Origin of the sequence: Microbacterium sp. M3, assembly GCF_033548675.1 — a bacterium.
In the GTDB taxonomy this organism is placed as follows: Bacteria; Actinomycetota; Actinomycetes; order Actinomycetales; family Microbacteriaceae; genus Microbacterium; species Microbacterium arthrosphaerae.
Genome location: NZ_JAWTZT010000002.1, coordinates 1 through 55,954 on the forward strand (window position 1 = coordinate 1; position 55,954 = coordinate 55,954).

Annotated in this window: 57 protein-coding genes, 1 tRNA gene and 1 pseudogene (1 of these 59 cut by a window edge); 43 read left to right on the forward strand and 16 right to left on the reverse strand. The window is 71.0% G+C overall.

Features of this window, described 5'->3' with window-relative positions:
* Window positions 1-39: 39 nt before the first annotated feature.
* Window positions 40-1,359 (reverse strand): hypothetical protein, encoded by a 1,320-nt coding sequence (locus tag R8Z57_RS05255; protein WP_318352733.1) that lies wholly within the window; start codon window positions 1,357-1,359, stop codon window positions 40-42.
* A 6-nt stretch (window positions 1,360-1,365) separates the two neighbouring features.
* On the opposite strand from R8Z57_RS05255, the gene R8Z57_RS05260 reads away from it, so the two are divergent.
* From R8Z57_RS05260 to der, 16 genes are all read left to right on the forward strand, one after another.
* Window positions 1,366-2,178, forward strand: a complete 813-nt coding sequence (locus R8Z57_RS05260) for a hypothetical protein (protein ID WP_318352734.1) — start codon at window positions 1,366-1,368, stop codon at window positions 2,176-2,178.
* Window positions 2,178-3,215, forward strand: coding sequence for an HAD-IIA family hydrolase (locus tag R8Z57_RS05265; RefSeq protein WP_318352735.1), 1,038 nt, complete (start codon window positions 2,178-2,180; stop codon window positions 3,213-3,215). The genes R8Z57_RS05260 and R8Z57_RS05265 overlap by 1 nt, the downstream gene beginning before the upstream one ends.
* An 18-nt stretch (window positions 3,216-3,233) precedes the next feature.
* Complete coding sequence (locus R8Z57_RS05270) at window positions 3,234-3,392, forward strand: hypothetical protein (protein ID WP_318352736.1); 159 nt, start codon at window positions 3,234-3,236, stop codon at window positions 3,390-3,392.
* Entirely contained in the window at window positions 3,389-4,189 is an 801-nt protein-coding gene (locus tag R8Z57_RS05275; protein ID WP_318352737.1) for a TlyA family RNA methyltransferase, read from the forward strand. The genes R8Z57_RS05270 and R8Z57_RS05275 overlap by 4 nt, the downstream gene beginning before the upstream one ends.
* Window positions 4,186-5,163, forward strand: a complete 978-nt coding sequence (locus R8Z57_RS05280; protein ID WP_318352738.1) for an NAD kinase — start codon at window positions 4,186-4,188, stop codon at window positions 5,161-5,163. The genes R8Z57_RS05275 and R8Z57_RS05280 overlap by 4 nt, the downstream gene beginning before the upstream one ends.
* Window positions 5,160-6,854 carry a DNA repair protein RecN gene (gene recN / locus R8Z57_RS05285; RefSeq protein ID WP_318352739.1) on the forward strand — a complete coding sequence of 565 codons (1,695 nt, stop codon included), beginning with the start codon at window positions 5,160-5,162 and terminating at the stop codon, window positions 6,852-6,854. The genes R8Z57_RS05280 and recN overlap by 4 nt, the downstream gene beginning before the upstream one ends.
* 73 nt (window positions 6,855-6,927) lie before the next feature.
* The gene (locus R8Z57_RS05290; protein ID WP_318353554.1) at window positions 6,928-8,649 is read left to right on the forward strand and encodes a CTP synthase; all 1,722 of its coding nucleotides are present in this window, start codon (window positions 6,928-6,930) and stop codon (window positions 8,647-8,649) included.
* Entirely contained in the window at window positions 8,646-9,266 is a 621-nt protein-coding gene (locus R8Z57_RS05295; protein WP_318352740.1) for an NUDIX hydrolase, read from the forward strand. The genes R8Z57_RS05290 and R8Z57_RS05295 overlap by 4 nt, the downstream gene beginning before the upstream one ends.
* A gap of 1 nt (window position 9,267) precedes the next feature.
* Complete coding sequence (gene xerD, locus R8Z57_RS05300; protein ID WP_318352741.1) at window positions 9,268-10,218, forward strand: site-specific tyrosine recombinase XerD; 951 nt, start codon at window positions 9,268-9,270, stop codon at window positions 10,216-10,218.
* 103 nt (window positions 10,219-10,321) lie between these two features.
* Window positions 10,322-11,212, forward strand: a complete 891-nt coding sequence (locus tag R8Z57_RS05305) for a ParA family protein (protein ID WP_318352742.1) — start codon at window positions 10,322-10,324, stop codon at window positions 11,210-11,212.
* Window positions 11,196-11,999 (forward strand): ScpA family protein, encoded by an 804-nt coding sequence (locus tag R8Z57_RS05310; RefSeq protein ID WP_318352743.1) that lies wholly within the window; start codon window positions 11,196-11,198, stop codon window positions 11,997-11,999. Before R8Z57_RS05305 ends, R8Z57_RS05310 begins: the two co-directional genes overlap by 17 nt.
* Window positions 11,989-12,576, forward strand: coding sequence for an SMC-Scp complex subunit ScpB (scpB, locus tag R8Z57_RS05315; protein ID WP_318352744.1), 588 nt, complete (start codon window positions 11,989-11,991; stop codon window positions 12,574-12,576). Before R8Z57_RS05310 ends, scpB begins: the two co-directional genes overlap by 11 nt.
* Before the next feature lie 135 nt (window positions 12,577-12,711).
* On the forward strand, window positions 12,712-13,521 hold the full coding sequence (locus R8Z57_RS05320; RefSeq protein WP_318352745.1) for a pseudouridine synthase: 810 nt from the start codon (window positions 12,712-12,714) through the stop codon (window positions 13,519-13,521).
* A 33-nt stretch (window positions 13,522-13,554) separates the two neighbouring features.
* Window positions 13,555-14,697 carry a prephenate dehydrogenase gene (locus tag R8Z57_RS05325; protein ID WP_318352746.1) on the forward strand — a complete coding sequence of 381 codons (1,143 nt, stop codon included), beginning with the start codon at window positions 13,555-13,557 and terminating at the stop codon, window positions 14,695-14,697.
* Entirely contained in the window at window positions 14,690-15,448 is a 759-nt protein-coding gene (gene cmk / locus R8Z57_RS05330; RefSeq protein WP_318352747.1) for a (d)CMP kinase, read from the forward strand. The genes R8Z57_RS05325 and cmk overlap by 8 nt, the downstream gene beginning before the upstream one ends.
* Complete coding sequence (gene der, locus R8Z57_RS05335) at window positions 15,438-16,979, forward strand: ribosome biogenesis GTPase Der (protein WP_318352748.1); 1,542 nt, start codon at window positions 15,438-15,440, stop codon at window positions 16,977-16,979. Before cmk ends, der begins: the two co-directional genes overlap by 11 nt.
* 37 nt (window positions 16,980-17,016) lie before the next feature.
* Here the strand turns inward: der and R8Z57_RS05340 are convergent, their stop codons facing one another.
* Window positions 17,017-17,445: a GNAT family N-acetyltransferase gene (locus R8Z57_RS05340; RefSeq protein WP_318352749.1), complete on the reverse strand. Its 429-nt coding sequence runs from the start codon at window positions 17,443-17,445 to the stop codon at window positions 17,017-17,019.
* A gap of 83 nt (window positions 17,446-17,528) precedes the next feature.
* Here R8Z57_RS05340 and R8Z57_RS05345 point away from each other — a divergent pair, with 83 nt between their 5' ends.
* Both R8Z57_RS05345 and R8Z57_RS05350 read left to right on the forward strand, forming a co-directional pair.
* Entirely contained in the window at window positions 17,529-18,431 is a 903-nt protein-coding gene (locus R8Z57_RS05345; RefSeq protein WP_318352750.1) for an NUDIX domain-containing protein, read from the forward strand.
* Between the two features lie 73 nt (window positions 18,432-18,504).
* The gene (locus R8Z57_RS05350) at window positions 18,505-19,059 is read left to right on the forward strand and encodes a GNAT family protein (protein WP_318352751.1); all 555 of its coding nucleotides are present in this window, start codon (window positions 18,505-18,507) and stop codon (window positions 19,057-19,059) included.
* A 21-nt stretch (window positions 19,060-19,080) separates the two neighbouring features.
* On the opposite strand, the gene R8Z57_RS05355 is transcribed toward R8Z57_RS05350, so the two are convergent.
* From R8Z57_RS05355 to R8Z57_RS05365, 3 genes are all read right to left on the reverse strand, one after another.
* Window positions 19,081-19,479: an RNA-binding S4 domain-containing protein gene (locus R8Z57_RS05355; RefSeq protein WP_318352752.1), complete on the reverse strand. Its 399-nt coding sequence runs from the start codon at window positions 19,477-19,479 to the stop codon at window positions 19,081-19,083.
* Complete coding sequence (locus R8Z57_RS05360; protein WP_318352753.1) at window positions 19,476-20,162, reverse strand: lysoplasmalogenase; 687 nt, start codon at window positions 20,160-20,162, stop codon at window positions 19,476-19,478. Before R8Z57_RS05360 ends, R8Z57_RS05355 begins: the two co-directional genes overlap by 4 nt.
* Window positions 20,163-20,239: 77 nt before the next feature.
* The gene (locus tag R8Z57_RS05365) at window positions 20,240-20,827 is read right to left on the reverse strand and encodes a GNAT family N-acetyltransferase (RefSeq protein WP_318352754.1); all 588 of its coding nucleotides are present in this window, start codon (window positions 20,825-20,827) and stop codon (window positions 20,240-20,242) included.
* A 130-nt stretch (window positions 20,828-20,957) separates the two neighbouring features.
* Here R8Z57_RS05365 and R8Z57_RS05370 point away from each other — a divergent pair.
* Window positions 20,958-21,031, forward strand: a tRNA-Pro gene (locus R8Z57_RS05370).
* Window positions 21,032-21,238: 207 nt separating this feature from the next.
* Here the strand turns inward: R8Z57_RS05370 and R8Z57_RS05375 are convergent.
* The 3 genes from R8Z57_RS05375 to R8Z57_RS05385 all read right to left on the reverse strand — a co-directional run bounded on the left by R8Z57_RS05375 (window position 21,239) and on the right by R8Z57_RS05385 (window position 22,898).
* Window positions 21,239-21,805, reverse strand: coding sequence for a hypothetical protein (locus tag R8Z57_RS05375; protein ID WP_318352755.1), 567 nt, complete (start codon window positions 21,803-21,805; stop codon window positions 21,239-21,241).
* 108 nt (window positions 21,806-21,913) lie between these two features.
* A complete protein-coding gene (locus tag R8Z57_RS05380) occupies window positions 21,914-22,507 on the reverse strand; it encodes a hypothetical protein (RefSeq protein WP_318352756.1) in 594 nt (197 codons plus the stop codon).
* Between the two features lie 112 nt (window positions 22,508-22,619).
* A complete protein-coding gene (locus R8Z57_RS05385) occupies window positions 22,620-22,898 on the reverse strand; it encodes a hypothetical protein (RefSeq protein WP_318352757.1) in 279 nt (92 codons plus the stop codon).
* A 426-nt stretch (window positions 22,899-23,324) separates the two neighbouring features.
* Between R8Z57_RS05385 and R8Z57_RS05390 the strand changes: the two genes are divergently transcribed.
* From R8Z57_RS05390 to R8Z57_RS05400, 3 genes are read left to right on the forward strand one after another with little or no spacing between them, the layout of a single operon-like run.
* Window positions 23,325-24,797 carry a DUF3375 domain-containing protein gene (locus tag R8Z57_RS05390; protein ID WP_318352758.1) on the forward strand — a complete coding sequence of 491 codons (1,473 nt, stop codon included), beginning with the start codon at window positions 23,325-23,327 and terminating at the stop codon, window positions 24,795-24,797.
* On the forward strand, window positions 24,790-25,614 hold the full coding sequence (locus tag R8Z57_RS05395; RefSeq protein ID WP_318352759.1) for a DUF4194 domain-containing protein: 825 nt from the start codon (window positions 24,790-24,792) through the stop codon (window positions 25,612-25,614). The genes R8Z57_RS05390 and R8Z57_RS05395 overlap by 8 nt, the downstream gene beginning before the upstream one ends.
* The gene (locus R8Z57_RS05400; RefSeq protein ID WP_318352760.1) at window positions 25,611-28,961 is read left to right on the forward strand and encodes an ATP-binding protein; all 3,351 of its coding nucleotides are present in this window, start codon (window positions 25,611-25,613) and stop codon (window positions 28,959-28,961) included. The genes R8Z57_RS05395 and R8Z57_RS05400 overlap by 4 nt, the downstream gene beginning before the upstream one ends.
* 87 nt (window positions 28,962-29,048) lie before the next feature.
* Here R8Z57_RS05400 and R8Z57_RS05405 read toward each other — a convergent pair whose 3' ends face one another.
* Window positions 29,049-30,374, reverse strand: a complete 1,326-nt coding sequence (locus R8Z57_RS05405; protein WP_318352761.1) for an NAD(P)/FAD-dependent oxidoreductase — start codon at window positions 30,372-30,374, stop codon at window positions 29,049-29,051.
* A 122-nt stretch (window positions 30,375-30,496) separates the two neighbouring features.
* Here R8Z57_RS05405 and R8Z57_RS05410 point away from each other — a divergent pair, with 122 nt between their 5' ends.
* Both R8Z57_RS05410 and R8Z57_RS05415 read left to right on the forward strand, forming a co-directional pair.
* On the forward strand, window positions 30,497-31,066 hold the full coding sequence (locus R8Z57_RS05410; protein ID WP_318353555.1) for a mismatch-specific DNA-glycosylase: 570 nt from the start codon (window positions 30,497-30,499) through the stop codon (window positions 31,064-31,066).
* Complete coding sequence (locus tag R8Z57_RS05415; RefSeq protein ID WP_318352762.1) at window positions 31,063-31,500, forward strand: DUF2809 domain-containing protein; 438 nt, start codon at window positions 31,063-31,065, stop codon at window positions 31,498-31,500. Before R8Z57_RS05410 ends, R8Z57_RS05415 begins: the two co-directional genes overlap by 4 nt.
* 10 nt (window positions 31,501-31,510) lie before the next feature.
* Here the strand turns inward: R8Z57_RS05415 and R8Z57_RS05420 are convergent, their stop codons facing one another.
* Window positions 31,511-32,212 (reverse strand): NADPH-dependent F420 reductase, encoded by a 702-nt coding sequence (locus R8Z57_RS05420; RefSeq protein ID WP_318352763.1) that lies wholly within the window; start codon window positions 32,210-32,212, stop codon window positions 31,511-31,513.
* A gap of 75 nt (window positions 32,213-32,287) precedes the next feature.
* Between R8Z57_RS05420 and R8Z57_RS05425 the strand changes: the two genes are divergently transcribed.
* The gene (locus R8Z57_RS05425) at window positions 32,288-33,262 is read left to right on the forward strand and encodes a L,D-transpeptidase (RefSeq protein ID WP_318352764.1); all 975 of its coding nucleotides are present in this window, start codon (window positions 32,288-32,290) and stop codon (window positions 33,260-33,262) included.
* A gap of 58 nt (window positions 33,263-33,320) precedes the next feature.
* Here R8Z57_RS05425 and R8Z57_RS05430 read toward each other — a convergent pair whose 3' ends face one another.
* On the reverse strand, window positions 33,321-34,436 hold the full coding sequence (locus R8Z57_RS05430) for an FUSC family protein (protein WP_318352765.1): 1,116 nt from the start codon (window positions 34,434-34,436) through the stop codon (window positions 33,321-33,323).
* A 129-nt stretch (window positions 34,437-34,565) separates the two neighbouring features.
* On the opposite strand from R8Z57_RS05430, the gene R8Z57_RS05435 reads away from it, so the two are divergent.
* Window positions 34,566-35,558, forward strand: coding sequence for an aldo/keto reductase (locus tag R8Z57_RS05435; protein WP_318352766.1), 993 nt, complete (start codon window positions 34,566-34,568; stop codon window positions 35,556-35,558).
* A 542-nt stretch (window positions 35,559-36,100) separates the two neighbouring features.
* The gene (locus R8Z57_RS05440; RefSeq protein WP_318352767.1) at window positions 36,101-36,397 is read left to right on the forward strand and encodes a GIY-YIG nuclease family protein; all 297 of its coding nucleotides are present in this window, start codon (window positions 36,101-36,103) and stop codon (window positions 36,395-36,397) included.
* A gap of 330 nt (window positions 36,398-36,727) precedes the next feature.
* Here the strand turns inward: R8Z57_RS05440 and R8Z57_RS05445 are convergent, their stop codons facing one another.
* Together R8Z57_RS05445 and R8Z57_RS05450 are read right to left on the reverse strand one after the other, a co-directional pair.
* Window positions 36,728-38,644 carry an adenylyl cyclase gene (locus R8Z57_RS05445; RefSeq protein ID WP_318352768.1) on the reverse strand — a complete coding sequence of 639 codons (1,917 nt, stop codon included), beginning with the start codon at window positions 38,642-38,644 and terminating at the stop codon, window positions 36,728-36,730.
* Between the two features lie 75 nt (window positions 38,645-38,719).
* Window positions 38,720-39,322 carry a GNAT family N-acetyltransferase gene (locus R8Z57_RS05450; protein ID WP_318352769.1) on the reverse strand — a complete coding sequence of 201 codons (603 nt, stop codon included), beginning with the start codon at window positions 39,320-39,322 and terminating at the stop codon, window positions 38,720-38,722.
* A gap of 50 nt (window positions 39,323-39,372) precedes the next feature.
* On the opposite strand from R8Z57_RS05450, the gene R8Z57_RS05455 reads away from it, so the two are divergent.
* Complete coding sequence (locus R8Z57_RS05455) at window positions 39,373-40,221, forward strand: glycosyltransferase family 2 protein (RefSeq protein ID WP_318352770.1); 849 nt, start codon at window positions 39,373-39,375, stop codon at window positions 40,219-40,221.
* 39 nt (window positions 40,222-40,260) lie between these two features.
* Here the strand turns inward: R8Z57_RS05455 and R8Z57_RS05460 are convergent, their stop codons facing one another.
* Entirely contained in the window at window positions 40,261-40,692 is a 432-nt protein-coding gene (locus R8Z57_RS05460; protein ID WP_318352771.1) for a DUF1294 domain-containing protein, read from the reverse strand.
* 44 nt (window positions 40,693-40,736) lie between these two features.
* On the opposite strand from R8Z57_RS05460, the gene R8Z57_RS05465 reads away from it, so the two are divergent.
* From R8Z57_RS05465 to R8Z57_RS05485, 5 genes and pseudogenes are all read left to right on the forward strand, one after another.
* Window positions 40,737-41,165: an SRPBCC domain-containing protein gene (locus R8Z57_RS05465; protein ID WP_318352772.1), complete on the forward strand. Its 429-nt coding sequence runs from the start codon at window positions 40,737-40,739 to the stop codon at window positions 41,163-41,165.
* A 46-nt stretch (window positions 41,166-41,211) separates the two neighbouring features.
* Window positions 41,212-41,511 carry a DUF1905 domain-containing protein gene (locus R8Z57_RS05470; protein WP_318352773.1) on the forward strand — a complete coding sequence of 100 codons (300 nt, stop codon included), beginning with the start codon at window positions 41,212-41,214 and terminating at the stop codon, window positions 41,509-41,511.
* Between the two features lie 114 nt (window positions 41,512-41,625).
* Window positions 41,626-41,742, forward strand: a pseudogene (locus R8Z57_RS05475) (DUF2510 domain-containing protein); the annotation flags it as partial.
* Between the two features lie 72 nt (window positions 41,743-41,814).
* Window positions 41,815-42,699: a hypothetical protein gene (locus R8Z57_RS05480; RefSeq protein WP_318353585.1), complete on the forward strand. Its 885-nt coding sequence runs from the start codon at window positions 41,815-41,817 to the stop codon at window positions 42,697-42,699.
* Between the two features lie 79 nt (window positions 42,700-42,778).
* The gene (locus R8Z57_RS05485) at window positions 42,779-42,985 is read left to right on the forward strand and encodes a hypothetical protein (protein ID WP_318352774.1); all 207 of its coding nucleotides are present in this window, start codon (window positions 42,779-42,781) and stop codon (window positions 42,983-42,985) included.
* 428 nt (window positions 42,986-43,413) lie between these two features.
* Here R8Z57_RS05485 and R8Z57_RS05490 read toward each other — a convergent pair whose 3' ends face one another.
* Together R8Z57_RS05490 and R8Z57_RS05495 are read right to left on the reverse strand one after the other, a co-directional pair.
* Entirely contained in the window at window positions 43,414-44,850 is a 1,437-nt protein-coding gene (locus R8Z57_RS05490; protein ID WP_318352775.1) for an HNH endonuclease signature motif containing protein, read from the reverse strand.
* A 42-nt stretch (window positions 44,851-44,892) separates the two neighbouring features.
* Entirely contained in the window at window positions 44,893-46,779 is a 1,887-nt protein-coding gene (locus R8Z57_RS05495) for a hypothetical protein (protein WP_318352776.1), read from the reverse strand.
* Window positions 46,780-47,127: 348 nt separating this feature from the next.
* Between R8Z57_RS05495 and R8Z57_RS05500 the strand changes: the two genes are divergently transcribed.
* From R8Z57_RS05500 to R8Z57_RS05545, 10 genes are all read left to right on the forward strand, one after another.
* Window positions 47,128-47,547 (forward strand): type II secretion system protein, encoded by a 420-nt coding sequence (locus R8Z57_RS05500; RefSeq protein WP_318352777.1) that lies wholly within the window; start codon window positions 47,128-47,130, stop codon window positions 47,545-47,547.
* Window positions 47,548-47,637: 90 nt separating this feature from the next.
* The gene (locus tag R8Z57_RS05505) at window positions 47,638-48,114 is read left to right on the forward strand and encodes a prepilin-type N-terminal cleavage/methylation domain-containing protein (protein ID WP_318352778.1); all 477 of its coding nucleotides are present in this window, start codon (window positions 47,638-47,640) and stop codon (window positions 48,112-48,114) included.
* Window positions 48,114-48,653 carry a hypothetical protein gene (locus R8Z57_RS05510; RefSeq protein WP_318352779.1) on the forward strand — a complete coding sequence of 180 codons (540 nt, stop codon included), beginning with the start codon at window positions 48,114-48,116 and terminating at the stop codon, window positions 48,651-48,653. Before R8Z57_RS05505 ends, R8Z57_RS05510 begins: the two co-directional genes overlap by 1 nt.
* Window positions 48,644-50,263 carry a hypothetical protein gene (locus tag R8Z57_RS05515; RefSeq protein ID WP_318352780.1) on the forward strand — a complete coding sequence of 540 codons (1,620 nt, stop codon included), beginning with the start codon at window positions 48,644-48,646 and terminating at the stop codon, window positions 50,261-50,263. Before R8Z57_RS05510 ends, R8Z57_RS05515 begins: the two co-directional genes overlap by 10 nt.
* A gap of 3 nt (window positions 50,264-50,266) precedes the next feature.
* Window positions 50,267-51,151 (forward strand): prepilin peptidase, encoded by an 885-nt coding sequence (locus R8Z57_RS05520; protein ID WP_318352781.1) that lies wholly within the window; start codon window positions 50,267-50,269, stop codon window positions 51,149-51,151.
* A gap of 28 nt (window positions 51,152-51,179) precedes the next feature.
* Window positions 51,180-52,220, forward strand: a complete 1,041-nt coding sequence (pilM, locus tag R8Z57_RS05525; RefSeq protein WP_318352782.1) for a type IV pilus biogenesis protein PilM — start codon at window positions 51,180-51,182, stop codon at window positions 52,218-52,220.
* Entirely contained in the window at window positions 52,217-52,864 is a 648-nt protein-coding gene (locus R8Z57_RS05530) for a hypothetical protein (protein ID WP_318352783.1), read from the forward strand. The genes pilM and R8Z57_RS05530 overlap by 4 nt, the downstream gene beginning before the upstream one ends.
* Entirely contained in the window at window positions 52,864-53,550 is a 687-nt protein-coding gene (gene pilO / locus R8Z57_RS05535; protein ID WP_318352784.1) for a type 4a pilus biogenesis protein PilO, read from the forward strand. The genes R8Z57_RS05530 and pilO overlap by 1 nt, the downstream gene beginning before the upstream one ends.
* 5 nt (window positions 53,551-53,555) lie before the next feature.
* On the forward strand, window positions 53,556-54,851 hold the full coding sequence (locus tag R8Z57_RS05540) for a type IV pilus twitching motility protein PilT (protein WP_318352785.1): 1,296 nt from the start codon (window positions 53,556-53,558) through the stop codon (window positions 54,849-54,851).
* Window position 54,852: 1 nt separating this feature from the next.
* Window positions 54,853-55,954: the 5' portion of a type II secretion system F family protein gene (locus R8Z57_RS05545; RefSeq protein WP_318352786.1), read on the forward strand. It continues 137 nt past the right edge of the window; 1,102 of the gene's 1,239 nt are visible here — the first part of the coding sequence; the start codon lies at window positions 54,853-54,855; its stop codon lies beyond the right edge, outside the window.

Here is a 55,954-nt window from a genome sequence, read left to right on the forward strand (position 1 = left end):
CACGGAATGGCCACCCACACCCTGGGTGGCCATTCCGCGTTAACAGGGTGGATTGCCGACGCAGACCGCATCCGGGAGGATCGAACAATGGCAGAGCAGGAGCCGCGCGACGATCGACGCGCGCCGCGCGATCGACCCGGAGGAAAGCCGTCGACAGGTGCCGGTCGCACCGACTCTGGCCAGCGCAGCGGCGACCGCAAGCCGTACCAGAAGCGCGACGGCGACCGGAAGCCCTATCAGAAGCGTGACGGCGACCGCCCGTACGCGTCGCGCGACGGCGATCGCAAGCCGTACCAGAAGCGCGACGGCGACCGGAAGCCGTACGAGAAGCGTGACGGCGACCGTCCGTACGCTCCCCGTGACGGTGACCGCAAGCCCTACGCCCAGCGCGACGGCGATCGGAAGCCGTACCAGAAGCGCGATGGCGACCGACCGTACGCTCCTCGCGACGGCGATCGCAAGCCCTTTCAGAAGCGTGATGGCGATCGGCCGTACGCTCCTCGTGATGGCGACCGCAAGCCGTACGCTCAGCGCGATGGCGACCGGAAGCCGTACCAGAAGCGCGATGGCGACCGTCCGTACGCTCCTCGCGACGGCGACCGCAAGCCCTACGCCCAGCGCGACGGCGATCGGAAGCCGTACCAGAAGCGCGATGGCGACCGGCCGTACGCTCCTCGCGACGGCGATCGCAAGCCCTTTCAGAAGCGTGATGGCGATCGGCCGTACGCTCCTCGTGATGGCGACCGCAAGCCGTACGCCCAGCGCGATGGCGACCGCAAGCCGTACCAGAAGCGTGACGGCGACCGTCCGTACGCTCCTCGTGATGGCGACCGCAAGCCGTACGCTCAGCGCGATGGCGACCGGAAGCCGTACCAGAAGCGCGATGGCGACCGTCCGTACGCTCCTCGCGACGGCGACCGCAAGCCCTCCCAGAAGCGTGATGGCGACCGGCCGTACGCTCCCCGTGATAGCGACCGCAAGCCGTACCAGAAGCGTGACGGCGACCGTCCGTACGCTCCTCGTGATGGCGACCGCAAGCCGTACGCTCAGCGCGATGGCGACCGGAAGCCGTACCAGAAGCGCGATGGCGACCGTCCGTACGCTCCCCGTGACAGCGATCGCAAGCCGTACCAGAAGCGTGACGGCGAGCGCTCCACTTACGACCGTGCTCCTCGTCCGACGCGCGGGGGCGCCGGCCGCCCCGATCGCGCGACGCGCGAGGGCGAGATCCGTCCGGTCCGTCCGCGGCACGACGACCCGATCATCCCCGACGACGTCACCGCGCAGGACCTGCCGCCGGCGGCGCGCAACGAGCTGAAGACCCTGAGCAAGGAGAACGCCGACCAGGTCGCGCGTCACCTCGCGATGGCGTCGCAGCTGATCGACGACGAGCCCGAGCTGGCGCACCAGCATGCGCTGTCCGCATCGCGCCGGGCGGGACGCATCGCCGTCGTGCGCGAGACGCTCGCGATCACGGCTTACGCGACGGGCGACTTCGCCCTCGCCCTTCGCGAGCTGCGCACGTACCGCCGCATCTCGGGCAAGGACGACCAGATCGCGCTGATGGTCGACAGCGAGCGCGGCGTCGGCCGCCCGGATCGTGCCCTCGAGGTGGGCCGCTCGGTCGAGCGCGCCGCGCTCGACACGGGGGTGCGCGTCGAGCTCGCGATCGCGATGTCGGGGGCACGTCTCGACCTCGGCGAGCCGGAGCGCGCGCTGCAGGAGCTGGACATTCCCGAGCTCGACCCGGACCGCGCCTTCGAGTGGAGCCCGGGGCTCTTCGCCGCGCGCGCCGCGGTGCTCGAGGAGCTGGGACGCGACGACGAGGCGGCCCAGTGGCAGCGGCGCGCCGTGGTCGCCGCGGAGGCGATCGACGCGGCATCCGGTGTCGGAGATCTCGAGACGATCTTCGTCGAGGAGATCCACGAGGAAGAGCCCGAGGACGAATCCACCGAGATCGTCGCGAACGACGACGATGACGAAGCGTCGGAGGAGAGCGAGCTGGACGCGGACGGCTTCGACAGCGACGACGACGACGCGGACGCCGTCGACGACGTCGAGGAGTTCGAAGAGCCCGCCGAGCCGACGATCGCCGACGAGGTCGAAGAGATCCTGATCGAGGCGGGCATCGACGAACCGCGCGAGGCGGAGAGCGACGGCAGCGGAGCCGAGCGCTGATGGCGCTGTTCGGCCGGCGGGCGGCGACGCCCGCTCCGCTCGACGGCGTCGACGTCGTGCTCGCCGACCTCGACGGGGTCGTCTACGCCGGCGCCGGCGCACTGCCGCACGCGGTCGAGAGCCTGAACCGCGCCCGCGACGGACGCACGCTCGCGTACATCACGAACAACGCCTCGCGGACGGATGCCTCGGTCGCGGCGCATCTGAGCGAGCTCGGGCTCGCGACGGCCCCGGCTGACGTGGTCACGAGTCCGCAGGCGGCGATGCGCCTGCTTGCGGAGCGGATCGAGCCCGGATCCACCGTCCTCGTGGTCGGCGGCGACGGTCTCGTCGTCGAGGTGGAGAAGGCGGGCTTCCTGGTCACGCGCAGCGCTGACGACGCGCCGTCCGCGGTCGTTCAGGGGTTCGCACCCGAGGTCGGCTGGACGCAGCTCGCCGAGGCGGCGTTCGCGCTCAAGACACCGGAGGAAGAGGGCGGCATCCCCTGGATCGCGACCAACACCGACTGGACCATCCCGCAGTCGCGCGGCATCGCGCCGGGCAACGGCACGCTGGTCTCCGCGGTGCACACGGCCATCGGGCGCCTGGCGACCGTCGCCGGCAAGCCGGAGGTGCCCATCTTCGAGGAGGCCGTCGCACGGTTCGAGGCGCGGCATCCGCTCTTCCTCGGCGACCGTCTCGACACCGACATCCTCGGCGCCAACCGCGCGGGCATCGCCTCGGCGCTGGTGCTGACGGGCATCGATCGTCCGAAGCACGTGCTGGCCGCGCCGGAGGGCTCGCGCCCGACCTACATCCTCGGCGACCTCCGCGAGCTCCACGAGCCCTATCCCGAGGTGCACGTGAAAGACGGGGTCGCGACGGTCCGCGGCGCCCGCGTGGCGATCGACGGTCCCGACATCCGCATCCTGAGCACGGGCGACCAGCCGATCGACCTGGTGCGTGCCGGTGCAGCCGCCATCTGGTCGACCGGGCGTGCGATCTTCGGCTTCCGCGTGCCCGAAGCGCTGTACGCCGATCCGTTCCACCGGCCCTGACCGCCGTATTGTGGGGTGATGGATCAGCCCCGCGAGCGTGAGGACGAGGCCGGCGACCTGCTGTCGACCCTCGAGGTGATCGAGGGACAGCCGCTGGCGACGCGGGCGGAGGCGTACGACGCGCTCCACGACACGCTCGCTCGTCGCCTCGAGGCGACCCCCGGCTCGCCGTCATGACCTCGCGCCTCGACGCCGCACTCGCAGCCCGGGGCCTCGCGCGTTCTCGGACCCACGCGGCCACGCTCATCGCCGAGGGGCTGGTGACCGTCGACGGCCGGCCCGTCGTCAAAGCGTCGACCCCCGTCACGGATGCGAGCGTCCTCGACGTGGCCGGCGCCGACCACTACGTCAGCCGCGCCGCGCACAAGCTCCTCGCCGGCCTCGACGCCTTCGGCGTCGACGTCCGCGGGCGCGTGGCGCTCGACATGGGCGCCTCCACCGGCGGGTTCACGCAGGTGCTGCGGGAACGCGGCGCCGAGCCGGTGATCGCCGTGGATGTCGGGCACGGGCAGCTCGCGGCATCCGTCGCCGACGACCCGGGTGTCGCCGCGGTCGAGGGCTTCAACGTCCGCTACATGACCCCGGACTCGCTCGCCGAGGCGAGCGGCGTCGCGCGGGCGCCTTCCGTGGTGACCGGCGACCTCTCGTTCATCTCGCTCACGCACGTCCTTCCCGCTGCGCGGGCGGTGTGCTCTGCCGACGCAGACCTGGTGCTGCTCATCAAGCCGCAGTTCGAGGTCGGTCGCACGGCGGTCAAGGGCGGCCTGGTGACCAACCCGGTGCTCCGCGCCGATGCGGTTGCGCGCGTGCTCTGGGCAGCATGGGATGCCGGCCTCGGGACGTGCGGCATCGTCTCCTCCCCGATCGCAGGCACGCACGGGAATTCCGAGTACATCGCACACCTCGCGCCGGGGCGGGGGAGCACTCCGGCAGAATGGTCGGACACCGTGAACCGACTGGCGGGGAGCCGATGAACAACGCCGACGCACGCGCCGAGCGCAGCATCCTGGTGGTGGCGCACGCGCATCGCGCCGAGACCGTGGCCGCAGCCGAACGCGTGGTCGCGGCGCTGCGCGGCGCCGGGGCACGTCCTGTCTTCGCGGCCGACGACCGCGAAGAGCTCGTCGAGGTCGGCTCGTCGCTCGGCGACGTGGCGATCCTGGGCGACGACGTGCCGGTCGCCGAGATCGAGCTTGCGATCGTGCTCGGCGGCGACGGCACGATCCTGCGCGCGGCCGAGCTGGTCCGCGACGGCAGCGCACCCGTGCTCGGGATCAACATGGGCCACGTCGGCTTCCTGGCGGAGATCGAGCGTGATGACATGGACGAGGCGGTGCGCCGCGTCATCGCGCGCGAGTACGAGGTCGAAGACCGCATGGCGCTGCAGGTCCGCGTGAAAGACACCGGCGACTCGGTGATCTACGAGACCTGGGCGCTCAACGAGGCGACGGTCGAGAAGGCCAGCCGCGAGCGCATGCTCGAGGTCGTCATCGAGATCGACGGGCGGCCGCTGTCGAGCTTCGGCTGCGACGGCATGGTCGTGTCCACACCGACGGGATCCACCGCGTACAACTTCTCGGCCGGCGGCCCCGTCATCTGGCCCACCGTCGAGGCGATCGCCGTGGTGCCGCTGTCGGCGCACGCGCTGTTCGCGAAGCCGCTCGTCGTCGGTCCCGAGCACTCCGTGGCCATCGAGGTGCTCGAGCGCACGAACGGCACGGGCATCCTCTGGTGCGACGGGCGCCGCTCGCACGACCTGCCTCCCGGCGCCCGGGTCGTCGTCCGGCGCTCCGATCGCCCGGTGCGTCTGGCCCGCCTGCATCCGGCGCAGTTCACCGACCGGCTGGTGCGCAAGTTCCGCCTCCCCGTCGAGGGGTGGCGGGGGCCGGCGGCGATCACGGGTGTGCTGCCCACCACGGCTGCCGGCGGGGCGGGGGGCGCGCTGTGATCGAGGAGATGCGCCTGCGCGACCTCGGCGTGATCGCCGAGGCGACGCTGCCGATCGGCCCCGGCTTCACCGCGATCACCGGTGAGACTGGCGCCGGCAAGACCATGGTGGTGACGGGGCTCGGCCTTCTGCTCGGCCAGCGCGCCGACTCGGGAGCCGTGCGCGCCGGCGCGTCGCAGGCGACCGTCGACGGCGTGTGGATCGTGCCGGAGGACGGCGCGGTCGCCGCGCGCGTGCGCGAGGCGGGCGGCGACGTCGAGCCCATCGGGGGCGGGCGCGCCGAGCTATACGTCGGGCGCTCCATCTCGAGCGAGGGACGCGGCCGCGCGTCGGTCGGCGGCCGCGCCGCCCCCGCCGGCGTGCTCGCCGATCTGGCCGATGAGCTCGTCGTCGTGCACGGGCAGTCCGACCAGCTGCGCCTGCGCTCGAGCGCCGCACAGCGCGACGCGCTCGACCGCTTCGGCGGCCAGCCGGTGCATGTCGCCCGCGACGCCTACCGTGAGGCGTACGAGCGCTGGCGCTCGGCCGATCGCGAGCTGTCGCAGCTGACCGACGACCGCGACGCCCGGGCGCGGGAGGCCGACGAGCTGCGCGCCCAGCTGAGCGAGGTCGAGCAGGCGGCGCCGCAGCCCGGCGAGGACGCCGAGCTCGCCGCGCGGGCGGAACGGCTCGCCAACGCCGAGGAGCTGCGCGTCGCCGCCGCGACCGCTCACGACAGCCTGTCGGGCGAGGGCGACGAACCCGACGCCGGCGCCCTGCTCGCCGAAGCGCGTCGCGCCCTCGAGCGCGTGCACGACCCGGTGCTCGAGGACCTCTCGGGCCAGCTCGCCGACCTCGGCTACCGCGTCGCCGACGTCGCGGCCGCGCTCGCCGGCTATCTCGCCGACCTCGACGAGTCCGGTCCCCACGAGCTCGCCGCGGTGGAAGAGCGTCGCGCGGTGCTCGCCGGCCTGGTGCGCGCGCACGGCACGCTCGACGCCGCCATCGAGCTGCTCGACACCGGCTCAGAGCGCCTGGCCGAGCTCGACGACGACTCCGACCGCATCGAGCGGCTGACGGAGGAGCGGGATGCCGCGGCATCCGCTCTCGACGAGGCCGCCGCCGTCCTCACCGCCGCGCGCGCCGAGGCCGCCGAGCGTCTCGGCGCAGCGGTGACGACCGAGCTGCGGGAGCTCGCCATGCCCGATGCCCGCGTCGAGGTGACAGTTACCCCCGGCCCCGACTCGGCGTCGGGGCGCGACGACGTCGCGATCCTCCTCGCCCCGCACCCGGGCGCCGAGCCGCGCCCGGTCTCCCGCGGCGCGAGCGGGGGAGAGCTCAGCCGCGTGATGCTCGCGATCGAGGTCGTGATCTCGGCGGTCGACCCGGTCCCGACCTTCGTGTTCGACGAGGTCGACGCCGGCATCGGCGGCGCGGCGGCGATCGAGGTCGGCCGGCGCCTCGCCCGCCTGGCGCAGTCCTCGCAGGTGATCGCCGTCACGCACCTCGCGCAGGTCGCGGCCTTCGCGGCCAACCACCTCTCGGTCGTGAAGGCCAACGACGGGTCTGTCACGGCATCCGATGTCCGTCGCCTGGACGGATCCGACCGCGAGGCCGAGATGGCGCGCCTCCTGTCGGGCATGCCCGACTCGGATGCCGCGCTCACCCATGCCCGCGAGCTGCTCGGCCTGCGCGCCGACGTGGCCGATTGAGCACTTCCGCCCCGCGTGTCCCCAGCTTCTGCGAAGCTGATCGAAAACCCGCCTGATAGGATAAAAGCCCGTGATGCAGACTTCTGATTCTTCCCGCGGCGACTCTTCGAACGACACCACTCGGCACATCTTCGTGACCGGCGGTGTCGTTTCCTCGTTGGGCAAGGGTCTCACCGCGGCCAGCCTCGGAAACCTCCTCACCGCGCGCGGCCTGCGCGTCGTGATGCAGAAGCTCGACCCGTATCTGAACGTCGACCCGGGCACGATGAACCCGTTCCAGCACGGCGAGGTCTTCGTCACCGACGACGGCGCCGAGACCGACCTCGACATCGGGCACTACGAGCGCTTCCTCGACATCGAGCTGAGCCAGGCCGCGAACGTCACCACGGGCCAGATCTACTCGCAGGTCATCGCCAAGGAGCGTCGCGGCGAGTACCTCGGCGACACCGTGCAGGTGATCCCGCACATCACCGACGAGATCAAGCGCCGCATGCGCCTGCAGGCCGACGAGACGCCGAAGCCCGACGTGATCATCACCGAGATCGGCGGCACGGTCGGCGACATCGAGTCGCAGCCGTTCATCGAGTCCGCGCGTCAGATCCGTCACGAGCTCGGCCGCAACAACGTCTTCTTCGTGCACGTGTCGCTGGTGCCGTTCATGGGCGCCTCGGGCGAGCAGAAGACGAAGCCGACCCAGCATTCCGTGCAGGCGCTGCGCCAGATCGGCATCCAGCCCGACGCGCTGGTGCTGCGCAGCGACCGGCCCGTGACCGAGTCGAACAAGCGCAAGATCGCGCTCATGTGCGACGTCGACGAGTGCGCCGTCGTGAACGCGGTCGACGTGCCGAGCATCTACGACATCCCCTCGATGCTCAATGAGCAGGGTCTTGACGAGTACATCGTCCGCGCGCTCGGCCTGTCGAAGGCCGCCGAGGTCGACTGGTCGCGCTGGCAGCGCGTGCTGAACGCCGTGCACAACCCCAAGCACGAGGTCACGATCGGCCTGGTCGGCAAGTACATCGACCTGCCCGACGCCTACCTCTCGGTCACCGAGGCGCTCAAGGCCGGCGGCTTCGCACAGGAGACCCACGTCAACATCCGGTGGATCCCGTCCGACGAGTGCGAGACGCCCGAGGGCGCCGCGAAGGCGCTCGGCCCGCTCGACGGCATCGTGATCCCCGGCGGGTTCGGCATCCGCGGCATCGAGGGCAAGATCGGCGCGCTGAAGTTCGCGCGCGAGCAGGGCATCCCGACGCTCGGCATCTGCCTGGGCCTGCAGTGCATCGTGATCGAGTACGCGCGCCACGTCGCCGGCATCGCGGACGCGTCGTCGAGCGAATTCGACCCCGACACCGCGCACCCCGTGATCGCGACGATGGAGGAGCAGGTCGACATTCTCGACCACGGCGACCTCGGCGGCACGATGCGTCTCGGGATCTACCCCGCAGCCCTCACGGAGGGATCCATCGCCGCGGAGGTCTACGGCGGCACGACCGCCTCGGAGCGTCACCGTCACCGCTACGAGGTCAACAACCGCTACCGCGACCAGATCGCGGAAGCGGGCCTGGTGTTCTCGGGCATCAACCCCGACCTCGACCTCGTCGAGTACGTGGAGCTGCCGCGCGACGTGCACCCGTACTACATCGCGACGCAGGCGCACCCCGAGCTGCGCTCGCGCCCGACCGACGCGAACCCGCTGTTCCGTGGCCTCGTCGGCGCCGCGCTCGAGCGGCACCGCTCGAGCGAGCTCTTCGACGTCGAGCCCTTCGAAGAGGCCGAGGAAGCCGTCGCGTGACGGACGAGCGGATGCCGCGCCCGGCGCAGGCCGATGGCCCGCTGTCGGACGAGCCGCTGGAGGCCCCCGTCGTCGAGAGCAAGCTCGTCTACCAGGGGCGCGTGTGGGACGTGCGCAGCGACACCGTCGCCTACGGCGACGGGCAGATCGTGCGTCAGTACGTCGAGCACCCCGGGGCGGCGGCGATCGTGGCGCTGGATGACGAGGACCGGGTGCTGCTGATCCAGCAGTACCGGCACCCGATCCGCCACCGCGACTGGGAGATCCCGGCGGGGCTGCTCGATGTGGACGGCGAGCCGCCGGCCGAGACCGCCCAGCGCGAGCTCGCCGAGGAGGTGGATCTCGTCGCGGAGTCGTGGGAGCCGCTCGTGAGCATCTTCACCACGCCCGGCGGCAACGACGAGGTCGTCCACCTGTTCCTCGCGCGGGGGCTGTCGTCCGCGGGCGACGTGCACGAGCGCGAGGACGAGGAGGCCGACATCCGGCTCGAGTGGGTCCCGCTGCAGGACGCGGTGGCAGGAGTGCTGGCAGGGCGCCTGCGCAACGGCATCCTCGCTCTCGGCGTCCTCACCGCCGCCGAGCGGATCCGCGCGGCACGGGAGGCCCCTGAGGGCTGACATGCGACTCGATCGTGCGGTGGACGCGTATCTGCGTCATGTCGCGATCGAGCGCGGCCTGTCGGAGAACACCGTGGCGGCGTACCGGCGCGATCTCGCCGGCTACGTCCAGTGGCTGCGCGAGCAGGGTGTCCAGGAGACCGGGGCGGTCACGCCCACGATGCTCTCGAGCTTCATCGCCGACCGTGCGGCGGCGCAGCCGCCGATGGCCGCGTCGTCGCTCGCGCGACTGCAGTCCTCCGTCCGGGGACTGCATCGCTTCCTCGCGCGCGAAGGGATCGAGACGGCCGACCCCTCGGTGAATCTGCGGCCTCCGAAGCAGCCCCGCCGGCTGCCGAAGGCGCTGACGATCGACCAGGTCGAGCAGCTGCTGGATGCCGCAGGCCCGGCGCCGTCGACGGGTGCCGATGCCGCCGCCGCGACCGGGGGAGCGCCGGGCGACCTGCTGGGGCTCCGCGACCGGGCGCTCCTCGAGCTGCTGTACGCCACGGGCGCCCGCGTGTCGGAGATCGTGCAGCTCGACGTCGACGACCTCGCCCACGGCGATGTGCTGCGCGTGCGCGGCAAGGGGTCGAAGGAGCGCATCGTGCCGGTCGGCTCGTACGCGCGCACCGCGGTCGACGCGTACCTCACCCGCGCCCGGCCCGAGCTGTCGCGGCGCGGCCGGGCGACCCCGCGGCTGTTCCTCGGCGCGCGCGGCGCTCCGCTGTCGCGGCAGAGCGCGTGGCTCGTGATCCACTCCGCCGCCGAGCGCGCGCAGTTGACGGCGCACGTCTCGCCGCACACCCTGCGCCACTCCTTTGCGACCCATCTGCTCCAGGGTGGCGCCGACGTCCGGGTGGTGCAGGAGCTCCTCGGTCATGCGTCCGTGGCGACGACGCAGATATACACCTACGTGTCGGTCGACGCCCTGCGCGACGTGTACGCGACGTCGCACCCTCGCGCCCGCTGACAGGGACCATCGACGCCCCGCATGTGCTCGCGCCGCGGCGCTTCGCTCAGGGATTGCCTGAGTGCGCACTAGGATCGAGCGAGCACGAGGAAGCGGGAGCACGGTGGCTGACAGCACGGCGAAGACCAGATCGGGGAAGGCCTCGGAGTCCGACGTCCCCATCGGGCCCACCGGGCGTCCCTACCAGGGTTTCCCCACCCCGCCGAAGCTCGACGGACACGGTCCCGCGCGCATCATCGCGCTGTGCAACCAGAAGGGGGGCGTCGGCAAGACGACGACGACCATCAACCTGGCCGCAGCGCTCGCCGGCTACGGACGCAAGGTGCTCGCGGTCGACTTCGACCCGCAGGGCGCGCTGTCGGCCGGTCTCGGCATCCAGACCCACGAGATCCCCACGATCTACGACCTGCTGCTCGACGGAAAGCGCGACCCGCACGAGGTCATCGTGCACTCGCGCGTCGAGAACCTCGACGTCATCCCGGCGAACATCGACCTGTCTGCCGCCGAGGTGCACCTCGTCAACGAGGTGGCGCGCGAGCAGACCCTCTCGCGGGCACTGCGCAAGGTCGCCGGCGAGTACGACGTCATCCTCATCGACTGCCAGCCGTCGCTGGGCCTGCTCACGGTCAACGCGCTGACGGCGAGCCACGGCGTGGTCATCCCGCTCGAGTGCGAGTTCTTCGCGCTGCGCGGGGTCGCGATGCTGATCGAGACGATCGACAAGGTGCGCGATCGGCTCAACCCCACGATCACGCTCGACGGCGTGCTGGCGACCATGTACGACGCCCGCACGCTGCACTCGCGCGAGGTGCTCGAGCGGGTCGTCGACGCGTTCGGCGACGACGTGCTCGAGACGGTCATCGGCCGCACCGTGAAGTTCCCCGATGCCTCGGTGTCGGGCATGCCGATCACCGAGTTCGCGCCCGAGCACGCCGCCGCGCAGGCCTACCTCCGACTGGCGCGGGAGCTGGTCGCCCGTGGCGCCGTCGCCTGATCAGGATCCCGGTTTCCGGGTCGCGCTGGGCAACTTCGACGGCCCCTTCGACCTGCTGCTCACGCTGATCGCCAAGCACGAGCTCGACATCACCGAGGTGTCGCTGTCGCTCGTGACCAACGACTTCATCGCCTACCTGCGGCATCTGGGACCGGACGAGGAGCTGGACGAGGCATCCGAGTTCCTGGTCGTCGCCGCGACGCTGCTCGACATGAAGGTCGCGGGGCTGCTGCCGCAGGGCGAGCTCGTCGACGCCGAGTCGGTCGCGCTCCTCGAGGCGCGTGATCTGCTCTTCGCCCGGCTGCTGCAGTACCGGGCGTTCAAAGAGGTGTCGGCGTGGTTCGAGCGGTGCCTGCGCCGGGAGGGCGGCCGGCACACGCGGTCGGTCCGCCTCGACGAGAAGTACCGGCAGGCGGTGCCGGAGCTCGTCTGGTCGCTGAGCGCCGATGACTTCGCGGCGCTGGCGCTCGTGGCGATGACGCCGAAGGAGATCCCGCGGATCGGGTTCGACCACCTGCACGCGCCGCTCATCAGCATCCGCGAGCAGGCGGCGATCGTGGTGACCCTGCTGCGGGATGCCGGGTCGCTGACCTTCCGCGAGCTCATCACCGGGGTCGGCCAGCCCGGCGTCGTGGTGGCGCGGTTCCTCTCGGTGCTGGAGCTCTACCGCCACGCCGCCCTGTCCTTCGAACAGCTCGAGCCGCTCGGCGAGCTGACCCTCCGCTGGAGCGCCCAGCGCTGGAGCGACGAGAACCTCGCGACCCTGGGAGCCGATTATGACCGATGACACGGGCGCACCCGTCCTGACGACAGCCGACGTGGCCCGCCGGCTCGAGGCCATCCTGCTCATCGTCGAGGAGCCGCAGAGCCTGGTGAGCCTCGCGGCCGCCGTCGGCGCGCCGGTGCCGGCGGTGCGACAGGCGATCGAGGCGCTGGTCGACGACTACGACGGCCGGTCGGGCGGCCCGGTGCGGGGCTTCGAGCTGCGGGAGGTGGGCGGGGGCTGGCGCCTGTACGTCCGCGAGGAGCTCGACGACCTCGTGAGCGACTTCGTCGGCGGGCAGGCGCCGTCGCGGCTCTCGCAGGCGGCGCTCGAGACGCTCGCGGTCATCGCGTACAAGCAGCCGGTGACCCGCAGCCAGGTCGCGTCGATCCGGGCGGTGAACGTCGACTCCGTCGTGCGCACCCTGCTGGCGCGCGGGCTCATCACCGAGCTGTTCGCCGACGCCGAGACCGGCGCCATCAACTACGGCACGACCGACGCGCTGCTCGTGCACCTCGGCATCAACTCGCTCGACGAGCTGCCGCACATCTCGCCGCTCCTGGACGACGGCGCGAACGGCTTCGAGGAGGTCGCCCGATGAGACCACTCCGGCCCCCGGCATCCATGTCCCGATTTCTTGCACTGATGTCCCGATTCCGTCCGTTCCCGGCGGCGGCAACGAACAAAAGCGGGACACGATGACCTCGCACGAGAGCGTGGATGAAGGAGGACGGCGATGACGGATGCCTCGACCGAGGGGGTGCGGCTGCAGAAGGTGCTCGCCAACGCCGGCGTCGCCTCGCGGCGCGTGGCCGAGCAGCTCATCGTGGAGGGCCGGGTCCGTGTCAACGGCACGACGGTGACCGAGCTCGGCTCGCGGATCGATCCCGAGAAGGACCTCGTGGACGTGGACGGCACCGCGGTGCAGCTCGACCAGTCCAAGCGCTATGTGATGCTCAACAAGCCGACCGGCGTCGTCAGCTCGATGAAGGACGACCGCGGCCGCCCCGACCTGCGCCGCTTCACCAAGGAGTGGCCGGAGCGGCTGTACAACGTGGGGAGATTGGATGCCGAGACCAGCGGCCTCCTCGTGCTCACCAACGACGGCGAGCTCGCGCACGTCCTCGCCCACCCGTCGTTCGGCGTCACCAAGGTCTACATCGCGAAGGTCGAGGGGCGAGTGACGCCGCAGACCATCCAGCAACTGCAGCGCGGCGTCGGCCTCGAGGACGGCCCGATCGCCGCCGACAAGGCACGGCTGCTCTCGTCCTCGGCCGAAGGGGGCGGCTCGCTCGTGGAGCTCACCCTCCATTCCGGCCGCAACCGGATCGTGCGCCGCATGATGGCCCAGGTCGGGCATCCGGTGGTCGAACTCGTGCGCCGGCAGTTCGGACCCCTTCACCTGGGAACCCTGCCAGCCGGGCGGGCACGCGAGTTGACTAAAGTGGAGCGGGGCGCTCTGCTGACTCTTTCGCGCCAGGCGACCTCCGCCGCACCGGAGGAGGACGCACCCGACACCCGCGACGGCGATCCGCCCGCGGAGTGAGATCTGCGCCGTGCAGGCGAACAGGAGACGCAAGTGACCGACACGAGGCCGCCCTCGGCGCGCGAGCGCGCGGGTGAACCCGCGCTCGCCCCGCGCGTGCAGGGCACCGTGCGCATCGTCGGCGCGGGCCTGCTGGGCGCGAGCATCGGCCACGCGCTCACCGCGCGCGGCGTTGACGTCGTGCTCGACGACACGTCGCCGTCGCAGCTGCGGCTCGCGGTCGACTACGGCGCCGGCCGGCATGCCGCCGACGCCGACGACCCGTCGCTCGTCGTCGTGGCCGTTCCGCCCGACGTCACGGCCGACGTCATCGCGCGAGAGCTCGCACGCTTCCCGCGTGCGGTCGTGACCGACGTCGCGAGCGTCAAGCTCGAGCCGCTGCGCGCGCTGCGCGAGCGCGGCGTCGACCTCACGCACTACATCGGCTCGCACCCGCTCGCCGGACGCGAGCGCGGGGGAGCGATCTCGGCCCGCGCCGACATCTTCGTCGGCCGCCCGTGGGTCGTCTGCCGCGACGAGGAGACGCCGTCGGCCGACCTCGCCCTCGTCGAGGCGCTCGCGCTCGAGCTCGGTGCGACGCCGATCGAGATGACACCCGAAGACCACGACCGCGGCGTCGCGCTCGTGTCGCACGTCCCGCAGCTGGTCGCGAGCCTGCTCGCCGGCCGCTTCGTCGACGCTCCGGACGGCTCGCTCCGGCTCGCCGGACAGGGCGTGCGCGACACGACGCGGATCGCGGCATCCGCCCCCGAGCTGTGGGTGCAGATCCTCGGCGCCAACGCCGAGCCGGTGGTCGACGTGCTCGACCTGCTCGCGGCCGATCTCACCGCCGTCGCCGATGCGCTGCGCGCGCCGGACGCGCCGGGCTCGCGTCGGGCCGTGGCCGACACCATCCGGCGCGGCAACGACGGCGTCGAGCGCCTCCCCGGCAAGCACGGCCAGAACCGCCGGTTCGAGCAGGTCGTGGTGATGGTCGACGACACCCCCGGTCAGCTGGGACGCCTGTTCGGAGAGCTCGGCGACCTCGACGTGAACGTGGAAGACCTGCGCCTGGAGCACTCGCCCGGCGCCCAGTTCGGCCTCGCCGAGATCAGCGTCGTCCCGAGCGCCGTGCGCCGGGCGATCGACGGTCTCGAGTCGCGCGGCTGGAAGATTGCGAGCACCACCAATGACTGACCCGGCGATCACCAAGCCCGGACCCGGCCCCGTCGTCGTCGCGATCGACGGCCCGGCCGGCAGCGGCAAGTCCAGCGTCTCGAAGCAGGTCGCCCGCCGCCTCGGCTACGGCTACCTCGACACCGGCGCCGCCTACCGCGCGCTGGCGTGGCACGCGCTCGAGCACGGTATCGACACGTCGGACGCGGCATCCGTCCTCGATGTCGCCGGCGACTTCGACTACGCGATCTCACTCGATCCCGATGCGTACTGGGTGCGCGTCGGCGCCTCCGACGTGACCGACGCGATCCGCGAGCCCCGCGTGTCGGACGCCGTGAGCGGCGTGGCGCGGGTACCGGCGGTGCGCGAGTCGGTGAACGGGCTGTTCCGCGCGCTCGTGGCGCACTCGGGACGCCCGGGCGTCGTCGTCGAGGGTCGCGACATCACGACCGTCGTCGCCCCCGACGCGCCGGTGCGGATCCTCCTCACCGCCGCACCCGAGGTGCGCGCCGCGCGGCGCAGCGCCGAGGTCACGACGCAGGACGCCGCAGCGGTCGCCGCGGCCCTGCACCAGCGCGACGCCTCCGACTCGGCCGTCGTCGACTTCCTCACCGCCGCGCCCGGCGTCGAGGTCGTCGACTCGACCCACCTCGATTTCGACCAGACCGTGGACGCCGTGCTCGGCGTGATCCAGGCCGCACCGCCTTCGTCGGCAGCGGCGGGCACGCCCGCGGCCGACCCGCTTCAGACAGGAGCCCGAGATGGCCGCTGACACCACCACCGACGACTTCGACGAGTTCGAGGCGGGCGACGACCACCTCGAGGAGAACCTCGCCGGCCTCGACGACGAGCTCGCCGACCAGCGGGCCGCAGCCCTCCGCGTCGGCCTCGAGGACTACGACCTCGACGACGAGGATGCGGCGCTGCTCGCGGGCATCGTCCGCGGCGAGGACGGCATCGAGTTCCTCCCGGCCCTGCCGGTCGTGGCGATCGTGGGCCGCCCGAACGTCGGAAAGTCGGCGCTCGTGAACCGCATCCTCGGCCGGCGCGAGGCTGTCGTCGAAGACACGCCGGGCGTCACCCGCGACCGCGTCACGTACAAGGCCGAGTGGATGGACCGCCGCTTCACGCTCGTCGACACCGGCGGCTGGGAGCCCGACGCCCGCGGCATCGACCGCTCGGTGGCCGCGCAGGCCGAGGTCGCCATCGACCTGTCGGACGTCGTGCTGTTCGTCGTCGACGCGATGGTCGGCGCCACCGCCACCGACGAGCACGTCGTGCGGCTGCTGCGCAAGGCGAACAAGCCCGTGTTCCTCGTCGCCAACAAGATCGATGACGCCCGCCAGGAGCCCGACGCGGCGGCCCTGTGGAACCTGGGCCTCGGCGAGCCTCACCCGGTCTCGGCCATCCACGGCCGCGGCGTCGCCGACCTCCTCGACGAGGTCGTGAAGGTCATGCCCGACGTCTCGGCGGTGGCCAAGGCCGAGATCGGTGGCCCGCGCCGCGTCGCGATCCTCGGTCGCCCGAACGTCGGCAAGTCGTCGCTGCTCAACAAGGCGGCCGGCGAAGAGCGCGTCGTCGTCAACGAGCTCGCCGGCACCACGCGCGACCCGGTCGACGAGATCGTCGAGCTCGGCGGCAAGCTGTGGCGCTTCGTCGACACCGCCGGCATCCGTCGCCGGGTGCACCTGCAGCAGGGCGCCGACTTCTACGCGTCGCTGCGCACGTCGGCGGCGCTCGAGAAGGCCGAGGTCGCCATCGTCGTGATCGACGTGACCCAGCCGATCAGCGTGCAGGACCTCAACATCATCGACCTCGTCCTCGAGTCGGGTCGTGCGCTCGTGATCGCCTACAACAAGTGGGATCGCCTGAACGACGACGACATGGACGGCCAGGACCGCCGCCGCTACCTCGAGCGCGAGATCGAGCAGGACCTCGCGCACGTCGCGTGGGCACCCCGCGTCAACATCTCGGCCCGCACCGGCCGCCACCTCGACAAGCTCGTGCCGGCGCTCGAGACGGCCCTCGAGTCGTGGGATCAGCGCATCCCGACGGGCAAGTTCAACGCCTTCCTCACCGAGCTGATCGCCGAGCACCCGCACCCGCTGCGGGGCGGCAAGCAGCCGCGCATCCTGTTCGGCACGCAGGCGTCGACCCGCCCGCCGACCTTCGTGCTGTTCACGACCGGCTTCCTCGACCCGGGCTACCGCCGCTTCATCCAGCGGCGCCTGCGCGAGCTGTACGGCTTCGAGGGCTCGCCGATCGTCATCAACATGCGGGTTCGCGAGCGCCGGCAGCGCTGACGCGCGCGATGACGGATGCCTCGGGCCGAGGCATCCGTCATCCGTCCGCGCCGGCGCGGTACAGTGCGGGGCGCACCATCGCCGTCGCGTCGGGCTCGGCGAAGCCGAACTGCCGGTACAGGCCGTGCGCGTCACCGGTGAAGAGCGTCCACCGCATGTCGGCACCGGGTCCGTCGTCGATCATGAGGCGGATGAGCCGCTTGCCCAGGCTGTGGCCGCGGTGCGCGTCGAGCACGAAGACGTCGGCGAGGTAGGCGAACCCCACCCCGTCCGACACGGCGCGCGCGAATCCGACCTGCTCGCCGGTGTCGCGGCGGTACGCGCCGACGAGCCGCCACGCGCCGTCGAGCTGGGTCTCGAGCTGTTCGCGCGTGCGCCAGCGACCCCAGTAGGCCTCGGTCGAGAGCCACGCCCACACCATGTCGCGCTGGATGCGGGCGGGGTCGTCGTCGAGGTCGTAGTCCATCCGACCATTGTGGCGAGTCGCCGGGTGACGCTCGCCGGTCCGCCCGCCGACCGCTGGCCCGGGCGGTGTGACAGGCTGACAGAGTGACCATCCAGCCTCCTGCTCCCGGTGAGCCGCGCCGCCCACACGGCCCGCGCGATCCCGGCGACGCGTGGGTGGTGGCGCCGACGGGCGAGCGGTACTGGGGGCGCTTCGGTGCCGCAGGGCTCCTCGCCGTCGACCCGCGGCGGGGCGTGCTGCTGCAGCACCGGGTGTCGTGGAGTCACTTCGGAGACACGTGGGCGCTGCCCGGCGGCGCGCGCCACGAGGGGGAGTCGGCCCCCGACGCGGCGCTGCGTGAGGCGGCGGAGGAGGCGGGTGTGCCGGATGCCTCGGTCAGACGGCGCGTCGTGAGCGTGCTGGATCTGGGCTACTGGAGCTACACGACCCTGATCGGCGACGTCGTCGTGCCCTTCGAGCCGACGATCAGCGATCCCGAGAGCCGCGAGCTCGCCTGGGTCCCGGTCGCCGACGTGACGCAGTACCCGTTGCACCCCGGGTTCGCCGCGTCGTGGGATGGGCTGCGCGGGCTCGTCGACGTGCGCCCGACCGTCATCGTGGACGTCGCCAACGTGATGGGCTCGGTGCCCGACGGGTGGTGGCGCGACCGTGTCGGCGCCGCGTCGCGTCTCCTCGCGCGGATCGCCGAGCTCGTCGCGACCGGGGTGGCGGCATCCGCCCTCGATCTTCCCGAGCACCACTGGTACCCCGAATGGATCGCCGTGGTCGAGGGACAGTCCCGCGCGGCGGACGACGTGCCGGGTGTCGAGGTGATGCGGGCGCCGGCGGTCGGCGACGACGCGATCGTCGAGGCGGCGGAACGCGCCGTGCGTGAGGGACGCGCCGTGACGGTGGTCACGAGCGATCGCGGATTGGCGGAGCGGGTGACGGATGCCGCGGCCGACGTCCGCGGCGCGCGCTGGCTGCTGGACCTGCTGGAGGGCTGAGGAGCGCCGGGTCCCCAGGCCCGCCGGGCTCGCCCACGGGTCGCGCGAGACGACGTGCGGATACGCTGAGGCCGTGTCGATCTCCGAGATGCTCGCCGCCCAGCCCGTCCTCCGCACGCCCCGTCTGACGCTGGTGCAGCTCGGCCCGGACTTCCTCGACGACACGATGGCGGCGCTGGCCGACACCGACGCGATGCGGCTCACCGGAACGCGCGGCGAGTTCACGCGCGAACAGGTGCTCGCGCACCTGAGCCGCCTGCCAGGCGCAGACGACCGGGCGGACTTCGCGATCGTCGACGATGGAGGTCGCTATCTGGGCGAGGTGGTGCTGAACGACCTCGACGACGACAACCTCGCGATGAACTACCGGATCGCGCTGACCGGCGTCGAGATGCGCGGCCAGGGCTATGGGACGGAAGCGGGTCGCGCCGTCGTGGACTGGGGATTCGACGCGGTCGGGCTGCACCGCATCTCGCTCGATGTCTACAGCTTCAACCCCGGGGCGCAGCGGTCGTACGAGAAGATCGGGTTCCAGGTGGAGGGGCGCGCGCGTCACACGCTGCTGTGGGACGGCGAGTGGGTCGACTCGGTGCTGATGGGGATGCTGGCCGAGGATCCTCGGCCCTGAGCACCGGCGTCGGCGCCCCGGTCAGACGTCGAGGTCGTCGCGGTCGGACCGGCCGCGCAGGCGGTCGATCTCGCGCCGCTCGCGCTTGGTCGGGCGCCCGGCGCCCCGGTCGCGCTGCGCGATGACCGGGGTCGGGTCGCGCGGGGGCGTGCGGTCTTCGATCGCGGTGGCCACGAGCGGTGCGCCGACGCGCTTCGAGATGGGCTCGCGGACGACGAGGAACCGGTCGAACCCGTCGATCCGCACGCGCACCTCGTCGCCCGGGCGCACGGGCTGCGCCGCCTTGGCCCGTTCGCCCGCCACCCGCACGTGGCCGGCGCGGCACGCGGTCGTCGCGGCCGAACGGGTCTTGTAGATGCGCACCGCCCAGAGCCAGGCGTCCACGCGCACGCTCTTGCCGGGGGAGGAGGCATCCGTCATGACGCGACCGCCGTCGCCGCCGTGGTGCTCGCCGCGCGTCGCGCACGGACGCTCACGATCACGCCGGCCGCGATGAGTCCCTGGCCGAGGCAATACGTCAGCATGACGAGAGGGCTCGTCCAGTCCGGCATCGCGTCGGGGAGGAACAGCCGGAACGCGAGGATCGAATCTGAGGCGAGGAAGAAGGCGCCGCCCCACGCGATGAGCGGATGACAGCGGGATGCCGCCACCGCCGTGCCGCCGAGCACCAGACCGTACACGGCGACGGCGACAGTGAGGCCGCCGAGATGCGGCCCGAGTACCGCGAGGAGCACGACCCACCACACGGCGTAGGCGCTCGCCCACAGCGGGGCGCGGCGCACCGGCAGCACCCGCCAGAACATCCAGATGTAGCAGAGGTGGGCGACGCCGAAGAAGAGCAGCATCATCGGCACGGTGGGCAGCCACGGCACGAACACCCCCGCGCCGTCGCCGAGCCAGGAGAGACCGAGTGCGACGAGGAGCAGCGTGTACGCGCCGCTCCACCGGGTCTGCCCGGCGCCCCACGCCACGGCGAGGGCGAGGAGCGGCATGAGCGCGAGCTTCGTGGGCGCCGCGAGGGCGTCGGCGCCGAGGGCGAGGGCTACGACATGCACGATCGACACCGCGATGTAGGGCACGAAGCCGATCCAGAGCCGGCGCATGATCCTCCTCGATTCGCGGGCGACTCTCCATCGTCGCACGGGTGCCGGCCAGCGCTGCGACGTGCCGCGGCGGTGGCTCAGTGCGCCAGGTCGAGCGACACGATCGCGAGGTGGGGCTTCGGACGGGCGACCTCGCGGAATCCCGCTTGCGCGAAGGTGGCGACGACGCCGTGGAACAGCTCGTTCGAGGCGATCTTCCTGCCGGCGTCGGGATCGAGGGGGTAGGCCTCGATCACGCGCGCGCCGCGGGCGCGTGCATAGTCGATCGCCGCAGCGAGCAGCCGCGCATTGAGTCCCTGCTTGCGGAACTCCTTGCGCACCACGAAGCAGCTCACCGACCAGACGGTCTCGTCGTCCCACGGCTCCTCGGAGTGCGTGGCGAAGTGGCGGGTGCGCCCGATCCGCACCTGCCGGGTGCGCGGGCCGATGCGCACCCAGCCGACCGCCTCGCCGTCGACGTACGCGATGAGCGCCGGTGGCGGGCCGGCCGCCAGCTCGTCGCGGAGCATCGTCTGGCGCTCCTGCTGCGAGGTCTGCTGCCACCGGCTGTTGGGCATCATCCACCACTGGCACTGACAGCCGCGTCCGTCGCCGCCGCCGCTCAGCGCATGCTGGGCGTCGTCGAAGCGATCGGGGGTCGCCTGCTCGATGATGATGCTCGCCATGGCGCGACGTTAACGCCCGCCACCGACAACGGCAAGGACTCCGGATGCCACGCCCGGCCGTCGCTCGGTTCGCGACGCCTCCGCCGACCGGGTAGGATGGGGGAGTTGTCCACGCGCAAGCGAGGATCAACGGGATGTGGCGCAGCTTGGTAGCGCACTTGACTGGGGGTCAAGGGGTCGCAGGTTCAAATCCTGTCATCCCGACAGATCGGCCCGGAACCTCGAGAGAGGTTCCGGGCCTTCGTCGTTGCCGGGACTCGTTCGTTGGTGAGGCGTGACCACGTCATCGCGATGCCGTCACTCCGACTTGGACCACCGGCCGAACTCCGCCAGCATCCAGCGCCAGTGCTCGCGCCGAAGGGTAATGGGTTTGACTGGAATCTTCAGTGGGTGACGGGCGACCGCGTCGCACTAGCGGTGATCGTTCTCAAAGGCGTGCTGAACCATTCGCCGAGCTCGCCTGTTCCTCACGTATTGTCCGGTGTGCGCATTTCTGAGCCATACGCGTCCGCGCCCGTCTCGAATGAGCAAGAAATACTCGCTGCTCGGTGGGCGTGACTGGGAAACGAGTTCAAGACGCTTCGAGTCGCCGGGCGGCAGTCCAACATAGGTGGAATCACCGCCCATCCACTCCGCTTGCATCTCCTCCTCGGCAGGCACAACGCCGTAGACGAACATGGCGTCGCTCCATTCCTCAGGTTCGTCGTCCCGGGCCTCCATGTCCGGGCCGACTAGCGCGATGCTGCGCATTGCGACGGATGAGTAGTTCGCGACGAACAGTCGAAGACGAAATCCTCCGCTGTCATCGATCCGGGCCTGGACATCGAGATTGCTGACCAACTGGTCCGCTAGTTCTCGCGCGCTGTGGCGTCGGTCGCGCAGCACGATGACGATCGTCAGAACGAGCGCACCGACCGTGCCCACGGCTGCGAACCAGTCGGCGAGCAATCCCCAGAGCGCGATCGTCCCATCGTCCATCCTGCGAGCGTATTGCGACCAGCGCTGTGCGATTGTCGGTCCCTTCGCGCGCATCGGCTGGGTGAGCGTCGATCGTCGCATCGCGTACCGCGGGGATCGCGTCGGCGGTCACGGTGGTGTTGCGTACACGGCGATGGCGTCGTTTTCGATCCTGAACTGCAGTGCCGAGCCGTCCACTGTGCGCTCCACCGTTGCGGGCGTATCCGGGGCATCGCAGACGATCTCGCGCCAGCCGTTGCGGGTATCCGCGCGGATCAGGATGCACCTGCCGGTGCCGTCGGCGAGGGGCGCAATCCACGGCTCGATGCCGGCCACGTTCCGAAATCCCTGGATCAGATCGGCGTCTATCAACTGACTCTCAAGCCACGAGTAAGAGCCGAGCAGGCTCTTGACGGTTAGGCACGGGTCTAGCTGCAGGATCAGATGGTCGCCCCGCGCAGGAAGCGTCGCTTCGGGGAGCGACCTGCGGGGAAAGTCGGCTGGCTCGCACCACTCGGGCGGCATCGTCGGGGTGGGACCCGGCGATGTTCCCGGGTCGGTCGGAACCTCCTCGAAGTGGTTCGTGGGGGAGGGGGACTTGGCGACGGCGTCCGCGTCTGTCGCCGCAGAGCATCCGGTCAGCCAGGCCCCTAGTGCGGCGGCGACGACCCAGGCGAATGCGAGTGGCGCGGCTCCCCAACGCCGTCGATTCAGCCCTGCCATGGTCGGCCCCCATCGGCCGGACGGCGATGTCCGGACAATCCATACCAGGATGCCACCCGCAACTCACGGCGGGAAGGAGCGCACACATGTGGGTCGCTCAGGGTGCGCTCTGCTATTTCCTCTTCCGCTCCTCCTCGACCTCGGCGGAAGCCATGTGAAGGCCCGCCAAGCTGAAGAGCCCGGCGACGGTTACGGCGAACAGGCCCCATGCGACGACGCCCCAACCAGCTGCCAAGCCTTCGGTCTGCACCCCGACGACTGTGACCACAAGACCGAGAATCGCCGCGCTCGCCGAGTAAGAAACCACTCGGCGAAAGAGCTCTGAGCGCCGAGCCTTCATCGTCAGGTTGCGGCGTTCCGCCATGAAAGCGAGCAACACCAGTGGGAACACCGCGGTCAGACCGCCGCGGTGTTGTCGGTCATGATCACGCCCATACCGGACCCCCGGCCGTCGCAGTGGAGAGACACAGAGTCAGCGCGGTCTCACAAGGCGGTCGCTAGATGCACACCGATCCCGTGTGTCCGAGTTCCGTCACGCTCGACCGGGGATCGCCCGTATGGGCCGTTCGGAGGTCCGCACGATGACCGCGCCCTGAACGCGCGGCGAAACGACTGCGGGCGCGACATCCTGGTCACCCCTGACACAGGCCCACAATCCTGTCATCCCGACAGATCGGCCCGGAACCTCGAGAGAGGTTCCGGGCCTTCGTCGTTGCTGGCCTCGCTCCTGGCCTCGTTCCCGGCCTCGTTCCCGGACTAGCGCCTCCGGCCCGCGCCGCGGCGGGTTCTGTCCTCACCGCGCAGTACGCTGGATCGGATGGGGAACACGCGTGCGGAGGCCGCATATCTGCGAGCGCTCGCCGCGTTCAAGACGCCGACCCTCGACCTGCTCCACGGCCGCTACGCGCCGTTCGTCGTCGCCGTGCTCTCCGTCGTCTTCACTCCAGATCGCCCGACCGTCGCCGTCTCGGACGCCCACGCCGAGGTCGCCGAGATCCTCGACGAGCTGCGCGCGGCGGGCTATGAGGGCGACGACCGGCCGCTGCCGACCGGCACGGCGCGGGAGATCTGCCGCTACTGGGTGCGCGTCGGGTGGCTCGCGCCCCAGATCGATGGCGACACCGAGGTCTACCGGCTCACGGCACACGCCGTCGGAGCCCTCGAGATCACCGGCCGCACGGGCGGCGGGCGGACGCGGGTGTCGAATTCGCGCGTGCGGACGCTGCTCGAGGCCGTCGAGCGTCTCGCCGGGAGTGCCGAGACGGATCCTGCCCGGCGGCTCGCGCGGCTCATCGAGGAGCGCGACGCCCTCGACGCCGAGATCGTCCGGCTCGAGCACGGCGATCAGCCGCCCGTCGACGACGAGGAGCTGCTCGAGGAGGCGGAGAACATCCTGCACCTCTCGCGCGAGCTGCCCGCCGACTTCACGCGCGTCGCCGAGTCGATCAAGGCCATGCAGCGCGACGTGGTCGCCGACCTGCGGCGGGACGTCCGGCCCACCGGCGAGGTGCTGCGGGAGTACCTGGAGCGCGGTCAGCACGTGATGCAGTCCACTCCCGAAGGCCGCGCCTTCGCGGGCGCGCTGCGGCTCATCGGCGACCCTGAGCGGATCGACGACCTCACCGAGCAGCTTCACTCGCTGGTCTCGCGCCCCTTCGCGCAGCTCATGGACGCGCAGCAGCGCGACGAGCTGGATGCCATCGGCCGGCGCGTCGAGCTCGGCGTGCAGGAGGTCCTCACTGCGCAGCGGCGCGCATCGCACGTCATCACGGGGCAGGTGCGCACCCACGATCCGATCCGCGACCGTCAGGTCGACGACTTGCTGCGCGACGTCATGTCGGGGCTCCAGGCCTGGACGCAGGGCGCCGCGCGCGACGCGCCCGTCGAGCCGGTGCGCGACCTGCCCGCCGCCGACATCGGGCATCTGCGCCAGTCGGTGAGCGACATCCGTCCTCCCGGCGCGCCCGCGCCGCTGACAGACGCCGACGACGAGGCGGAGTTCATGGATGCCGACACCCGCGCCTGGGGCGGCCCGCGGTACGCCGAGCTCGAGGCGTACGTGCTCGGTCTCGGCGAGCGCTTCGATCTCGGCGCCGCTTTCGAGGGAGCCGGCGACGACACGAGGCGCCCGGTCGACCTGCTGGGGCTCCTCGAGATCGCCCACCGAAACGGCATGAGCGAGGGCGACGACGTGTCGGTCGTCGAGGCCCTCCGACCTGACGGCACGACCCGGCGCTTCGCGTTCGGATCGGTGACCGCCCGCACTGCGAAGGAGTCCGACGATGAGTGACACCGCGACCGTGGACGACGTCGACTCCGGCGAGGCGTTCATCGAGCCCGTCGCGATGGAGGACGACCTCGATGAGCTCTTCCCCGGCGATCGGGGCGCGCTCGACGCCGACGTCCGCCGCGTGCTCGTGCACGTGCTGCAGCGACGCTTCCTGCTCGCCGGTCGAAACCGCGACGAGTGGACGGTCATGCTCGACAACCAGCAGGTGATCGAGTCGCGCCTGAACGACCTGTTCCTGCGGCTCGTCGTCGACCACGACCGGGGTGTGGCATACAAGCAGCAGGTGCGCTCCGACCTGCTGGAGGTGCCGATCCTGCTGCGCGATGCGCCCTACTCGCGGGCCGAGACCCTCGTCCTGGTGCACCTGCGCACGGTCTACCAGCGCGAGTCGGCGGCCGGCGAGCCATCGGCGCGGGTCGACATCGAGGACGTCGAGCAGACGGTGCTCAGCTACTTCGCCGAGGCTGACGGCGACACGGCACGGCGCCAGCGGGCGATCCGCAAGGCGATGGAGCGCCTCGCGCGCGACGGGATCATCGACGAGGAGACGACCGGCCGGTTCCGGATCAGCCCGCTCGTGGAGATCGTGCTGAGCGCCGAGAAGCTCCGCGAGCTGCGCGACTGGCTGCGCGCGCAGTCCGCCCAAGACGGCGCGGACATCGTGGACGAAGACGGCGCGGACGTCGTGGACGAAGACGGCGCGGACGAAGACACGGACACCGACGCCGACACCGACGCCGAGACCGACGCCGACACCGACACCGACACCGACACCGACGCCGACGCCGACGAGGCAGCGAAGGAGACCGCGCCGTGACGATGCTCGACACGCTGTTCGGACTCATCCCGGCAGCCTCCCGCGGCCAGCAGTGGCTGGCCGAAGACCTGCAGCTCGTGAACTGGGGCGGCTACGACGGCGCGCATCGCGTGCGCTTCTCGCCCGCGGCCACCCTGCTCTGCGGCGGCTCGGGGTCGGGCAAGTCCACGCTGATGGACGCCTACATCGCGCTCATGATGCCGCACACGACACCGTTCAACGGCGCGTCGAACGGGGGAGTGACGGGGCGACCCCGCGGCGATGAGCAGCGGAACATCCTGTCGTACGGTCGCGGCAAGATCGACGAGTCGCGCACCGAGGACGGCACGAAGATGAACGTGCTCCGCGGCGACGGCGTCGACACGTGGACCGCCGTCGCGATGACGTGGATCGACCACGACGGCTCCCGGTTCACCGCGGTGCGCGCGTGGTACATCCCGGCGAGCGCGCGCGTGCTCGAAGACACCGTGCGGGTGCGCGCGACCGTCGACGACGCGTTCGACCTCAGCACGCTGGCCGAGGCTGCCGCGCTGAGATTGACGGATGTCGCGGTCAGAGGCCTCGGACTCGAGCCGGTGGGCACCGACCGCGAGTTCTCGGCGCGGCTGCACGCCGTGCTCGGGATCGGCGCGGCCGGTGCGGGGTCGAAGGCGATGAGCCTCCTCGCGCGCATCCAGGCCGGACAGCAGATCACGACCGTGGACGATCTCTACAAGCGGCTCGTGCTCGAGGAGCCGGCGACCATGGCCACGGCCGACGCGGTCGTCGCGCACTTCGACGGCCTGGAGAGCACGCGGACGCGGATGCTGACGGCCCGACAGCAGGTCGGCACGCTCGAGCCCATCCGCGAGCTGCGCACCAAGATCGCCGCGGCGGCCGAGCGCGTGCAGCTCATCGACGAGATCGGCGACTTCTCGGATCGCAGCTCGCTCGCCACCCTCTGGCGGGCCGAGCGCCGGCTCGACCTGCTGCGCGAGGTCGAGACCGAGCTGCAGGGCCGCAAGCAGGCCGCCGACGTGCTGCTGCGCGAGAAGCGCGCGCTCGCCGACGCGGCCGAGGCCGAGCGCGACGGTCTCGTCGATGTGCTCCGGCTGTCGGGTGGCGACCGGCTCGAGACGGCGCAGCGCCAGCTGCGCGACGTGGAGCGACGCCTCACCGCGGCCCAGCAGAACCGCGCGCAGCTCGACGACGCGCTGCGAGGCCTCGGCATCGCGGTCGCGACGCGCGAGGAGTTCACGGGGCTGGTCGATCAGGCACGCGCGGGCCTCGCCGACGCGAATGCCAAGGGCGCGGCGCGTCACGCGTTCGCCGAGGCAGCCGCCGCCGAGAAGGCGATCTCGCGCGAGATCGCCGAGCTGGAGGCGGAGGTGCGCCGGGCCACGGGGCGACGCGACAACATCCCGCGCGCCCTGCACGAGTCGCGCGAGCTGCTCGCCTCGGCGGCCGGCCTCGCCCCCGAGGACCTGCCGTTCGTCGGAGAGCTCGTCGAGGTGCAGACCGAGTTCGAGCCGTGGCGGGAGGCGTTCAACCTCGCTCTGGGCGGCTTCGCGACGACGCTCCTCATCGACACCGCGCACCTCAGTGCCTTCCGCGCCGCCATCGACGGCGTGCGCACGCCGGTGCGCCTCCGGTACGAGGGCGTGCACACCGGGCTCGACGCCGTGGGGGCGCGCGACCCCCGCACTCTGCCGGGCCGGCTCGACTACCAGCGCACGCCCTTCACGGGCTGGCTGCAGGATCGCCTCGACGACCGCTTCGCGTTCGTGTGCGTGGACTCGCCGCGCGACCTGTCGCAGCACCGCATGGCACTGACCATCACCGGCCAGATCTCGCAGGGCGGCCGGGGCGCGCACGGCGGTCACGGGCGCGAGAACGTGCTCGGCTTCTCCAACGAGCGGCAGCTGCAGGCCATCGCCGGCCGGCTCGACGAGGCTCGCTCGCGGCTCGCGCGTGCGGTGGTCGCGACGAACGAGGCTGAGACCGCCCTCGACGCCGTCGACGCGCGCCTCGCCCTGTACGCGAAGATCACCGACCTCACGTGGGAGGAGGTGGACGTCGACGCCGTGACGACCGAGCGCGACCGCTGGCTCGCCGTGCAGGACGAGGTGACGACGTCGAACCCCGAGATCGCGCGCGTGCAGGCGCAGATCGTCGAGGCGAAGGCGAAGGCGGCGGCGCTGCGCGAAGAGATCGCGCGGGCGAGCGTGGACCGCGAGCAGATCGAACTGCGGTGGAGCGCGGTCATCGACGACGTCGACGCCGACCAGGTGATCGTCGACGACGCCGAGGACGCCGGCCGCACGCTCGCGCCCGCCCAGACCGCCTTCCTCGACACGCGCTTCACGCTGGCGCCCGACGTGAAGACCGGCAGTCCGTCTTCCGACCTCGCGCGCTTCACGGCCGCTCTTGCGACGGCTGCCCAGCGTCTCGCCGAAGACCGCCGCTCGGCCGTGGACGCGCACGGCGAATATCGCGAGAGCGTGCGGCGGATCATGGTCGGGTTCCTCGACCGCTGGCCGAACCCGAACCTGCTGCCCGACCCCGACACCGCGATCGGCGACTTCGAGCGGATCCTGGAGGCGCTCGAGACCAGCGGCCTGCACGAGCTCGAGGCCGAGTGGCGCGACAGCCTGCTGAAGCTGTCGGGCAACGACCTCACGAACCTCGACTCCACGCTGAGCCGGTCGATCCGCGAGATCCGCGATCGTATCGAGCCGATCAACCGGATCATGCAGGATCTGCCGTTCTACGACGACGATCACCGCCTGCAGATCGCGACGCGCGAGAACCAGTCCGAGGCCCGTCGTCGCTTCCGCCGCGAGCTGCGCGACGTGCGCGCGCTCATCGACGGCGCCGCGACCGACGACGAGCGGGAGCAGGTGTACCGGCGCATGGCGAAGCTCATCGGCCACCTGCGCCGGTCGGCGCCCGACTTCGCCGACCTCATCGACGTGCGCAACCACGTGCGGGTCAGCGCCGAGCGCGTCGACGCCACCACGAAGCAGCACGTGGCGCTCTACGACCACATCGGCGAGAAGTCCGGCGGCGAGTCGCAGGAGCTGATCGCTTTCATCGTGGGCGCCGCCCTGAGATACCAGCTGGGGGATGCCGGAGCCGAGCGTCCGCGCTACGCGCCGGTGTTCATGGACGAGGCGCTCATCAAGGCCGACGCCCACTTCACGAAGCGCGCGATCGGTGCGTGGCGGGGACTCGGCTTCCAGCTCGTGATCGGCGCCCCGAACGACAAGTACAGCGCGATCGAGCCGCACGTGGACGTCGAGTACGACATCCTCAAAGACACCCGCGGCCGCTCCTGGGCGAAGCTCAAGGTCGGCCTGCCGGCATGATCGCCGCCGGTCCTTGAGCGAGCGAGGAACGAGCGAGACGAAACGCCCCGGGCTGCCGCGCGACGCTGCCGCTTGTGCCGCGCGCTCTCACACCGCCCAGATGTCCTCGATCGGCACCTCGAGGCCGAGCACCCGCTCGGCGGCGCGGTGGCCCGAGAACATCGCGGCGGGCACGGTCGCCGGGTCGTCGGTCCAGGTCGCCTCGCCGGCGAGGTGGAGCACGCCGCCCACGGGTGTCGCGAGGTCGTCGTGGTCGGCGGTCGTCGAGCCGACGGTCATGTAGGCGTACGAGCCGTGCGACCACGGGTCGTCCTGCCAGTCGGTGACGTGCACCGAGGTCGGCTGCTCGACGCGGTCGCCGTACAGACGCCGCAGCTGATCCAGGATCGACGCGACGATCTCGTCCTCGGTCCAATCCCACGTCTCGACCGCGGCGGGCCCAGCGGCGAAGGTCAGCAGCGTCGGCGCCCCGTGGAGCGCGGTCAGGTCGTACCACGAGTGCCACCAGCGGCTCTCGGGGCCCTGCTGCCGGATCGCGTACACGCCCTCGTCCCAGAACTTCGTGGGGAACCGCAGGAACACCTTCTCGAAGGCGTTCATCCGCAGGCGGCTGAGCGCCCCGGCGACCGGCTCGGGCAGCGGCGGCTCTATCACGAACTCGTCCGACTGCAGCACCCCGACCGGCACCGTCACCACGGCGTTGTCGGCCGAGAAGACGCCGTGGTCGGTCGTCACGACGACGCCCTCGGCCGACCACTGCACCGCCGATACGACGTGGATCAAGCGGATGTCGAGCCCTTCGGCCAACCGCCGCGGGAGGCGGTCGTAGCCGTCGGGGAAGACCACCTCGTCGCCGTCGATCGAATCGTCGTCGAGGCCGTGCGCCGCGAGCTCCTCGATCCACGCGCCGTACTGCTCCTCCGACCGGTGCTCCAGGTACTCCCGCACGCGCTGCGTGCGCTCCTCGTCCCACCCCTGGGCGCCGAGCGCCTCCTCGGTGACGTCGCGGTATGACGCATCGGGAGCGGATGCCGCGACCACGTCGATCAGCGCGGCATCGACGGCGTGGATGTCGGCGACGAATGCGCGGGTCGCGGCATCCGTCAATCTCTTCCCATCCGGGCCGTAGTACGCGATCGGGCGGCTGTCGGGCTGGTAGCCGCCGACCGTGAACTCGACCATGGGCATGCCGAACGCCTGGGCCGCAGCGGCGACGGGGGAGTCGGTGACGCCGTGGATCCACGACGCGCCCATGTCGGAGGTGAGCCCGAAGCGGCGGTCTGTCGAGATGCGGCCGCCCACGCGGTCGCGCGCCTCGAACACGACGACATCGCGCCCCGCCTCGACCAGCAGCCGCGCGGCCGACAGGCCCGCGACTCCCGCGCCGACCACGATCGTGTCGAAGTGATCCATGCTGCCCGTCCTCCCAGTGCGTACGCACGCGTCCTCCGACGCTAGCGGCCGCGACTCCCGCGCGCGACACGCGAGTGGTCGGCGCGGGCATCGTCGGAGCGGCCGTGCGAGAGACTGGAGAGGTGGGTTTCACGCGTGCCGAGTTGGAGTCGTTCCACGGCCGCAGCATCCCCGACTTCATGCCTGCGCAACCGCGCCTGATCTTCGTGGGCATCAACCCGGGTCTCTGGACGGCCGCGACCGGCGTTCCGTTCGCGCGGCCCGGCAATCGCTTCTACCCCGCGCTGGTGGCGGCAGGGATCATTCCGCGGATGCCGCGCATCGGCGACGACGGTATGGATCCAGCCGACCGGGCCATGTTCTTCGACGCCGGCATCGGTGTGTCAAGCATCGTGCCCCGCGCCACGGCGCGTGCCGACGAGCTCACACGCGACGAGCTCCGCGAGGGCGCGGCCCGGCTGGCCGACGACGTCGCACGATGGCGGCCCGGTGCGGTGGCGGTGCTGGGGCTGACCGCGTACCGGCAGGGTTTCGATCGGCCGCGTGCGGTCGCTGGGCGCCAAGCCGCGACGCTGGGCGGCGTCGATCTCTGGGTCGCTCCGAACCCGAGCGGACTCAATGCGCACGAGTCGGTGGATTCGCTGGCCGCTGCCTACGCCCAGCCGGCGCGGGCGGCCGGGGTGATCGCGTGACGACGTCGCCGGCGGGCTCCTCGACGCTCGCCGCCGGGCGTGGTGGCATGCGCGGGCGTCGCCTTCTCGCTCTCGGTCTGCTCGCCGCGGTGGTGGTTGCGGGACTGGTGGTCCACGGCGCGCTGCCCGACGTCGCGGCCACCGACATCGCCGGCGACGCGCTCTACGCCGTCGCCGCGTACCTCGCGATCGTGGTGGTCGCACCCCGGCTCGGCCCGCTCGTCGTCGGGGTGATCGCCGCGGCGTGGTGCGTGGGCGTGGAGCTGTTCCAGCTGACCGGACTGCCGCTTGCCTGGGGTGCCGTCTTCACGCCGGCGATGCTGATGTTCGGCACCGTGTTCGACCCGCGCGATCTTGCGGTGTACCTCGTCACCGTCGCGATCGCCGCGGGGGTGGACGCGAGCGTGCGGGCGGTGCGGCGCTCGCGCCGCTGACACCGGCGAGTCACCGGGCCCGCGCCCGGGCGATCACGATCCCGCGCTGCGAGGTCGGGAACCGCTCGAGCATGGCGCGCAGCTCGTCGGCGCCGACGTCGGCTCCGAACGCCTCGCCGCCGGGCTCGAGCATGACGCCGTCCCGCAGGCGTCCGGCCGCCACGGGGTCGAAGCCGAGGTCGTCGACGAGGCGCATGGCCTCGGCGACGTCGCCCGGGTCGTCGCCGGCGACGGCGATGGCCTTGCGGCCCGGTGCGCCGGAGGGCCGCGCCTCGTCGTCGAGGTCGCGATAGCCCATGTGGTTGAACGCCTTCACCACCCTGGCCCCCGGGAAGGAACGCTGCACGATCTCGCTGGTGGAGGTGCGCAGATCCCCGAACTCCGGCTGGAGCCCGTCGACCTCCCACCAGTAGTTCATCGCGTCGATGACGAGCTTGCCGTCCAGCGCGTCGGCGGGCACCGTTCGGTGCTGGGGGAGCGGCAGCGCCAGCAGCACCGCATCGGCCTCGTGTACGACGACGGATGCCGCGGCCGCGACCGCACCCGGAGCCACGGCGTCGATGGTCGCCTCCAGCCGGGCAGGGTCTCCTGACCCGGCGATCAGCACGCGGTAGCCGGCGGCGGTGGCCAGGCGCGCGAGCACACGCCCCACGCGCCCGGCGCCGATGATGCCGAGGACGCGGATCGGCCGTTCGTCCCCGCCGTCCGTCACCGCCCCAGGCTACCCGCGCCGCATACGCGCACCGCCGAGGTTGCGGCATCCGTCCCGGCGGCCGACCATGGGGGGATGGGGGACGCCGTCACGGGCGGGCCGGTGGGGACCGACGCCGCTCCGGATCGCACGAGGCCGCGCCGGCGCGCGACGCTGCTGGTGGCGCTCGCCGCGGTGCTCGTGGCCGTGGCCCTCACCGCGGCGTGGCTGCTGCGTCCGCCGGTGACCGAGGCATCCGCTCCACCGCCGCCCACGCCCAGTGCGACGGCGACGCCGCGGCCGACACCCGTCCCGACCCCGACACCGACACCCACGCCGACGCCGACGAAGGCGGAGTTCGCGCCGAACACGACCGCCTACGACGTGACCGCGCTGCCGCAGGTGAACGTCTTCGCGGTCATTCCGGCACTTCCCGTCGACGACGACCCGTTCACCGCCCCGCTGCCCGAGCGCGCGGTGGCCCGCGGCATGGGGGCGCCGGTGTGGGCGGATCCGGCCGGCGAGCCGGTCGCGTACCTGCCGAGGGAGTTCCCCTACGAGGGAACGGTGGTGCCGGTCGTGGAGCGCCAGGAGCACTGGGTGAAGGTGCTGCTCACCGGTCGGCAGGCCGTGCCGTCGCAGGGGAATCCGGCACAGGTCGCCGGCTGGCTGCGGGTCGCCGACGTCGAGCTCGCGCCGTCGGACGCCCTCGTCGTCGCCAGCATCTCGGCCCGCACGATCGACGTCGTGCGGGGAGGGGTCGCCGAGCGGGTCGCGACCGACTTCGCGTGGGGCACCGAGAAGACCCCGACCCCGCTCGGGCGGACCTTCGTCATGACCACGCGCACCGTGCCCGAGTACGGATACACGCGCGGCCACCCGATCGTCTACTGGGGCGTGCAGTCGCCGACCCTCGACAGCTTCGGGGGAGCGGATGCCGCGGTCGCCGCCTTCCACTATCACGACGCCCGGTCGGGGCCGATATCGAACGGGTGCATCCGGGTCGATCCGGCGGCGATCACGAAGCTCGCCGAGCTGCCCCCGGGAACGCCCGTGATCGTCAACCCGTGACGGACACTGCTGCGCGCGGCGACGCGGCCGCGCGGGGAGCGTCAAGGCAGCGGGGGCCTCAGACGAACGGGCGGGCCACGTCGATGATCCGGCGCAGGCACAGCTCGACGGCCGCGCCGGTCGCGAAGGCGGAGCGGTCGTGGCGTTCGGCGGGCGTGCCGAGGGTGCGCTGATAACCGGCGAGGGCGTCGTTCGCCTCGTCGAGCCGATCCTTCGCCGCGTCGTCGCCGAGCGGCGTCGCGAGGAGGTGGGAGGCGCACCGGATCGCCCGGGACAGCTCGTCGCGCACCTCGGCGGTGAGCGACCCCTCGTCGGTGGCCTGCAGTTCGAGCAGCAGATCGACGAGGTCGCGCGTGAGGAAGGCGGAGCGCTCGAGCGCTTCCATCCGACGCGTGTTCTCCTCGCGCTCGCCCTGGTGGCGGCGCCGCCGGGGATTGGCGCGCGCGCTCTCGTCGGCCTCATCGACGTCGGCCGTCACCGCCGACCGCGTCTGCGCGAGCGTGACGAGCCCCGCCGAGAAGCGTTCGGCGTCGATCCGGTCGTGGGCGACGGCATCCGCGGCATCGTCCAGGACGTCGGTGACGGTGTCGCGCAGCGCCGACAGACGCTCGCTCGCCCGCCGCAGGTACAGCGGCGGCACGACGATCAGGTTGACCGCGATGCCGACGATCACGCCGAAGGCGGTGGTGCCGAGGTACGAGATGGAGAAGCCTTCGGGGTCGCCGCCGGCCGCGAGCAGCACGAACAGCGCCGCGAGCGCGACCCAGTCGCCGCCCGCGCCGAGCAGGCGCCAGCCGCCGAGCAGCACGCCGACGCCGATGACCACCCCGAGCACCACGCCGCCGGGCACTCCCAGCCGCAAAGCCGCGATGCCGCACAGGCTGAGCGCGATGCCCAGGGCGAGGCCCATCAGCACCTGCCCGCCGACACGGGCCGACCGTGCGATGGTGGGGTGCATCGTGACCAGGGCGCCCAGCGGTGCGTAGTACGAGTACTGGTCTTCGGTGAAGGGGATGAGCGGCGCGAGGTACCACGCGAGGACCGCCGCGAGCGATGTCTTGATCGCCAGCAGCAGGCGTGGCTGGTTCGCCAGTCGTGCCGTGTACGACACGGCGCGGCGCAGGTGTCGGGTGCGTTCGGGGATGGTGCCCTCCTCCCAGCGGTCGCGGGCCACGCTAGTCGCCGACGGCCCGAGATGGGCGGACTTGCGCGGTCCGGAGTCCGGTGGTTAGGTCCGGCCCCGGTGGCCGCGCCGCGTGGGATGCTGGAAGGCGGTCGCCTCGGCCGCGTCGAAAGGATCCTCATGCAGCAGCGCGCACTCGGCCGCACCGGACGCTCGGTCTCCGCCATCGGCCTCGGCACCTGGCAGCTCGGCGCCGATTGGGGCGCGGTGTCGGAGGATGACGCCGTCGCGGTGCTCGCGGCATCCGTCGATGCGGAGGTCACGCTCTTCGACACCGCCGACGTGTACGGCGACGGAAGAAGCGAGTCGATCATCGGGCGCTTCCTCGCGGCCCGGCCCGGTCACGGCATCACCGTCGCGACGAAGATGGGCCGACGGCTGGCGCAGGAGCCCGAGAACTACACGCCCGAGAACTTCCGCGCGTGGACCGAGCGGTCACGGACCAACCTCGGCGTCGACACGCTCGACCTGGTGCAGCTGCACTGCCCGCCGACGGCCGTGATCGAGGACGATGCCACGTACGACGCGCTCGATGCGCTCGTCGCCGAGGGGGCCATCGCCGCGTACGGCGTGTCGGTCGAGACGTGCGCGCAGGCGCTCGCCGCCATCGCGCGCCCTCACGTCACCAACGTGCAGATCATCTTCAACCCCTTCCGGCTGAAGCCCCTCGACGAGGTGCTCCCGGCCGCCGAGGCCGCGGGCGTCGCGATCTTCGCGCGCGTGCCGCTCGCGTCGGGGCTGCTGTCGGGAAAGTACACGGCCGAGACCTCGTTCGCCGCCGACGACCACCGCACCTACAACCGCCACGGCGAGGCGTTCGACCGCGGCGAGACGTTCTCGGGCGTGGACTTCGAGGTCGGCCTGCGCGCCGTGGCCGAGCTGGCGGCGGCGCTGCCTGAGGGTGTGCCGCTTCCCGCGGCGACCCTCGCGTGGATCGCGGCGCAGCGGGGCGTGACGAGCGTCATCCCCGGCGCGCGCAACGTCGGTCAGGCCGAGGCGAACGCCCGGGCGGCGGCCCTGCTCGACGAGGGCTTCGACGTCGAGGCGTTCGACAGCGTGGTGCGCGAGGTGTACGACCGCGACCTGCGCAAGGCCATCCACCCGCTCTGGTGACGGGTGCGGGAGCCTGTGCTCCCGGTCGTTGAGCGAGGGAGCGCAGCGACCGAGACGAAACGCCTGGACGGACGAATCCCGCCCGCTGCCTGCGGGAACACCGACGCGTTTCGTCTCGCTTCGCTCGCTCAACGACCGGGAACTCGACTCCCGGTCGTTGAGCGAGGGAGCGCAGCGACCGAGACGAAACGCCTGGACGGGCGAATCCCGCCCGCTGCCTGCGGGAACGCCGACGCGTTTCGTCTCGCTTCGCTCGCTCAACGACCGGGAACTCGACTCCCGGTCGTTGAGCGAGGGAGCGCAGCGACCGAGACGAAACGCCTGGACGGGCGAATCCCGCCCGCTGCCTGCGGGAACGCCGACGCGTGTCGTCTCGCTTCGCTCGCTCAACGACCGGGAACTCGACTCCTGGTCGTTGAGCGAGGGAGCGCAGCGACCGAGACGAAACGCCCCGGCCTCCACACGAAGCTGAATGCGACGAGTTCTCCCCATATGAGCGGAGAGCGTCGGTCGTCGTGCGCGTGTCCGGTAACGATGCAGGGGTGGCATTCCTCTACATCCTCCGCTGCTCGGACGGGAGCTACTACGTCGGCAGCACCGTCGACATGGAGAGGCGACTGGCACAGCACCAGGCGGGTGAGGGCTCGGCCTACACGCGCCGGCGCCTGCCGGTCGAACTCGCGTGGCTGGGCGAGTTCGAGCGCATCGAGGACGCCTTCGCCTGGGAGAAGCGCGTGCAGGGGTGGAGCCGCGCCAAACGCGAGGCATTCATGGCCGGCGGCTTGGATGCCGTTCAGGGGTGGAGCGCCCGAGAACGCCGACGCCGTCGCCGCGACTGACGCGTTTCGTCTCGCTTCGCTCGCTCAACGACCGGTTGCTTGAGTCCCGGTCGTTGAGCGAGGGAGCGCAGCGACCGAGACGAAACGCCCGGGACCCGGCGCATACGCCTGCGGGCACGATGACGCGTTTCGTCTCGCTTCGCTCGCTCAACGACCGGTTGCTGGAGTCCCGGTCGTTGAGCGAGGGAGCGCAGCGACCGAGACGAAACGCCCGGGACCCGGCGCATACGCCTGCGGGAACGATGACGCGTTTCGTCTCGCTTCGCTCGCTCAATGACCGGATGCCTCGGCCCGGCGCGGTGCGCCGGGCCGAGGCATCCGATCCCGCTCTTAAGGCAGCGGGTAGTCGACCACGAACTGCGGGGTGCCGGTGTTGCCGTTGTCGGCCTGGCCGCCCACGCCGTTCACGACGTGCTGCACGGTGCCGGCCGACAGGTTGACCGTCATGATGTGGTGCAGCTGCACGCCGGGGGTCTCGGGCACCTCGAACCCGTTCGCCGTGAGGATCGACGGGTTGTTCTGGTTGAACACGTACACGCCGGCGCCGTCGAGGCGGTGCGTCGCGACGTCGTCGGCGACCTTGTAGCCCGGGTAGCCGAGGGTGCCGTCGGGCTGGGTCCAGTCCGCCTGCGTCGGCGGGTCGTACGGCAGCTCGTTCTGGTAGAGGATCACTCGGCCGTCCTCACCGTTCCAGACGGTGTTGTAGCGCTGGAAGTGCTCGACGAACAGGCCGGTCGCCGTGACGCGGTCGCCGTTGACGATGACGCCGTTGGTGCCGGTGTTGGTGTTCCACCGGTCGGTGTCGCCGTTCACGCCCTCGGTGAAGCCCTCGATGCCGTGGTCGCCGCGCCACACCCAGGTGTGGTCGATGAGCACGTCGTCGGCGTTCACCTCGAGCGCCGTGGTCGTCTTGCCGATGTGCGGTCCGCCGACGCGGAAGTACACGTCGCTCAGCGTGATGGGGTTGTTCGCGTCGAGCTTCTTGCCGCCGTTCGGGCTGCCGACCCGCAGCAGCACCGGCGAGAGCTCGGTGCCGGCGTCGATCGTGACGCCCGCCACCACGATGCCCGCGGCATCCTTCACCTCCAGCGGAACCGCGCCGCCGACGGCCGTGAGCGTCGCGTGGCCGAGGCCGAGCACCACCGTGTCGGCGCGCTTCACCTGGATCGTGCGATCGACGTCGTAGACGCCGGGGGTGAGGATCAGGTGCTGACCGCGCGCGAGCGCGTTGTTGATGTCTTTCACCGAGTCGTCGGGGGTCGCGATGAAGAAGTCCTCGATGGGGATGCTGCGACCCGCGGTCTCGCCGTCGGCCCAGCTGACGCCGCGCGAGTCGTGCTGCGCGGCGGGCACGCGGACGCTGTAGCGGCCGTCGTCGTCGACGGAGAGGTACGGCTTCTCACGGCTGACCGGCGTCTGGTCGATCGTCGTGTACGGCGGGTTCGGGAAGGCGGAGTCGTCGGGAGCGCCGATGACGCCGGAGAAGACCTGGTTCCACACCGCATTGGACCAGCTGGCGACCTCGCTGTTGCGGATCAGCCACTGCTGCTGCGACCCGTTCGTGACGGACGGCAGCCGCGAGTCGGCGATGAATCCGCCGCTGGCGTACTGCGGGCCGGCGGTGCAGTAGTCCATGAGCGAGAGGCCGCCGCCCGAGACGTCGAGGCGCCGCATCGACACCGCCTGCGACACCGCCCAGAACTCGGCGCTCTGGCGGCAGCCGTCCTGGCCGGCCTTGTCGATGTCGAGGGAGAGGTTGCCGATCGTGCGCCAGAAGTTCACGAGCGCGAGGCAGTTGGCCGTGCCGCCGTCGGCGAGACAGCGGTTGTAGACCTCGACGGCACCGTGCACCGTGACGTCTTCGGGCGATGCGCCGAGGCCGGCGATCTCGGTGTAGTAGCCGACCTTGACCTGGAGGGGGTCGGCGGCGCTGCCGTACTGGCCGGGCAGGAAGTAGACGGCGCGGCGCTCGGAGCTCATCTCGGCGTCGACCTGCTGGGCGTGCAGCGCGTCGAGCTCGGACTGGATCTGGGCGACCGGGGTATCGGGGGAGTAGATCGTGACGTTCGGCCCGAAGTCGGGATCGAACGGGTCGACGGCCCTCGGCGGTGCGGCGGTGGCCGACGAGGCGATCAGCGCGCTCGCGATGAGCGCGGCTCCGGTCGCGACGGCGGCGACCTGCGCCAGGCGGCGAGTTCGCGCGCGGGACGTATGGCGGTTGTCGGCGTGGGGAACGGGGGCGGGCATGCGAAGTCCTCTCCGTTGAGGGATGCGGCGGGACTGCCGTTACTTACCGGACTGTAACCAAACGTGGGAGCGGTCTCAACCCCCATTTCCGAGGAAGTCGAGGCGCATGACCAGCCGGCGCTTGGTGGGATGCGTGACCTCCTGGAATCCCGCCGCGAGGAAGGGCCCGACCGCCCCAACGCTCATCTCGTCCCAGATCACCTTCTTGCCGTCGGTGAGCATCGGATAGCCCTCGACCGCCGACGCGCCCCGGGAGCGGGCGTGCTCGGCGGCCGCCGCGACGAGCGGATAGGTCAGCCCGGCGCCGCGGTGTCCCTTGCGCACGACCATGCACGCGATGGCCCACACGCTGTCGTCGTCGGGGTCTTCGTCGCGGCCCTGCCACGGCACCGGCGAGCCGCGCAGCCGCCCGTAGACGCTCCGCCGATCGACGGCGCACCATGCCACCGGCTCGTCGTGCTGGTAGGCGACGATGCCGATCGTCTCGGTCGCGCGAGGGTCGCCGCAGTGCGTCTCTGCCTGCAGGATCGCGGCTCGCTCGGCCTCGGGCATGTACCACCAGTCGTGATCGCCGAGTCGCTGCCGCTGGCACTGGCAGCGGCCCGCGGCGCCCGTGAGGATCGCCTGCAGGTCGTCCCACGGCGCCTCGTTGGCGGGCGCGAAGCGCAGTCCGTCCATGTCGGCAGGGTAACGCCGACGCCCGACACGCCGGGAGTATGGTGTGGCTTGTGCCCCTCGCCTCGCACATCGCCGTGGTCATTCCGTGCCGCGACGACGCCCCCTACCTCGACGCCTGCCTCGCCGCGCTGGCGGCGCAGACGCGTCCGGCCGATCGCGTGATCGTCGTCGACAACGCCAGCACGGATGCCTCCGCCGCCGTCGCCGCGCGGCACGCCGCGGTTGTGCTGCACGAGCCGACGATCGGCATCTGGCCGGCCGTGGCGCGCGGGTACGACGAAGCGGTCGCGGACGCCGACATCATCGCGCGGCTCGACGCCGATTCGCGCCCGCATCCGGACTGGATCGCGCGGATCGAGCGGGCCTTCGCCTCGGACCCGTCGCTCGGCGTGCTCACCGGCGGCGCCGAGTTCTACGGCGGCACGCCGCTGCAGAACTACCTCGGCGAGCGCTGGTACATCGGCGGCGGCCACTACTGGATCCGCAGGTGGCTCGGCATCCCGCTCGTCTTCGGCTCGAACTTCGCCATGCGCGCGCGGGTGTGGGAGCGGGTGCGCGACCAGGTCGATCGCGGCAACGCCGGCATCCACGACGACCTCGACCTCACGATCCGGCTGCGTGCGGCCGACGGTGTGCGCTACGACCCGCAGCTGCGCATGCCGGTCTCGGCGCGCCCGGTCCAGACGCTGTCGGGTCTGTCGAGGCGCGTGTTCAAGGTCGTGTCGACGTTCGCCGCGAGCTGGCCCGAGGGCGCGGCCTGGCGTCGCTCCGAGAGTGCGGGGTGGCGTCGCTCCGAGGGTGCGGGCTGGCGGCGCTCCGAGCAGGCGGGGACGGATGCCGCCACCGGCGCGGAGTGGATCCGCGAGAGCGACGACTGGGCGCCGGAGTACGGGCGCTGACGTCTCCTCGCCGACGTGCCGGCGATGAGGGACCCGGGGTCAGGGGTTCAGCACCCGCATGACGAGGATCAGGTAGACGGTGAGCGCGAGGACGTTCAGCACGACGGTGGTCCAGAAGGCGCGCCGGAAGGAGCGCTTGCGCGTCTTGTGGCGGAAGGCCTGCTGCGCGACGAGGGCTCCGGGCCATCCTCCGACGAGGCCGAGCACCAGGAGCGTGCGCTCCGGTACGCGGGGTGCGCCGCGACGCGCCGCGGACTTGTCGAATGCGTACGCCGCGAACGCGACGACGCTCGCGGCGCCGTAGAGCGCCGGCACCCACCACGCGAGGTCGAGCACGACGTACGCGATCGCCAGGGCTGCCGCGAAGACCCCCAGCACCGTCCAGCTGAGGGCGGCGGGCAACGGGCGGGAGAGGTCGCGCCCGGGCCGCGCGGGCGCCGGAACGGTGGTGCGCGGACGCGGGTTGGGCATGGGCTCGATCCTAGAGGCGGTGCCACCCGGCGTACGGTGTCAGCATGCATGAGCTCACCGAAGAGGCGCTGGTGGCGGCATCCGTCGATGAGGTCTGGCGGGACTTCACGGTCGCGAGCCGCCTCACGGACTGGTTCTGGCCGCCGAGGTTCGAGGCGACGGCGCTCGTCGAGCTGCGGAACGTCGGGCGCTGGGAGGTGCGCTCAGAGGCCGCCGATCTGGCCGTCGAGGGCACGGTGCTCGCGTTCGAGGCGCCGCGCAGCCTGCGGCTGGCGTGGCGCTGGGCGGGCGAGGAGCATTCGACCGACGCCGAGATCTCGCTGGAACCCGCCGCGGATGCCGCGACGCGCGTCATCGTGCGGCATTCCGGGTTCGCCACCCAGGAGGAGCGCGATCAGCATGTCGACGGATGGGTGAGCTGCCTCCAACGGCTGATCGACCGGTACGGCGGTGCGCCGGGCGAGCATCTGTGACCACTTCCGGCGGCGGGATGTCGTCGGCCCGCGGTAGCGTCGGGTTGTGATCATCGAGTTCGACGGCGAGGTGTTCCGGTGGGACGCGCGAGAGGACTCGTCGTGGTTCTTCACCTCGGTTCCGCCCGAGCTGAGCGAGGAGATCCGCGAGATCCCGCGGCCGTACCGTGGGTTCGGCTCGGTGCGCGTGCGGGCGCGCGTCGGTGGCAGCGAATGGACGACGTCGATCTTCCCGTCGTCGGGCTCGGGCTCGTACGTGCTGCCGCTGAAGAAGGCGGTGCGCACTGCCGAGGATCTCATCGACGGCGGCCCGGTGACGGTGCGCCTCGAGGTGCTGGACGGCTGACTCGCTCTCTCGCGTTGCTTCGCTGAATCATGGCGACGGGGCGCGGCTGTTCTCATGCGCGCCGCCCTGCTGCTCCGGTATGTTGGCGCTCGAATCGTTCTGCTGGGGAGCATGATGACGGACCGGTCTCAGGGGGGACCACCGCCGGGCTGGTACGCCGATGCGTCGGGTGCGGGCCGCGAGCGGTGGTGGGATGGCGCGGCGTGGACCGATCGGTCGCGTCCGGCGATGACGGATGCCGCAGGCGCAGCGCTGCCGGCGACAACCCGTCGGAGGGCCGCCGAGGCGACCAGTGGTGCGGAGGTGTCTGGCGCACCGATCGGCCCGGTGGATTCGACGTCGGTGCGCTCACGGCGCGCGAAGTCGACGCCGGTCGGCTCGGCATTGCCGGCTCCGACGCAGCCGGTCGGGTCGACGCCGGCGGACGACCCGACCGCGGCGGATTCGACGCCGGCGGGCCCACCGCACGCTGATTCGGCGCCCGCGGCGCACGCGTGGCCCGCACCGTCGTCGCTCGCTGACTCGGCGCCGGCGCACGTGTGGCCGGCGCCCTCGTCACTCGCCGAGGCGCCGTCGCAGAAGGCGGACCCCGACGACGTGCGCGCTGGTGCGTCCGATCCGCCGAAGCCCACCGATGTGGGGGAGGTGGCGGCATCCGTCTCGTCCGCGCCGCAGGAGACGCCGACGCCCGCGCCACCGATCGAGCCTCAGGCTGCTCCGCCGTCGAACACCCGACGGACGGCGCGGGCGGCGGGGACGGCGCAGAGCGCTCCCGCTCAGATCTCGCCGCGCCGGCCGGCGCCGCTGGATGACCGTCCGCCGGCGCCGATCGTGTACCAGCCCGTGTCGAGCTCGTACGTGGGGGAGATGCGTCCGCCGTTGCGCGAAGCGGCGGCGCGCAACGTGCCGGCCCGCGCCGCGGTCGTGCTGCTCGTGCTCGCCCTCATCGGCGGGGTGGCGGTCGTCGGGTGGCTGGCCGCCTGGGACCGGACGATCGCCGGACTCGTCAGCCTCGTCAGCGTCGCGTTCGCGGCCGGTGCGTTCTTCCTGGCGATCGCGGGGCTGATCGTCGCCCGGCAGCGGTCGACCAGCCGCACGTTGTCGGCGATCGCGCTCGTGGCGTCGCTTGCGCTCGCGGTCTGGCTGGGGTTCGTGGCGACGGAGCAGGCGCTCGCGATCCTCGCCTGACGCGGTCTCCGATGCCTCACCCGGACCGTGCCGGAGGAGGCCCTTCCCGTCAGGATGAGGTGGTGCGTACGCTCGCGATATGGACCTCGTCATCGTGCTGATGATCACGTTGGCCGTCGCGGCCGCGGTGCTCGTGTGGGCGGCCGTGCATTGGTTCCGCACGAGGCCCACGGCGCGCAACGACCTGGTGCGCGCCGGTGATCCGGGGGCCGACGTGTCGTCGTATCGAGCCTCGCGTCGTGCCGAGGGCGAGGCGGCCTGGACGCGCATCAGCGGAGGTATCTGACCGCTGGCCGCGGGTCAGCGGGGGGCCCATGTGGTTCGTCAAGCCGAGTTCGGAGGTGGGACTCCGCCGTAAGGGGGATCTGCTGACGGGCATTGCCCTCGTACTGTCGTCAATGTGGACATTGCATCGATGATCATGGGCGCGTCCATCGCGTCAGTTGCGTGGATCGCGTTTTATCCGTGGTCGAAACTCGAGCGGCTGAAGCAGCTTGAGGACGGCGAGCAGGGAGTCGCGCCGCGATAGCTTGCGTCCCTGGCTGGTCGAGGGCGCCGTCGCGGAGCATGGTGTAGAGGACGTCGGAGCGGCGTCGGGCGAGGGCGAGGAGCGGCGTCGGGCGAGGGCGAGGAGCGCCTGGTTATGGCGTTTGCTCTGGCTGGCGGGGATATCCGCGGCTCTGAACTCCACGGGACGGCCGACCGTCCCCGCCATTACCAGGGCGGCGGATCCGTGGGCACGGTGAGCGCGGTGGGGCTGATCCACCAGGTGGCGCCGGTCTGTTCATCGCGATAGAGCTGCCAGGTGCTCTTGGATTTCAGCGTGTGATGGCCTTCGCAGAGCGGAGCGAGGTTCGTGTCGGCGGTGGTTCCGCCGTACTGCCAGTCGAGGCGATGATCGAGGTCGCAATCGCGGGCCAATCGCGTGCAGCCGGGCCCGATGCAGACCGGATCACGCACGCCGAGCCACCTTCGCAGCGCGTTCGGCACGCGGTAGACCGTGCGATCGACGTCGAGGACGGTGCCGCTGACCGGGTGGGTGAGAATGCGCACCCAGCTGGATGCCTCACCCGCGAGCCGGCGGGCCGTCTCGATGTCGATCGGGCCGTACCCGTCGAGGGTCGGGGGCTCGTCGTCGAGTCCGAGAAGCGTCATGACCGGCACCGTGATCGCGACGGAAGGGCGAGCGCGTCGTCGACCGGAGCCGGAGCCGGAGCCTGAATCCGACGCAGAGTCGGGGTCGGAGTCGAAGCCGCACTCCGAGTCGGGAAGCGTCGTCAGCAGGTCGAGGAGAACGTCGGTGCGGAGCTGCGCGAGCGTGCGCTCCTCGCCGGGCTCGGCGCGGAGGCGGCGGGCGCGGGCGTCGGAATACTGGTAGGCGGCCGCCACGCGATCGGCCGTCCCGAAGACGGTGAGTGTGGCCATGCCGTCGTGCTCCGGCTGGAACCACGCATTGCGGTCGTCGGCGGCCCGCTTGTGGCGCACATCGAGAGGCTCGGGATGCAGTCGCTCGCGGGCGGTGCGAGCGCGCAGGCGGAACTTGCCGGGCTGCACGGTCTGCGCCGCCGTGTGGACGGCCTCGTCGAATCGTTCCCACGCCTCCGTCGCGTCACCGGGGAGTGAGGCGGCCTGCTGAGCCACCGTCACCGCGTTCTGCACCGGCACGCGCCCGGAGCGGAAGGCCGCCCACACCCGCGGGCACCGCTCGCGGAGGGTGTCGGCGTGCGCGGCGCGGGTGCGCACCGTCGCCTCCGACATGCCGAGCCGGACAGACAGCTCGAGCGCGGCCGCGCGCACCGCGATGTTCCGCCGCTCCGCTCGCACAGCACCGGCAGTGCGCCCCTGCGGGTCGCGCCACTCCGGATCGCGGGTGGGATCCGGGCCGACCCACGGGTCGGGGCACGCGGCGGCATCTCGCAGGACGTTCGCAATACCGGCGTACTCGTCGGCGGCGAGCTCGCGGGCGCGCACCGCGATGCCCTCGAGGTCGTCGACCGCGGCAGCGTACGCCGCTCCGCTCGACTCCATCTCCTCCCACGGCGTGGTGGGAGCAACCTCGCCCGGATCGAGCACCGCCCAGGGGTCGAGAAAGCGCGCGGGATCGCGATCGTCCGGCAGTAGCCGGTCGCCGAGATCCGTTGTTATGCTCACATGTCCAGAGTAGAAGTGGCCTCCGACATTCGAATCTCTGCATCATCCGTCGGCTCGGGTGCCGCGACTCGCGAGCCACTTCGCAAAGCCGTCCTCATCGTCGGTGGAGTTCAACTCCGGATCCTTCGCGGCGAACTCGAAGAGCGCGGCATCCGTCATCGCTGTCGTCAGGCGCGCGACGACCGTCGCGTCGCGGAACATCCGGCCGTCCCACCGCACGAGATAGCAGGCGAGGGAATATGCGAGCACCGGATGGACTCCGATGGACTCGCTGCGCATGAAGCCGGCGGCCTCCACCCGCTTCCCGAGCGCGACGTCCAGCGCGGCGATGTCGAGCTGCGCGCGCTCACGGGCGATGCGGCCGCCGGCGTCCGCCGGGGGCCCGGCGTGAACCCAGACGTGGAGGGCGTCGCGTGTCGGCCCGATGAGCCGCTCCCGGGTGCCATTCCCATCGGACGCGGTAACGGCGGCGTAGTTGCGAGTGACGGCCCCGAGCGTGAGCAGCGTCGAGGAGTATGCGACGTCCCGCGCGGAGCCGCGACGGAGCTCGCTCGCGCGATGGTCGAGACGCGCGCGCAGCCGCGACATGAAGGCGAGGAGTTCCTCGGGCTCGACCTGGTCCCGGCTCTGCGCCCAGTCCAGCGTCCACTGCGCGTGCCGGTTGTAGGGATCGAGCTGCGTCGCCAACTCGAGCACCTTCGCGGCCTCGGCCTTGCGGCCGTCCTTGAGATACCACGTCGTGGCCATGCTGTGCAGTGCGATCGAGGTGGGGTCGGTGGCTCCCACGAGCGCAGTGCCGAAGTCGCGCACCTCGACCCCGGCGATCTCCGACACGATGAGCGCGGCGATCGTGGTGGCGAGCAGGTCGCGGGAACGCGGCAGCGCGGGCGCCGCCGGAGCGGCCGGCGGCTGCGGCTTTCCCATCGTCAGCTTCGCGAGCGCCGTCGCGACGGCCGCAGCCGTCGTGGCCGCGGCATCCTTCTGCGGAGCCTTGAGCAGAGGCGCGACGAACGCGAGCTTGTCGTACGGCGCTCCGGCCAGCGAGACCCGCACTTCGCGCGAGGTGCGTCCGTTGCGCGCGATCTCGACGGTCGCGTCAGCGGCGTCGATCTGCGTGACCGTGATGCGCCACGGCGTGACGCCGAGCACGAAGAGCACGACGCTGCGAAGGCCCTCGACGATCGGCGACTTCGACAGCGACCCGAGCGACTTCGCCAGCTCGGCGAGGTCGACGCCTGACGGCAGCTCCATCCAGCGGGCGGGTTCTGCCAGCGACTGCAGCGCTGTCACCACGTCGGCGCGGGCGAGGTTCGCGTCCTTCTGATCGAGGCCGGCGCCCGTCACCGCGAGTTCGAGTTTCAGGCCCGACGCCATGCGCTGCGCGAGCGCGAAAGCGCCGACGATCCCGACGGCGATCAGGATGCCGAGCAGAACCATGTTCGGCGCGAGCCTCTCCTGATCCATCTGTATGCCCGCGACGCAGAGGAGCAGCGGCGCGACGACGACGAGCGTCCACCCGATGATCGACAGCACCGTCCGATCGGCGCGCGACGATGTGCGCTTGCGCACGAACGGCAGCTCGACGAGAAGCCGGGCGAGCACGAGGAATCCGAGCACGCCCGCCACGAAGAACGCGGTGGCGCCGGTGAGCGGTTCGATCGCCTCCTTGTAGAACGCGTCCCAGCTCTTGCCCGCCGTGGCCGTCGCGTACGACGGGGTGGGCGCAGGACTAGGAGTGCCGGTGGCCGTGGGCGCCGCAGACGGCGTGACCGTCGTCGCAGGCGGGGCTGCGGCATCCGGAATCGCATTCGTCGCCGCGATCCACCACGCCGCGAACAGCCCTGCGAGGCCCACGATCGCCAGCACCCACGTGCCCACCTGCACCGCCGGCGGTCGCCCACCGTCGCGCGGATACCCGTCATCAGCCATGTCAGCCCCCATGCCCGACCGATGCTTCCCGATTCCCGGTGGCTACATCGTGGAACCGCGCGCGACCGCCGTCAAGCCCTGTTCACGCAGGGATTCTGATGACGGATGCCGCCGGCACAGCCGCGCCTGCCCCTGAGGGTTTCCTGAGGCAACGTTCGGCGCCGTTTCGTTGACACGGGTGGCACGCGGTGGCACCTTCTTACGTGGGAGGGGATCCACGCATGCCGTGAGTCTCACCCAGCTCCGACAGGATCTGGGACTTTTTGTTATTGGGGAAGCAGAGACCGGCGTTTGTGGCGCCGGTCTGTCGGAGTTGACCTTGCAACTCAACTGGGGAGACAAAGCGCCATGCGTGCAACCATCAAGAACTACATCGACGCGGCCAACCGCCGCCGCGAAGAAGAGGGCGAAGAGGGCTTCTCGCTCATCGAGCTCATCATCGTCGTCGTGATCCTCGGGATCCTGGTCGCGATCGCCATCCCGATCTTCAGCAGCATCCAGGACAGCGCCCAGACGAACGCCGTGAAGGCTGCAGCGGCAGAGGTCGCCACTGCAGCGTCGGCGGCGATCGCCGACAATGACACCACGTCGACGCCCACGACCGCCAAGGCTCCGTATGCAGCGACAGGTTCACAGATCTCGGTGATCTACGTCTCCAGCGGTACGTCGACTACCGCGCTGACCGCCGATCCGACCAAGATCGACGATGTCTGCGCGTACGCAACGGGCTACTCGGGCAAGACTGCGTACTCCGGGCCCGGTTGCTAAGAGCTGCCTTCACTAGAGCCGAGGTGCACGTGGCCTCGGCTCTAGTGGCATCATTAGCTCGGGGATTCTGCCACTTGGGGAGGTGGGCGGATGAGGGGTCGTAGCGCTGACGCTGCGGGGTTCAGCCTTGTCGAAGTGGTCATCGCGATGTTCCTGCTGGGGATCATCGCCGTGGCGATCCTGCCCGCCCTCTGGCAGGGCATCCAGATCTCGTCTCAGCAGTCAGCCGTCGCCACGGCGACGCGTCACCTCAACGCCTTGATCGAAGAGATGCGAGAGAACGCCCAGTGCACCCGCACGATCGCCGTCGCCGGCGTCGGCACCATACCGGCCGTGCCCCACGAGAACGCGTTCACGGGCACCAACCCCGCCAACAACGGCGTCGCGTTCGATGACGGCAAGGGCGAGGACTACGACGTCACCGTCCAGGGCGGGCTGGTATCGGGCGGCGGTCGGGCTGTCTATGACTGCGTGCCCGGAGCGGTCGTGCCGATGCAGCTGACGGTCGTGGACTCGTCCGGGAAGCCGGTCGTCTCCGTGACGGCCAAGATCCTGATGGGCAACTGATGGCCGTGCACAGCAGTGATCCCGGCGATGAGGCGGGCCTCGGACTCATCGAGCTCCTGGTGGCGATGCTCGTCGCCGCGATCGTCGTGATCGCCGCTGCGTCGATCCTGGTCAATTCCTGGCTCACGCAGGAAGACGTGACTTCGACCACGCAGGCCACTACCCGCGGCCAGGTGATGGGTTCCGCAATGGAGCGAGCCCTCCGCAATGCAAAGGACATTCAAGTCCTCCCGACCGATGCGAACGGCACGGAACTTCGCGTGTGGACGACGCTCGGCGGCACGCAGACGTGCCAAGGCTTCCAGCTGACGACCGGCACGGCGACCATCGCGACGTCGAATGGGATGCTCCCCGCAGTGGGCAACTGGGCCGAGTGGCAGACCGGGATCGTTGACCACGACGGCGAACCGTTCTTCGTCAAGTCCGGCGACACCGTCAGGTACGCATTCGACATCCAGACCGAATCCGCCCCCGCACCCTTCTCCGGCGAGGCGACGATGCGATCGACAGCGACAGGGGAGATTTCGCCATGTTGGTGATCAACCGAGTGATCCGCCGCCCGCGCGATGACGACGGCGCGGTGCTCGTCACGATCGTCGTCGTCATGCTCGTCGGCTTCGTGATCGCCAGCATCATCGCCGCCTCGGTGCTGTTCTCCGTTCGCGCGAATGCGACCAATGAGGACCAGACGCAGGCGTTCATCGCAGCGGAGTCCGGAAGAGACGTCGCTGTTGCCGCCATTCCGTCGTGCACGACCTCGGGGACGCACTTCGTCGGCACGGAGCCGACGTATGACACACGGGTCTACATCTCCGACGTCGACGGGCTCAAGCCCGAGACTTCCAACGGCCTGCCGGAGGGCTGCCCGACCGCGGCGACGGACTTCGTCGTCGTCAAGTCGATGGGCACCGGCCCGGATGGCTCTACCGCCACGATCGACTCGGTCTACCCCTGGCAGGTGACCTACTCGCAGCAGCCCGGCGGCGTTGTCACGTACTTCTCGGGAGGGTTCACCGCCGGTGTCTCTCACTACACCGGCGACCTCGTGCTCCGCACCGGCGACTACCGCTGCAACACCGGCGCGACGCTGACCGGCGACCTCTATGTGCTGCGTGGCAATGTGGAGTTCAGCAACGACTGCACGCTGCAGGGAGACATCTGGTCGGACGGCTACGTCAAGAACGGCAGCAAGAACGTCACCGTCACGGGGTCGATCACGACCAACGGCTACGTCGCCCTCACCGCGAACGGCGCCACCTCGGTCGGGAAGGACATCAACGCTCGCGGGGATGTCGACCTCACCGACCAGGGGAACAACGCCGCGACCGTCGGTGGCAACATCACCAGCCGCGGTGATATCGACACCGGGGGGAACTGGACGGTCACCGGGACGCAGAGCGAGCTGGTTCCCGGATACGCGCCCACCTTCGAGCCCACGCTCGACTGGCTGCGCGCGGCGACCAAGTGGATCGATCTCAGCAATGCCTCCAATTGGGGAACGGCGTACTCCGGAGCCTGCGACCTCTTCAAGAACAACCCGCCCACGACGATCACCAATCTTCTGCAGACGGCGGGCAGCAAGCTGGTCCTCGATCTCACCGCCTGCTCGTCGAAGAACGGGAACGGACAGGAGTCCTTCAAGATCGAGCTCGACAACGTCGATCTGCAGCGCGACGCCGTCATCATCGTGAAGCCGAGCGCGATCATGAACGTCTCCCTGAAGGGGGACCTGGAAGCGATGGGCGGAACCAAGCAGTTGCTCTTCGTCCACTCCGACGCGTCGACCGCCTATGTCGACGTCGATCCGACGGATGCTGCGCCGGCGGAGCCGGTTCCGCACTGCGGCAACGCGAACTCCAAGGACGGATTCGACGTCAGCGGAACGCAGACGGGTGACGTGCGGATCATGGTGTACTCGCCGTGTGGACTCACGGGCACCGTCACCTCTTCGTTCAGCGGTCAGCTGTACACCAACGACAGCACGAACCTGCACTCCTCCGGTCCGATCCAGACGGCCTACACCTGCAAGGACATGTCGTGGACCCCGTCGTTCGACCAGCTCGGCTGCAAGATCAAGGGATCGGGCGGCATCGCTCAGGGATCCCTGGTGCAGCGGCTCGGTCAACTCGTCTACCAGACCGAGCGCTAGCCGATGACCGGATTCACCACCTTCCTCGTCGTCGTTGCGGGTGTCCTCGGCCTCCTCATCGGGTCGTTCCTCAACGTCGTCGCCTACCGTGTGCCGGCGAAGGTCTCGCTGCTGCGTGGGAGCCGCTGCCCGCACTGCGACACGGCGATCAAGCCCTGGCACAACGTGCCGGTGGTCGGCTGGATCGCGCTGGGTGGCAAGTGCGCGAACTGCAAGGCACCCATCTCGCCGCGGTACCCGATCGTCGAGGCCATCACCGGCGCCGCGTTCGCGCTCGTGACGTGGTGGGGCCTGACGGTGTACGACGGCCTCCTCGGCACGTCACTGACGACGTACCTCGCGTCGCCGGCGTGGGACGGCATCGTCGAGCCGGCCGCAGTCTGGGCACAGGTCATCGTGATCGTCGCGTTCCTCTACTTCGCTGCCATCTCTATCGTGCTCACGCTCATCGATCTCGACACGCACCGGCTGCCCAACAGCATCGTGCTGCCGAGCTACCTGGTGGCAGGCGTCCTGTTCACGGTCGCCGCGTGGCTCGCGGGGGAGTGGGAGACCCTGCTCCGCGCCGGCATCGGAATGGCCGTGCTCTACATCTTCTACTTCCTGCTGCGCTCGATCCGGCGCGGCGGGATGGGCGGGGGCGACGTCAAACTCGCCGGCGTCATCGGCATCTACCTCGGCTGGCTCGGCTGGGGCGCGCTCGCTGTGGGGGCGTTCGCGGCATTCGTGTTCGGGGGAGTGTTCGGCCTCGTGCTGATGCTCGCCCGGCGCGCGGGACGCAAGACCGCCATCCCGTTCGGCCCGTGGATGATCCTCGGCGCCTGGACGGGAGTGTTCGCCGGCGAAGCCGTCGGCCGGTGGTACGTGGATCTCTTCGTCGGCGCCTGACGCCGACGCTCTTGGGGAAGGGGAAATCATGGGGAAGACGATCATCGGGCTGGAGGTGACCGAAGAGAGCGTGCGTGCCGCAGAGCTCTCCGTCGGTCGCCGGCCACAGCTCGTCGCATACGGCGAAGTGCCGTTGCCGCCGGAGGCCGCGCGCGACTCGGAGGTGCTCGACCCGGGCGCCGTCGCCGTCGCCCTCCGGCAGCTCTGGACCGGCGCCAAGTTCAAGAGCCGGGATGCCGTGCTCGGCGTCGCCAGCCGCCGCATCCTCGTCCGCGAATACACGACCCAGGCCATGCGGCCCGACCTCCTTCGCGAAGCCCTGCCCTACCAGGTGCAGGACCTGCTCCCGGTGCCCGCGAGCCAGGCCGTGCTCGACTTCTTCCCGCTGTCGCAGGACGGCGACCAGGTCTCAGGCCTGCTCGTCGCCGCGGTGTCGGAGAACATCGAGCAGATCATCACGACGCTCTCCAAGGTCAAGGTGCGCGCCCGTGCCGTCGACCTCGCCGCCTTCGGCCTCGCCCGCGCCACCGCGCCGCTCGCCGCACCCGACGACACGATCGCGACCGTCAGCATCGGCGACCACACCACCCAGGTCGTGATCTCGCGCGGCGGCGTGCCGCTGTTCGTGCGGCTGCTGCCGATCGACGTCGCCACGGCGGCCACCCGCCGGCACAACGCCGAGCTGGCCGAGCCCGAGCTCGCCCTTGCGGCGGCAGGGGTCGCCGCGGGCAACGGCAACGGGACCGGACTGGCCGCTGCCGGACGCACCCGCGGTGCGATCCGCGCCGCGACCCCGCCCGGCGCCTCCGACCTCGCCGCCCGCCTGCGCAGCACGCTCGCCTTCTTCGGCAGCCGGCCGAACGCCCTGCCGATCTCGCGCGTATACATCACGGGCGCCGGCGCGGCGGTCGAGGGCGTCGTCCCGACGATCGGCACCGCGATCGACATCCCCGTCACGGTCGTGTCGGTCGGCGACATCGTCTCGATGTCGGCACCCCCGCCCGCCGGCGAAGTCGCCTTCAACCTCGTCGGTACGGTCGGCATCGCACTCGGGGAGGTCGGCCGATGACCGCCATCGCCGTCCCGTTCTCGGGAGCGCCACGCGTCAATCTCATGCCGCGCGTCGAGGTCGAGCGCCGCGAGCGCGACAAGCTCGTGCGCCTGTGGGTGTGGCTCGTGCTCGGCGCGATCGTCGTCGCCCTCCTCATCATCGCCGGCGCCTTCGCCTTCAAACTGTTCGCCGACCAGCGACTGGTCGCCGAGCAGGCCCGGACGAATGCGCTCCTCGCAGAGATCGCCTCGCTGTCCGAGGTGAGCGAGGCGCTCGCGACCGAGACCGAGCTCACCGAGTTCCGCGCCGACGCCATGGTCAACGACCTCGCCTGGACGCCGGTCGTGGCCAAGGTCATCAACGTGCTCCCCGCCGACGCCACCCTCACCGGCTTCGACCTCACGGTCGGCGGGGCTCCGCAGGGCGAAGACCCGACGCTCGAGCAGGGCGTGGTCGGCACGGTGTCGATCGACAGTGCCACGCCGCTCGACATCGTCTCGATCATCCGCTCGCTCCGGGGCGTCGAAGGCGTCCTCTACGCCGACGGCCAGTCGGTGACCTCGAGCCAGGTGTCGGAGGGCCGCTACGCCTACCAGCTCGACGTCGAGTTCGACCAGACCGCGTACTCGAACCAGTACGCGGCGGAAGAAGGGGGCGAGTGATGTCTAAGCACCTGGTCACCGCCCTCGGCCTCATCATCTCGCTCGGCGTCATCGCGCTCGGCGTCTTCCTCGTCGCGCTGCCGGTGTACTTCCAGGCCGTCACCGTCGACGGGCAGACCGCGACGGTCGCCAGCACCAATGCGATCTACCAGTCGCAGGTCGACAACCTCCGCGCCGAAGAGGAGAACCTCGACCAGATCAACGCCGACGTCGCCGAGCTGCGGTCGCAGATCCCGGCCACGGCTCAGCTCGACGACGTCTTCGAAGTCGTCGGGCAGGCGGCCGAGGCATCCGGAGTCTCCATCACCTCGGTGACGGCGGGCGAGAAGGTCGCCTACGTCGTCCGCACCGGCGTCGTCGACGACGAGTCGGCCGCGGTCGCGCCGGCTCCCGAGCCCACACCGGCCCCGACGACGGAGGGGACGGATGCCGCCACCGGCGACACCGCGACGGTTCCGGATGCCGCCACCGGCGCAGGCGTCGTCACCGCGGCGCCCGGCCGGCAGCAGGTGGACTTCGTGATCAGCGCCACCGCCGCCGACATGGCGCAGGCGACGGCGTTCCTCGACGCGCTGCGCGCCGGACCGCGTCTGCTCAACAACGTGACCGCGACCGCGACGCAGTCGGGCGAAGGCACCGTCGACATCCAGATCACAGCGCTGACCTACGTCGACGAAGAGGGGTGAGACCCATGGAAGATCTCGACTTCGAGAAGCTCCTCGCGCACGGCGCGCGCCACCGCGCATCGGACGTGCACATCACGGCCGACTCGCCGCCCCTGCTGCGCATCGACGGCGACCTCGTGCCGGTGCCCGGCTACCCGGCACCCCTCTCGACCGAGTGGGTGGAGCGCACCGCCTTCGACCTCATGAGCGAGGGTCAGCGGCGCGAGTTCCTCGAGCACGGCGAGGTCGACCTCGCCCACGCGACGGCCGGCATCGGGCGGTTCCGTACGAACGTCTACCGCCAGCTCGGCTCGATCGCGATCGCGCTGCGCTACATCCCCGACCGCGTCTACTCGCTCGAAGAGCTCGGCGCCCCGGGGATCGCACGCGACCTCGCGCTGCGCCCGCGCGGTCTCGTGCTGCTCACGGGACCCACGGGGTCGGGCAAGTCGACGACGCTGACCGCGATGGTCGACATCGTCAACCAGCTCGTGCCGGCGCACATCATCACCATCGAGGACCCGATCGAATTCCACCACCAGTCCAAGCGCGCGCTGATCCACCAGCGCGAGGTGGGCCGCGACACGAACTCGTTCGCCGAGGCCCTCCGCCGCGTGCTGCGGCAGGACCCCGACGTGATCCTCATCGGCGAGCTGCGCGACCCGGAGTCGATCCAGACCGCCCTGTCGGCGGCCGAGACCGGACACCTGGTGCTCTCGACCCTGCACACGCAGGGCGCGGCGAAGAGCATCAACCGCATCATCGACGTGTTCCCCGCCGACCAGCAGCACCAGATCCGCACGCAGCTGGGCGACACCCTGCAGGGCATCATCAGCCAGACGCTGCTGCCGCTCGCGCAGGTGAACGGCCGCACGATCGCCACCGAGGTGCTCATCAACACGCCGGCCGTCGCGAACATGATCCGCGAGGGCCAGGTCGCGCAGATCTACTCCGCCATGCAGGCGGGATCCGAGGTCGGCATGCACACGCTCGACCAGGACCTCCGTCGCCTCGTCGCCGACGGCACCATCGCACGCAACGTGGCGATGGACTTCGCCGTCGACCCGCGCAGCCTCGACGGCGTGTACGTCAAACCGCGCGACCTCGACGCCGAGGAATGGGCGCACCACGCGGGCGAATGGCGGCAGGCGGATGCCGCGGCATCCGTCCCCGCGAACGCCGCGGCCGGAACGGGCATCGGCATGGGATCGCGCTTCGGCACGCCCACGGTTGGCGGCCGCGTCGACCCGACCGCCCGCGACGTCGAGTGGGGCGGGGTCGACGAGCTCGAAGCGTGGACCACCGCGAACGGGGAGGGCTGACATGGCCGTCGTGCAGGAGTTCGTCTACCGCGCGGTCGACCCGCGCGGCGGGTCGGTCGTCAAGGGCAACATCGAGGCGGCCAGCGAGTCGGCGGTGACCACGAAGCTCAAGGCGCAGGGGCTCACACCCCTCGAGGTCACCCTCAAGTCCAACACCGGGCTCAACCGCGAGATCAAGCTGCCCGGGGCGACGAAGACCGTCTCGGCGCGCACCCTCGCGGTGTTCTCCCGGCAGATGGCGGGCCTCATCAACGCCGGCCTGCCGCTCATGCGGACGCTGTCGATCCTCATCGAGCAGACCGACGACAAGCGGCTGCAGCCGGCGCTCGTGCAGGTGCAGGCCGACGTCGAGTCGGGGTCGTCGTTCTCGGCGGCGCTGGCGCGGCATCCGCAGACCTTCCCGCCGCTCATGCTGTCGATCATCAAGGTCGGCGAGGCGGGCGGCTTCCTCGGGAGCGCGCTCGGGTCGATCGCCGACAACTATCAGCGCGAGGCGGAGCTGCACAACAAGATCCGCGCCGCCGTCACGTACCCCGCGATCGTGCTCATCATCGCGATCATCGGCGTGCTCGTCATGGTGACGTTCGTCGTGCCGATCTTCGAGGGCATGTTCAAGGGACTCGGCTCGGCGCTGCCGCTGCCGACGCAGATCCTGGTGACGATCTCGAACAACATGTGGTGGATCATCCCGGCCATCGTGCTGGTCGTGATCGTCGCGGTGGTCTGGTGGCGCGCCAACCGCCACACCGAGCAGTACCGCCGCGTCGTCGACCCGATCAAGCTCAAGATGCCGGTGTTCGGCAAGCTGACCACGAAGATCGCCGTCGCCCGGTTCGCGCGCAACCTCTCGATGATGCTGAACGCCGGCGTGCCGATCATTCAGGCGCTCGCGATCGTCGGGCAGGCGTCGAACAACTGGAAGATCGAGCAGGCCGTCCGCGACGTGCAGGAGTCGATCCGCCAGGGCCGGTCGTTCGCCGCACCCCTCGCGAAGGCCGACGTGTTCCCCGCGATGGTGCCGCAGATGGTGTCGGTGGGCGAGGAGTCGGGCACGCTCGTCGACATGCTCGCCTCGATCGCCGACTTCTACGAGGACGAGGTCG

Coding starts and splice junctions, on each gene's coding strand:
- R8Z57_RS05260 (WP_318352734.1), top strand. CDS start 1,366: ATGGCGTCGCAGCTGATCGACGACGAGCCCGAGCTGGCGCACCAGCAT.
- R8Z57_RS05265 (WP_318352735.1), top strand. CDS start 2,178: ATGGCGCTGTTCGGCCGGCGGGCGGCGACGCCCGCTCCGCTCGACGGC.
- R8Z57_RS05270 (WP_318352736.1), top strand. CDS start 3,234: ATGGATCAGCCCCGCGAGCGTGAGGACGAGGCCGGCGACCTGCTGTCG.
- R8Z57_RS05275 (WP_318352737.1), top strand. CDS start 3,389: ATGACCTCGCGCCTCGACGCCGCACTCGCAGCCCGGGGCCTCGCGCGT.
- R8Z57_RS05280 (WP_318352738.1), top strand. CDS start 4,186: ATGAACAACGCCGACGCACGCGCCGAGCGCAGCATCCTGGTGGTGGCG.
- R8Z57_RS05290 (WP_318353554.1), top strand. CDS start 6,928: ATGCAGACTTCTGATTCTTCCCGCGGCGACTCTTCGAACGACACCACT.
- xerD (WP_318352741.1), top strand. CDS start 9,268: ATGCGACTCGATCGTGCGGTGGACGCGTATCTGCGTCATGTCGCGATC.
- scpB (WP_318352744.1), top strand. CDS start 11,989: ATGACCGATGACACGGGCGCACCCGTCCTGACGACAGCCGACGTGGCC.
- R8Z57_RS05320 (WP_318352745.1), top strand. CDS start 12,712: ATGACGGATGCCTCGACCGAGGGGGTGCGGCTGCAGAAGGTGCTCGCC.
- cmk (WP_318352747.1), top strand. CDS start 14,690: ATGACTGACCCGGCGATCACCAAGCCCGGACCCGGCCCCGTCGTCGTC.
- der (WP_318352748.1), top strand. CDS start 15,438: ATGGCCGCTGACACCACCACCGACGACTTCGACGAGTTCGAGGCGGGC.
- R8Z57_RS05340 (WP_318352749.1), bottom strand. CDS start 17,445: ATGGACTACGACCTCGACGACGACCCCGCCCGCATCCAGCGCGACATG.
- R8Z57_RS05355 (WP_318352752.1), bottom strand. CDS start 19,479: ATGACGGATGCCTCCTCCCCCGGCAAGAGCGTGCGCGTGGACGCCTGG.
- R8Z57_RS05360 (WP_318352753.1), bottom strand. CDS start 20,162: ATGCGCCGGCTCTGGATCGGCTTCGTGCCCTACATCGCGGTGTCGATC.
- R8Z57_RS05365 (WP_318352754.1), bottom strand. CDS start 20,827: ATGGCGAGCATCATCATCGAGCAGGCGACCCCCGATCGCTTCGACGAC.
- R8Z57_RS05375 (WP_318352755.1), bottom strand. CDS start 21,805: ATGGACGATGGGACGATCGCGCTCTGGGGATTGCTCGCCGACTGGTTC.
- R8Z57_RS05380 (WP_318352756.1), bottom strand. CDS start 22,507: ATGGCAGGGCTGAATCGACGGCGTTGGGGAGCCGCGCCACTCGCATTC.
- R8Z57_RS05390 (WP_318352758.1), top strand. CDS start 23,325: ATGGGGAACACGCGTGCGGAGGCCGCATATCTGCGAGCGCTCGCCGCG.
- R8Z57_RS05395 (WP_318352759.1), top strand. CDS start 24,790: ATGAGTGACACCGCGACCGTGGACGACGTCGACTCCGGCGAGGCGTTC.
- R8Z57_RS05405 (WP_318352761.1), bottom strand. CDS start 30,374: ATGGATCACTTCGACACGATCGTGGTCGGCGCGGGAGTCGCGGGCCTG.
- R8Z57_RS05425 (WP_318352764.1), top strand. CDS start 32,288: ATGGGGGACGCCGTCACGGGCGGGCCGGTGGGGACCGACGCCGCTCCG.
- R8Z57_RS05435 (WP_318352766.1), top strand. CDS start 34,566: ATGCAGCAGCGCGCACTCGGCCGCACCGGACGCTCGGTCTCCGCCATC.
- R8Z57_RS05445 (WP_318352768.1), bottom strand. CDS start 38,644: ATGCCCGCCCCCGTTCCCCACGCCGACAACCGCCATACGTCCCGCGCG.
- R8Z57_RS05450 (WP_318352769.1), bottom strand. CDS start 39,322: ATGGACGGACTGCGCTTCGCGCCCGCCAACGAGGCGCCGTGGGACGAC.
- R8Z57_RS05460 (WP_318352771.1), bottom strand. CDS start 40,692: ATGCCCAACCCGCGTCCGCGCACCACCGTTCCGGCGCCCGCGCGGCCC.
- R8Z57_RS05465 (WP_318352772.1), top strand. CDS start 40,737: ATGCATGAGCTCACCGAAGAGGCGCTGGTGGCGGCATCCGTCGATGAG.
- R8Z57_RS05485 (WP_318352774.1), top strand. CDS start 42,779: ATGGACCTCGTCATCGTGCTGATGATCACGTTGGCCGTCGCGGCCGCG.
- R8Z57_RS05495 (WP_318352776.1), bottom strand. CDS start 46,779: ATGGCTGATGACGGGTATCCGCGCGACGGTGGGCGACCGCCGGCGGTG.
- R8Z57_RS05500 (WP_318352777.1), top strand. CDS start 47,128: ATGCGTGCAACCATCAAGAACTACATCGACGCGGCCAACCGCCGCCGC.
- R8Z57_RS05505 (WP_318352778.1), top strand. CDS start 47,638: ATGAGGGGTCGTAGCGCTGACGCTGCGGGGTTCAGCCTTGTCGAAGTG.
- R8Z57_RS05510 (WP_318352779.1), top strand. CDS start 48,114: ATGGCCGTGCACAGCAGTGATCCCGGCGATGAGGCGGGCCTCGGACTC.
- R8Z57_RS05515 (WP_318352780.1), top strand. CDS start 48,644: ATGTTGGTGATCAACCGAGTGATCCGCCGCCCGCGCGATGACGACGGC.
- R8Z57_RS05520 (WP_318352781.1), top strand. CDS start 50,267: ATGACCGGATTCACCACCTTCCTCGTCGTCGTTGCGGGTGTCCTCGGC.
- pilM (WP_318352782.1), top strand. CDS start 51,180: ATGGGGAAGACGATCATCGGGCTGGAGGTGACCGAAGAGAGCGTGCGT.
- R8Z57_RS05530 (WP_318352783.1), top strand. CDS start 52,217: ATGACCGCCATCGCCGTCCCGTTCTCGGGAGCGCCACGCGTCAATCTC.
- pilO (WP_318352784.1), top strand. CDS start 52,864: ATGTCTAAGCACCTGGTCACCGCCCTCGGCCTCATCATCTCGCTCGGC.
- R8Z57_RS05540 (WP_318352785.1), top strand. CDS start 53,556: ATGGAAGATCTCGACTTCGAGAAGCTCCTCGCGCACGGCGCGCGCCAC.